This window comes from Olleya sp. 1-3, from assembly GCF_002836085.1.
Lineage (GTDB): Bacteria > Bacteroidota > Bacteroidia > Flavobacteriales > Flavobacteriaceae > Olleya > Olleya namhaensis.
This window is the reverse complement of the sequence record NZ_PJBW01000004.1, coordinates 173,015-230,685: the sequence shown is the minus strand read 5'-3', so window position 1 is coordinate 230,685 and position 57,671 is coordinate 173,015. Positions and strand designations below refer to the sequence as shown.

Below are 57,671 nucleotides of genomic sequence, written 5' to 3'. Positions count from 1 at the left end.
CACCTTTTAAACGGCTTATAACCACTACCTTTAACATTAGGATCTCTTGTTTCCCAATAGGTATTAAAAGCACTTACAATTTCTTGAAATTTAACAGGATTTGCATCAGTACGTGATGTCCTATTTAGGTCGCTCATCCATGGCGCATCCTGATTAAACTGTCCATAAGAAATGGACACAGATAGTAAAAACAATAGGGATAATATTTTTTTCATTTTTCGATTTTTTCAAATCAAAAATAACTGTTTTATATATAAACCCACGTTTATTTAACAAAAACATCGATAAAACACCACTATAGAGTTCTATTTATTGCTACTCTCTTAATTTTATTTTAGTAACACTATCTATTTCTTTTTTCATAACAATAACATCACTTACCTTGTTATTAGGTATAGTGATGGATAAAACATAATGCTTTACCTTCCATATACCATTTACCTTTTCCACTACTCCAGAACCTCTACAAATTTCCATTTGTGTATCTAGCAACTCATCAAACCAAGCTAAATTTTGAGTTTCATCTAAATATACATGCCTTTCTAGAGTTGTAAATCGCCATGCTTTTCCTTTATCAAAATGTGGTTTTGAATAAGACTTAAAGTCTTTTAACTGCCAATTTTCAGAAGCATCTGTACCAATAAACACACCATCTTCCGTCATTAAACTAAAATACGCCTCAAAATCAGCATCAGCTGCTGCTTTATGCCACGCCTCTATATTAGTTGTGATGTCTTTTTTAACCAAATCAGGATTAATTTTTTCTTCTTTTTTATTACAAGAAAAAATAGTAAAAGCAGCTAATAAAGTAAGCGTAAAGTATTTCATATTAAAATGGTTTAACAATGGTTTGATTATCCTTCTCAATTTTTTTATTGATTTGCAAATTCAAATTTGATTGCGCAAAAAACACTTGACGTATTGCTAATAACTTTTCCTTCTTAGTACTAGATTTTAAAGCTTCGATCTCTTGAAATTTTAAAAGCATGGTTTTTAACACCAAAACCCTTGCTTTTATTGCTTGCGTATTAATAGCTTCCGGAATAGTTTCTTCTAAATCCTTTATAGTAGAATTAAATAAATCTACATCTGCATTAAAAAACGAAAAATCTGGAGTAGACAAATTTTGTATACCATTTGCTACATCTAAATACGCTTGCCAATTAGACATTACAGCATTAGCCTTCGCATCTATAGCAATGTCTTGATAAGTAATTTTTTTTATGTCTTTTTCAGTAAGCAATAACGTGTCAATTGCAGTAAAACCGTCATCAATAACCGCAACTTCACTTTCTTTTTTACAAGATGAAAACAACAAAGTGATAACTAATAAAAAATTGAAAAATTTCATAATAAAAATTAAATATTTGACGTACAAATATATTAGTTTAATGAATTACATTTTACCAAATGATAAAAATGTTTTTACAAACACTTTTATACTATTTTTATTAATAAATCCTCAAAATGTTATTACTTTTGAGGGCATATTTTATAAATAATCCAAAGAAATGAGTGGAAAAATACTAATCATTGGTGCAGGTGGCCAAATAGGCTCTGAACTGACTTATAAATTAAGAGCAATACATGGCGACGAAAATGTTATTGCAAGTGACCTAAATTACAACAACGTAGCACTAGTAAATTCTGGTACTTTCGAAATTATTGATGCCATGGATTATGCTTCAATAAAAATATGTTGTGAAAAACACAATGTGGACACTATTTATCTAATGGCAGCTATACTTAGCGCTACAGGAGAAAAATATCCAATGAAAGCTTGGGATTTAAACATGCAATCGCTTTTTCATGTTTTAAACCTTGCTAAAGCTAAGGCCATTAAAAAAGTATTTTGGCCATCAAGTATTGCTGTTTTTGGACCAACAACTCCAAGAGAAGACACGCCACAGCACACTGTTATGGAACCGACAACGGTATACGGTATTACCAAACAAGTTGGTGAGCGCTGGTGTCAATACTACCATGAAAAATACAATGTAGATGTTAGAAGCATCCGTTACCCAGGTATTATTAGCTGGAAAACACTTCCCGGTGGTGGAACAACAGATTATGCGGTAGAAATCTATCACGAAGCTTTAAAAGCGAAAAAATATGATTGTTTTTTAAGCGAAAACACAGCTTTACCTATGATGTACATGGATGATGCTATTGACGCTACGGTATCTCTTATGTCTACTAAAGAAGAGAACGTACAAATACGATCGTCTTACAACCTGTCTGGGATAAGTTTTACACCAAAACAGATTGCTGAGTCTATTAAAAAACAAATTCCAGAATTTGAAATAAGCTACACTCCTGATTTTAGACAGCAAATTGCCGATTCTTGGCCTAGTAGCATTGACGATACAGAAGCTAGGGCGCAATGGAACTGGAAACACCAATACGATTTAGACGGTATTACAAAAGACATGCTTAAAAACCTAAGCAAGTAATTACCAAATTACATAAGATATCTAAAAAGCCTCTAGTAGTACTAGAGGCTTTTTTATGCTTTAAAACCACACTTTATTCCACAAAAAAACCACTTACATTTCTGTAAGTGGTTTATAACTTGCTCCTCCTCTTAGGCTCGAACTAAGGACCCTCTGATTAACAGTCAGATGCTCTAACCAACTGAGCTAAGGAGGAGTGTTTTTCGCTATTGCGAGTGCAAATATAGAATCTTTTTTGACTTCTGCAAAACAAAAATTAATTTTTTTTAATTAAATATTGCTTTAAAGATATCATTACCGTTCGCAAACAAGACTAACGCTATTAAAATGAAGAATCCAACGACTTGCGCTTTCTCTAAAAATTTCTCGCTTGGCTTACGCCCTGATACGATTTCGAACAATAAAAACACAACATGTCCTCCATCTAAAGCAGGAATAGGCAATAAATTTAAAACACCAAGCATAATAGATAAAAAGGCAGTTAATCCCCAAAAATTTTGCCAAATCCAAGTACTTGGAAAAACATCGTATATGGCTTTAAATCCTCCTACACCTTTATAAGCCCCTGTGCTTGGACTAAAAATCTTTCCTAACTGATCAAAATAACCTCCAACTTGATCTACAAACTTATCCTTACCGCCAACAAAACTTTCTAAAAAGGTATATTCTTTTAATGTCTTATCATAATAACCAAGCGCATCAAAACGCTTTGCGTCTTCACCTGGCATAATACCTAGCTTTCCATCGTTATTTACTTGTAACTGTCTTGTAATTGTTTCAGTACCTCTTAAAAAGGTAGACGTTATTGTTTGGTTTTTATAAGCCATCAATCTATCACCTACTTCATCATAATATCTAAGCGGTTTATTATCTACGGTTAATAAGATATCTCCTTCTTTTAAATCAACACCTTTATTAACCATAGTATCGGACACTTCTCCAACCATAAAAGGAAATCTTAATTTAAACAAACCACCTTTTACTTTTCTTGAAGACAATTGTCCTAGGAAATCTACAGGTAATTGTAAATCTACAGTTTCTCCATTTCTATCAATAGTATACTTTTCTGTCTTAATTATGTTTTTTACCACATCTAGATGGCTATCTACTTTTTGACCATCAACAGCTATAATTTTATCTCCAGTTTTAAAACCTAAATCTACCAATAATGGATTATCAATCCAATAACCGTCTTTCATACTTTTAGCAGTAACATCTGTATCACCATAAGTAAAAGACATGATTACATATATAACGTAGGCTAACACAAAGTTGACAAAAACACCACCTAACATAATAATTAAACGCTGCCAAGCCGGCTTAGATCTAAACTCCCATGGTTGTGGTGGCAAAGCCATTTGCTCCTTATCCATACTCTCATCTATCATCCCAGATATCTTAACATAACCTCCAAGTGGTAACCAACCTATACCATAAACGGTTTCTCCGATTTTCTTTTTGAATAACGAATATTTAACATCAAAAAATAAGTAGAATTTTTCAACTCTTGTTTTAAATAATTTAGCAGGAATAAAATGTCCTAACTCATGTAAAACAATTAATAATGACAGACTTAACAAAAACTGTCCAATTTTTATAATAAACTCCATGTAGTGTTTCTATTCTTTTTAATAAGCGCCAAAAGTAACTATTTACCATTAGTTTAAAAAACAATAGCTTTAATGCTTTTGAGAATTAACAAATTTTATGAGTAATGTCATAAGATAACCTAAGGTTTTCATTGTATTTTTGCAGTATAAACCTAAAACACTAAAAATGCTTTCGTTTTTTAAAGATTATAAATTATTTGCGATTGTATTCGGCATAATTTCAATCATTATAATGTCTATTTTTTATAACATCTTAAAAGTAGACAAACCCCTACCTATTTACCAACCTGCAATGGTAAACACAGAGTTGGTTGACAGTACCATACAGCACAAAATAAAATACCATAAAATTGCCGATTTTAGTATGACTAATCAAAACGGTAAAACAATAACTCAAGCGGACTATAAAGATAAAATTTATGTCGCCGATTTCTTTTTTACAACGTGCCAAACCATCTGTCCAATTATGACAGGTAATATGGAAACTATCCAACAAGAAGTATTGAATGATGACGATGTGATGCTATTATCCTACTCTGTCACTCCAGATATTGATACCGTAGAACAGTTAAAACGTTATGCCATTAAAAAAGGCGTAAATGACAAAAAATGGAATTTAGTTACTGGTGATAAAGGCGAAATTTACAGACTAGCCAGGAAAAGCTATTTAGCAGTTAAAGATGACGGAATGCCTGATGACTACGGAATGGTACACACAGAAAATTTTATGCTAATAGACAAAAAAAGTCAAATTCGAGGCTATTATGATGGCACCAAAACGGAAGATATCACCACACTTTTAAATGATATCAAAAAGTTAAAAAAAGAATACGAAGAGTAGTTTTTTGCTCTCAATTTTTTTAAGCTGAAATTTTCTCATACTTTTGCTTCTTTAAAATCAATCTAAATAAGCTTGGATAACACACTAGACACACTAAAAAGAGGAGAACGCGCTATAATTATAGACGTTTCCTCGCATTTAATTCCATTAAAACTCCTAGAAATGGGGTGTTTACCAGGCAATAGTGTCGAGTTGGTACAAGTAGCACCTTTTTCCGATCCATTATATTTAAATATAAACGGGAGCCATTTAGCAATCAGAAAAGAAACTGCTATTCATATTATCATTGAAAAACAAGTGTAATGAGCAAGCAAATAAACATCGCCTTAATTGGTAATCCAAATACAGGAAAAACATCTGTTTTTAATGCCTTAACGGGGTTAAATCAGAAAGTGGGAAATTACCCTGGGATTACAGTAGAAAAAAAAGAAGGTATTTGCAAATTGCCAAGAGGTGTAAAAGCACATATCATTGATTTACCAGGCACTTACAGCTTAAACGCGTCGTCTTTAGACGAAAACGTAGTCATCGAATTACTTCTAAACAAAAACGACAAAGATTTTCCGGATGTTGCAGTAGTAGTTAGTGATGTTGAAAACTTAAAACGAAACTTACTACTTTTTACACAAATTAAAGATTTAGAAATCCCTACCATCTTAGTCATTAATATGGCTGACAGAATGAAATACAAAGGGATTTCATTAGATATTGAACATTTAGAACAGGAATTAAAAACAAAAATAGCAGTTATTAGTACTCGTAAAAACGAAGGTATTGACAACTTAAAGTTATTAATTTCTAATTACAGAGACCTGTCAACAACACCATGTTTAAATGCCTCAGAAATTGACACAGACTACTTTGACAAACTAAGACAGGCTTTTCCTAGTCAATTGCTTTACAAATTATGGTTGGTTATTACCCAAGATGTAAATTTTGGTAAAATGGACAGAAACGAAGTCGAGGCACTTGCTAGTTTTAAAACTAAATCTAAAAGTGACCTAAAACGTCTTCAGCAAAAAGAGACCATTAAGCGTTACCAATTTATAAATAACACGCTTAAAAAAGGACAAACCATAGACGCTAGTCAAGCTAAAGATTTACGTACAAAATTTGATCGTATTTTAACCCATAAAGTCTGGGGTTACTTAATATTCTTTTTAATATTACTACTTATTTTTCAAGCTATTTATGACTGGTCTACGATACCAATGGACTTTATTGATGGTGTATTTGCAAGTCTGAGTGATTGGGTTAAAAACACACTTCCAGAAGGTGCTTTTACAAATTTATTAGCCGAAGGAATTATATCAGGACTGGGAGGAATAGTCATTTTTATACCTCAAATAGCGTTTTTATTCCTGTTTATAGCCATTTTAGAAGAAACTGGATATATGAGTCGTGTCGTTTTTTTAATGGACAGAGTCATGCGCCGTTTTGGTTTAAGTGGTAAAAGTATTGTACCTTTAATCTCAGGAACTGCTTGTGCTATTCCTGCAATTATGGCCACAAGAAATATTGAAAGCTGGAAAGAACGCTTAATTACAATTTTAGTAACACCTTTTACAACGTGTTCTGCAAGATTACCGGTATATTTAATAATCATTGCACTTGTTATTCCTGAAGGACGTTTTCTTGGATTAAGTTACCAAGCTTTAACCTTAATGCTATTGTATTTATTAGGGTTTGGAGCTGCAGTTATTTCGGCTTACATATTAAACAAAGTCTTAAAAATAAAAAGTAAAACGTTTTTTGTGGTAGAAATGCCAAATTACAAATTGCCGCTATTTAAAAATGTTGCCATTACCGTTTTAGAAAAAACGAAATCGTTTGTATTTGGAGCAGGAAAAATAATATTAGCCATCTCAATCATCCTTTGGTTCTTGGCATCTTACGGTCCAGGAGACGCCTTTAATGATGCAGAAAATATTGTTAAAACCGAATACGCTTCGCAAAATTTAAACGAAGAAGAATTAAATCAAAAAATAGCCTCTCAAAAACTAGAACACTCGTTTATAGGTATTGCAGGACATGCTATTGAGCCTGTAATTAGACCACTAGGTTACGATTGGAAAATAGGAATTGCTATTGTTAGTAGTTTTGCTGCAAGAGAAGTTTTTGTTGGTACTTTAGCGACTATTTATAGTGTTGGTAACGATGATGAAGACACCATTAAAAACAGAATGGCAGGAGAAGTAAACCCTATTTTAGGTGGTCCGTTATTTAATTTTGCATCCGGTATATCGCTACTACTATTTTATGCATTTGCAATGCAATGCATGAGTACTTTAGCTGTTGTAAAAAAAGAAACTAACACTTGGAAATGGCCAACATTACAATTAGTAATCATGACAGCTATAGCCTACATTTCGGCATTAATAGCATATCAATTTTTAAAATAATATTATGAACACAGTTATTCAAAACATACTAGTTTTTATCACCTTAGGGTTTGCTTTGTTTTTTCTTTATAAAAAATATTTCGTTAAAACGAAATCAAAAAAAACTTGCGGAACGGACGACTGTGGTTGTCATTAATTGTTTCGCAACATAGACTCGATATAATTACTAGTATTAAGATATTCTACTCTTAAATCTCTAAGATATTTTTCGATTATTTTAGAATTAGCGTGTTTAGGATTTAAACAATCGTTACTATCATAATCCGTAGCAGCCAGTACCAAATACCATTTACCTTTTCTGGAGCTATATTTATCAAAAAATAAAGGATCATTCCCGTTAGCATCTCTTTTAGCATCTACTAAAATCGGCACTAAATTAATAGTCTTAGTATCTTTACTTGTTTCATAAAACGAAAAATAAAACGGTTGATCTTCAATCTTAAAAGCAACGTTACTTTCAACATTTACATGATTTAATTGATACTTTGTATTGATAAAATTATAGAACTCGTTAGCTTCTTTAGGATCTTCAAAGATTAACGAATATTGTTTAGGCAACTTCCGTTTAAACTTTTTAGCAACCATAACCCTATCACCTGCTATGGTAGGCGCAATTTTTACAGGAATACAAGAGGTTACGAAAACAAAAAGCAGGACAATTACAGAAGGTTTCATTAAATTGGTTTTCAGATAATTATCAAAAATCATACCCTAACACTATTCAAAAAGCAAATCCAAAACATAAGACCGATCACTAACAGTTCCTGCCTCCTTTGAATAAGGCAACAAATTAACAGCGGACACGATAACCTCAGCGTTAGAATACAAAGTTAACAGCCGTGTATTTGGTCTAACAATAATTGTTTTCTCTTCCAATAATAATCCATTTTTATAAATCCCGATAAGCACTTCTGCTTCTCCCGCACGGATACACATAACGCTTTTTGGACATCTCGAATCTTGAATAACTTTAATGAATTTAACGGTTACATACTCATGCATATAACTACCCCTTTCAACCAATCCTATTGATAGTTTAGGGGTTTCTAATGCAACTAAAGTCGAATCTTGAGCAGAAACTACAATAGTAAAACAAAGCAAGAATAATACGGATAGGTATTTCATTTTAAATAATTTAACACCAATATAACAACTTAAACCATGCCACTTTATTGAATTAACGAAATTTTAGTTACATTTGAAAAATATTTAAGCAACCTTAAAAATTTATTAAAGCAATAATAAATGTCAGTAGCAATAGAAAATTTTGTAAAAGCAATCTACAAAAGTAAAATCAACGATATTACAGATACAAAACCAGGCAACATAGCCAAATTACTAGGCATTTCTAATGCTGCAGCCACTGATATGGCAAAAAGTTTAGCTGCTAAAAACCTAGTAGATTATCAAAAATACAAAGCCTTACAGTTAACTGACGAAGGTGAAAAATTAGCATTAAAAGTTATTAGAAAACATAGACTTTGGGAAGCTTTTTTACACAAAACGTTTGATATGTCCTTGCATGAAATACATCGTGAAGCGGAACTACTAGAACACGAAACTTCAGATTTTTTAGCAAATACAATTAGTGCCTTTTTGGGTAATCCAAAATTTGATCCACATGGGGATCCTATTCCCAACGAAAATGGCGAAATAACTACAAAAGACACGTCTGTATCATTGTCTAAAACCAAGGAAAACAAAACATATATCATCGCCAGATTAATGAGTGATGATAAAGAGTTTTTTGATTTTTGCGCTATAAATGGTTTAAAATACGGAAATAAACTAACCGTAATTAAGCAGTTTAGCAAAAACAAAATGACTCAAATTTCAATAAATAATAACACGATTCTTTTAAACCAAGATTTTACAAAAATAATTTACGTTAATGAAACTGACTAAAACGCCAATAGCCTCCATAATTACAGGGTTAGCGCTTTCGATTTCTGCAATAGCGCAAGACAACACTGCATTAGAGCCATTAATTACAGATAGACCTGATGCGACGGAGTCTCCTAACGCTATACCTAAAGGGTCTATACAAGTCGAAACAGGTGCTTTTTATGATACTTTTGAAGAGCATAAAATCAAAACAGAAAACTACACGTACAACACAACATTAGTGCGTTACGGTTTATTAGATAATTTAGAAATACGATTAGGATGGGACTTTACAGAAAGTTCAACATCAATTAATGGCAATAAAATAGACAATATTATAAGTGGTTTTTCTCCTTTATTGCTAGGAATCAAAACTAGCATCGCTAAAGAAAACGGATTGTTTCCAGAAATTGGCCTTTTAGGACATTTATATCTACCATTTACCGCTAGCACAGATTTTAAACCAGAAACAACGGGTGTTGATTTTAGGTTTGCTTTTGCACATACATTAAGTGATAATTCTAGTTTATCTTATAATTTAGGAGCAGCTTGGGGAAGTGATTCGCCAGAAGCATCATATGTCTACACTATTGCATTCGGACAAGGTATTACAGATAAACTAGGTGCTTACGCAGAACTTTATGGTGACTTACCAGAAAACAACAAAGCAAATCATCTTTGGGATGCTGGATTAACTTATTTAATAACTAACAATTTACAATTAGACGCAACAGTTGGATCAAGTATTACCAAAGGACAAGATCTATTACTAAGTGCAGGATTAAGCTTTAGAATACCATCAAACAACATAAAATAACATGAAAAAGCATTTACTTATACTATTAGTTTTAGTCACACTATTAAGCTGTAATACTAACAAAAAAGAGAACGGCAAACTAAACATAGTCACTACCACATCTATGATTACGGATTTGGTAAGAAATATTGGAGGAGATTCTATTAACATAAATGGTTTAATGGGAAGCGGTGTAGATCCACACTTATACAAAGCAAGCGAAGGTGACGTAACCAAATTAGTAAATGCAGACGTTATATTTTATAACGGATTACACCTAGAAGGAAAGCTTGTAGAAGTGTTTGAAAAGATGGGTAGTAACACAAAAACCCCAATAGCTTTAGGAGAAGAAATAGATAAAGCAACCTTGATTGGGTCTGATTATTTTGCCTCTAATTACGATCCTCACGTTTGGTTTAACATCGCTTATTTTAAACAATTCGCAAAAAAAGTAACCGCCGTTTTATCTGAAAAAGATGCAAAAAACGCATCCTTTTACAAAGCAAACGAAACCACTTTTTTAGAAAAACTAGAGACTCTTCAAAAAAAGGTGATAGCGACCATACAAACCCTGCCTGAAGACAAAAGGATTCTAGTAACAGCACACGATGCATTTAATTACTTTGGTAAAAACTATGGTTTTGAAGTTGTTGGTTTACAAGGCCTATCTACAGCAACAGAAGCTGGTGTAAAAGATGTCCAAAATTTAGCTAAATTTATAATAGACAAAAAAGTAAAAGCTGTTTTTATAGAAAGTTCAGTACCAAAACGCACTATTGAAGCCTTACAAGAAGCAGTAAACTCAAAAGGTCATGATGTAAAAATTGGAGGAACACTATATTCTGATGCCTTAGGAAGCGCAGGAACTATAGAAGGGACTTATATTGGTATGTTTGAGTACAATGTAAACACCATTGTAAATGCACTTAAATAAGTTAGCAGATAAAAAAAACTTTGATTTACACAAAGTAAAACAAACAATGAGACCCTGAAACAAGTTCAGGATGATGCAACACTAACTAAAAAATAGGTTTGCTAAAAGTATATTTTTTTAATTCGTTTTTTGAATAAGTAAAAAATGAATATATTTTGAATTAAATAAAGCTCCCAATGACTTGGGAAATGGTTATGAAACAAAAAATAGCAGTAAAAGTAGACGACCTTACAGTAGCATACAACTACAAACCGGTACTTTGGGATATTGATTTAGAAATCCCAGAAGGTGTCCTTATGGCCATTGTTGGACCAAACGGAGCTGGTAAATCAACACTAATAAAATCTATTTTAGGCATATTAAAACCTATAGCTGGTAGTGTAACTATTTACGACAAACCGTATGACAAGCAACGCAAATTAGTTGCCTACGTACCACAAAAAGGAAGCGTAGATTGGGATTTCCCAACCACAGCTTTAGATGTTGTTACCATGGGGACTTACGGTAGTTTGGGTTGGATAAAACGTCCAGGACAAAAAGAAAAGAAAGCAGCACTAGAAGCTTTAGAAAAAGTAGGCATGCTACCCTTTAAAAGCAGGCAAATTAGTCAATTATCAGGTGGACAACAGCAACGTATATTTTTAGCACGAGCACTAGTGCAAAACGCGTCAATCTATTTTATGGACGAGCCTTTTCAAGGTGTTGATGCCACCACAGAAATTGCAATAATTAATATTTTAAAAGAATTACGTAAAGCGGGAAAAACAGTAATCGTAGTACATCATGATTTACAAACTGTTCCAGAATATTTTGATTGGGTTACTTTTTTAAATGTGAAGAAAATTGCAACAGGCCCAGTAAAAGACATCTTTAATGATGATAATCTAACCAAGACTTACGGTATTAACTACAAAGTAAGTATTCAAGAATAATGGATTTACAAGAATATTTTTCTTTAGTCTTTAGCGACTATACATTAAGAACCATCACACTAGGAACTGCTATTTTAGGAGCAGTAACTGGTATGCTTGGAAGCTTTGCTGTACTAAGAAAACAAAGTCTACTAGGAGACGCCATATCACACGCAGCGTTACCAGGCATTGCAATTGCCTTTTTAATAACAGGCGCAAAAGACAGTAACACTTTACTTTTAGGCGCTTTAGTAAGCGGTTTAATTGGAACCTTTTGGATTAGAAGCATTGTCAAAAAAACGCACTTAAAAAGTGACACAGCCTTAGGGCTAATTTTATCTTTGTTTTTTGGGTTTGGAATGCTATTGCTAACCTTTATACAAAAACAACCCAACGCAAATCAAGCTGGTTTAGACAAATATTTATTTGGTCAAGCTGCAACATTAGTAGAAAGCGATGTATGGCTAATGGCAATTGTTACGGGATTGTGCTTAATTGTTTTGCTTTTATTTTGGAAAGAATTTAAAATCTTACTATTTGATGCAGACTATACCAAAACCTTAGGATTTAACACAAAATTTATCGATATATTAATTACTAGCTTTATAGTATTAGCTATAGTTTTAGGCTTACAAACCGTTGGTGTTGTATTAATGAGCGCGATGCTTTTGGCTCCTGCTGCTGCTGCACGACAATGGACCAACAGTTTGTCTAAAATGGTGTTTTTAGCAGCAATTTTTGGTGCGTTTTCAGGTGTTTTTGGTACAGCAATAAGCGCAAGTCAAACTAATCTATCAACTGGACCAGTTATTGTTTTGGTAGCTTCAGTATTTGTGGTGTTCTCGTTTGTGTTTTCGCCAAGTCGTGGGTTATTATTTAAACAAATTAGATTTATTAGAAATCGTCGTGATTTAGAACTTCATAAAACCTTAGCGTTTATGCATAATATAGCTGAAACACACGATAATATTTCGCATCCCCACGCGGTTAAACTATTAAATAATTTTCAAGGGTTTACGCGTAAAACACTTCAAAAGTTAGTCGAAAAAAATTACGTAACACTAGATGGAAATATGTGGAGTTTAACCGAAATTGGTTTTACAACAGCCGCAAATTTATACACTAAACAAACTACAGAAGATGAATAGTGCTCAAATAGAAATACAGTTAATTGCAAGTTTAGTTGCTATTGCATGTGCTATTCCTGGAACCTTTTTAGTACTTCGTAAAATGGCAATGATCAGTGACGCCATAAGCCATTCTATCTTACCCGGTATTGTAATTGGATTTTTTATCACACAAGATTTAAATTCGCCTCTGCTTATTGTTTTAGCTGCCTTTACAGGAGTAATAACCGTGGTTTTAGTAGAATATATTCAAAAAACAGGCTTAGTAAAAGAGGACACTGCCATAGGATTAGTTTTTCCGGCTTTGTTTAGTATTGGTGTTATTTTAATTGCTAAAAACGCTAATGACGTCCACTTGGATGTTGATGCTGTTTTGGTTGGAGAACTAGCTTTAGCGCCTTTTGATAGACTAATAATTTCAGGAGTAGATATTGGCCCAAAGTCGTTATGGATTATCGGAACTATTTTATTAATTACAATTACATTGTTAATTGCCTTTTTCAAGGAACTTAAAGTTAGTACATTTGACAAAGGATTAGCCGCCTCTCTTGGCTTCTCTCCTGCAATTATACATTACGGGTTAATGACAGTGTCTTCTGTTACCACAGTAGGTGCTTTTGACGCTGTAGGCGCCATATTAGTAGTCGCTTTAATGATTGCACCTGCTGCAACCGCATACTTATTAACTACCAATTTAAAAAAGATGTTAGGTTTAGCTATGTTTTTTGGCGTATTTAGTGCCATTTCTGGCTATTGGCTAGCACACAAATTAGACGCTTCTATAGCAGGATCAATTACCACAATGCTTGGTTTGTTATTTTTAGCAGTGTATTTATTTGCACCAAATAAAGGTGTAATAGCAGTTATGTATCGCGAAAAACAACAACGTACAGAAGTAAGTCTTTTAACTTTTTTATTGCACTTAAAAAATCATAACGAACTTGAAGAACGTCACGTAAATCATTTACGCGAGCATATAAATTGGCATAAAGTAAGAGCGAAAAATGTTTTAGAATTAGCTCAAAAAAACAACATGATTATTATAGATAATAACATTGTTTCTTTAACCAAAAAAGGAGATGCATTTACCTCTAAGGCTATTGACTATATTATTACCAATGAAGATGCTCAGATAGAAGATATGAAAGACGATTTCTTTTTGTTTAGAGGGTAGAATTATTACCTTTAATATATGAGACTATTTTTTGCGCTATGCTTTTTCACACTCTTCTTTTCATGTAATAATGAAAAAAAACATTATGGTGACTGGATTTATGATTGGAGCACCTCAATAACAGAAGATGGAGATGTTCCATCTCGTGTTAAAATCAGCAAAGATTCTATAAAGTTTAGGTATCTCTATTTTGATTATTGGAGTTCTTTTCCTGTAAAATTCTCAAACAATAAGTTAGAATTTGACGGTTTAAAATTTAAAACTAAATTTGATAAAGACACTCTTATTTTTAATAAACACTTTAGAGTATTCAAAACAAATGACACTATAGTAAATAGTGAATTTTTACGTGAAGATAATTTTGTAAGTATTAATTTACCTAAAATAGATTCAGACTTTACAAAATATAAAATCTCTAATATTACTTATATAATTAAATATGGTCAGAGAAGAGATAACAAACAATACTCACTATCTTAACGATAAATACTCAAATTTTAAAGATTTAAAAAGGTTTTTATATGATCATCATGGAAAGCATGATTATAAAAGCTCTATCCTTCTATTTTGTGATAAAAATGCAAAAATGCTTGAAATTGAAAAGATGCTTTGCTGGTTTCAGTATATGAATAAACTTAAAATAGCATTGGTTAATAACATCAATATAAATTTTGATAAACACGAACCATTTTACAGTTATGAGACATTGAATCCTAAGTTACCTCCTGAGATTGAAAACGATAAATATTTTTCTAAAATAACTAGTAATTTAGCTCCACCTCCTCCTCCATTTTTTTTAATTAAAGAATCAAATGTTTTAATATTAAAGCTTAATAAAAACAAGATTTTTAATAACAAAAAAGAGCTTGATATTTCAGAATTAAAAGCTTTAATAGAAAAAAGTATTAGAGGAGATAAGTTAATTATTTCTCTTTATGATTTAGATTCAGACTATAATTCATTTATGAAAATGAACGCAACTATTAATCTGTGTTATAAAAATATTAGAAATGAAAATGTCTTATTAAAACACAAAAAAGCATTTGATGAATTAAGTATTGAAGAACAAAATTCCATTAAAAAAGAAATACCAAATAAGTCAATTTGGAATTACTCAATTCCTCATTTTAATAGCTTGATTGAAGAAAACGGAAACTTTTTAGGTTTAAATATTAATACTATAAATTAAAATCCTTATTTAATTTTCGTAATTCTGTTTTTAACTGGTCTAAACTAACTTCTTTAAAGTCAATGTCTAACTCTGAAATCGCTTCAACTTTAGCCTCTTTAAGTCCTAAATACAATCTATCATCAACCTTTTTAATAGCAACTAAAACAACAACTTCATTTGCTGTAACTGTGCCAAAATCGTAACTATCATTAACGTTTTTACTTGGTAAAATCGAGTTTAAAGATTTAAAGACCATCTTGACATTTGCACCATTAGCGTTTTTAATTTTAAGTTTAAATTTGATGGCGTTTTTACTGCTTCCTATAAAACGATCGCAATTAATCCAACCTAATTTTGAGCCATAAAAAACATATCTAGACACATCGCTAGATGTAACTGTCCCAACTAATCCTGTAGTAGTGGAGTCTCTGCTTTTTATTCGTTCTTCAAATTTTCTCTCAAAAGACGTTTTGTCTTTTACAGTTATAAGACTTGGGTTGTTTTTTGTGCTACCATCTACAGTAAATTGAATAGGTAATCCATAAGGTACAATAACCGGTTTACCACGTTGTGTCCCTGGTTTTAACTTTGGAATTAATTTTAAAACTCTAATGGCTTCATTAGCCAAAGCAGTATTGGCAGCTGAAGCTTGAATATCTATTACGTCACCATTTTTATCAATGTTAAAATACGTTCTAATTTTATGCTTTCCTGATAGGTTTAACTCTTCTGCCAACCCAGTATCAAAATTTTTAGACACTAGGTTTGATAATGCTTCTTTGAAGCATTTGATTTTTTCTGTATTAGTACTATTTTCGCAACCAGGAAATGTTGGCACTACTTCTACAACATCTATTGGCACTTCTACATCTTCGACTTCTTCCAAAAAAACCACTTCCTCAGAAGTTAAAACAGTAGTGGTTGTATTTGGTTTATTTTCTAAATTCCAGTTCACCCCTGCATTAGTTTTTTCTCCTAAAAAAAGTTGCATACCTCTTTTCTTGTTGTTTGCAGGGAATTTATATTCAATTAAACTTCCTGATTTTAATTGTAACTGGCTATTATCTTTAAAAGCTTTTACATACAACATTCCACCAGTTTCTAATTGTTTGTCATCAGATTTGGTGGTTAAATTAGCCAGTAACATATCAGACAATTTGTAATATTCTGTAACTTGTAATGCAACAATACCCCTAGCTAACTTACCTGTTTTAGCATCTACAAAACATTTAGCAGGAATACTTAAAACCGTACCTTCTTTACAGGTAATAATCGTTTCTTTTTCAGTATTAATTTCTATAATCTGTGGTGTTTTTTTTACTGAATTATAAAACGAAACAAAGCTTTTCCTTGTGTTTTTAGATGTTTTTAAAACTTCAACGTCTTCTTTAATCGAAACTACATTTTCCTGTTGCACTTTAGCTAATTTTACTTCTGAAACTGCTTTTTGACGCACAACCGTTTCTTTAATTATTAAAGTATCATTAACTGGTTTTAGTGTTGTTAGTTTAGGAAATTTAATATCAAATTCTGTTTTAGTAAAAGAACCTAAGTTTTCTGACAACACAGTATCTGTATAAATATGAGACCCAAATTGTCTTGTCAATACATCATTAAAAATAGTTTTTTCCGTTTTTCTAATAACTACAAATTTGTGTTTTGAAGAGTCCGTTAGTATTACTGAAGTTTCAGTTCCAATACGTTTTTCATTTTGAAAAGACTCTAATTGATTCTCATTATTTAATTGATTAAAAAACAAACTATAACACAAAAAAAACAGTCCTAAAACCACTATTACCAAACCTATAATTTTAAGCCACTTTGTCTTAATATAACTGCGCTTAGCAGATGCTATTTCTAATTTTAATTGTGTACGTTTTAAGCCTTCAATAAAAATTAATTGCTCTTGGTAAAGGGCAATAAACTCTGGATTAGATTCTAATTGATTTTCAAAATTTAAACTTTCAGTTGCAGACAATTGCTTGTCTATGTATTGATTGATTAATTCTATTTGCGAGATATGATTTTCCATGATTGTGCCGAATTAAGATTGGGTATTATTTTGATAGATGTCCTTCGCTTTTTTCAAGCACTTGTACTTTTGGTTTTTAGCCACTTTTTCTGACTTAAATTGCATCATCGTTGCAATATCAGAAAAGCTTATTTTTTGTACATAAAACAGTTGTAACAACTGTTGACATCGTTCTCCTAATTCGCGAAAAGCGTTCTCGGCAAAGCGATACTTTTTTTCTTCTAATACATGTTGAAATATTGAGACCTCGTTATCTTTTAAATCGTGAAGTTCTTGAGTAGTAAATTTGGTTTGCATGTCCTTCCAAACAAACCTGGATACGGAATACAAGTAAGTGTAAAATGAAGCGGTTAATTTAAAATCGGACTGTTCTAAATTACGGTTGAGGATAATTAATGCTTCCTGAAACACATCTTGTGCGTCAGACTTTTTTCCGCCTTTGGATAAGACTAGTTTTTCTATTCTAGGATATAAACTATATAGTTGATTAAACGCTTTGTCACGTTGACCCGTTTTAAAGAATTCTAATATTTTTTTATCATTCATAAAATATCTTTACTCTTTAATGGTCAAAACTTAAAAAGGTCTCCTCCATTTTTTTTCATTGCTTACAAAGTAAAGCAATCCATCTATTCGGCAAAAAAGATTGCCACGTCCTGCGTCCTCAGAATGACAGAGAAGTAAGCAAGTAGAAAATAAAACTATTTAGTACTCACTTTTTTTTTTAAAATTGTCTTTCATCCTGCAAAAACTCATAAGCCTTTTGGACCTGCTTAAATTTTTCTTCGGCTCCTTTTCTATGCTCTTCTCCTAAATGCTCTACACGATCTGGGTGGTATTTTTTAGCCATTTTACGGTAAGCTTTTTTGATTTGATCTGTAGTTGCTGTTTTGTCTATTTCTAAGATTTTATAAGCATTATCGCTACTGTTATAAAACATGGCTTTTATACTTGAATAATCACGACTACTAATGCCTAAATAATTAGATATTCTTTGCACTTGATCTTCCTCATCATCCGTAACCATGCCATCTGCTTTTGCTATTCCGAATAGAAAATGCAATAATTGCAAACGCGATGCGTGATCCATCATTTGTTGGATTTGAGCACAAACATCTCTTGTTGACACGTTTTGGTTACTTATACTTTTAAATAATTTGAAGGCTTTATTTGCACGATCTTTACCATAAAGCTCTACAAATTTACTACGTACAAAATCCAATTCGCGTTGATCTTGTACACCATCTGCTTTTATAATTACAGAGGCTAAAATTAGTAAACTAACTTCAAAATCTCCTGAAGTTGTTTGTGCGCGACGCTGTTGCTGTGTTCTGTAATTTGGTTTTGTCCTATAATTAGGCTGACGTCTTTGTTGTGTATTAGGATTTCCGTCTCCTAACAAGTTTCCTTTACCTGCCATAGCATCTCCTAAACTACCAAGCGCCAAGCCTATAATAGCTCCAATTGGCCCACCTAATGTCCATCCTAAAGTTGCGCCTATCCATTTTAATCCAGCCATAAATATTGTTCTAATTTTAAAAAAGTAAATATACTACTTTGTTAGTATACTTTAAATCTGATTTGTTACTGATGCAACTAGCATGGTGCGTTAAGGATGGAGCGGTCTGTCTGAGCTCCTCGCAGAGAGCGAGTAGCGATAGCCTGACCTTATGACACCATAAGTGTTATAAGGTAACGCCATAATAATTTTTGCACGGTTTTTGATTATCTTTGCACGAGATAGATTTATAAATAAAAAATTACAAGAATATGTATCCAGCAGAATTAGTAAAACCAATGCGTGAGGACTTAACCAAAGTAGGTTTTGAAGAATTACATACAGCTGAAGCAGTTAATACTGCCATTGCAAAAGAAGGAACAACTTTAGTAGTTGTAAATTCAGTTTGTGGTTGTGCAGCAGCAAATGCAAGACCAGGAGCATCAATGAGTTTAGCAAATGACAAAAAACCAGCACATATTGTAACGGTTTTTGCAGGTGTTGATAAAGAAGCAGTTGATCAAGCAAGAGCGCACATGGTACCTTTTCCTCCAAGCTCGCCATGTATGGCATTGTTTAAAGACGGAGAATTAGTACATATGTTAGAGCGTCACCATATTGAAGGAAGACCTGCAGAATTAATTGCAGAAAACCTTATGGATGCTTACAATGTACATTGTTAAGATACTTCTAGAGCAAAACATTAGCTTTTTTTAAGCTAAGTATTACAGAAAAACCACGTTTTTTAAACGTGGTTTTTCTATTTTTGGGAGATAGATTTTTTAACAAAAAATGAGAAAACTTTTAGCATACCCATTATCATGTATTTATTACCTATTTTTTGGGTTGTCTTTACTTGTTTTTCATCCTATACAATGGTTTTGTTTTAATGTGCTAGGTTATAAAGCACATAAAACAAGTGTAGACCTTTTACAATTTTGCTTAATGCGTTGCGTAAACCTTTTAGGAACTACCCATAAGTTTACCAATCCATACAATTTAGATAATTCGCAACCTGTAATTATCGTATCTAATCACCAAAGTATGGCAGACATACCGCCAATGATGTGGTATTTTAGAAAACACCACGTTAAATTTGTAAGTAAAAAAGAGTTAGGTAAAGGATTACCTAGCGTCTCTTACAACTTACGCCATGGTGGTTCTGTTTTAATTGACAGAAAAAATCCAAGACAAGCTATTGTTGCCATTAGAAAATTTGGAGATTATATAGAATCTACAAATCGCGCTGCGGTAATATTCCCAGAAGGCACAAGAAGTCGTGATGGCAAACCAAAACCATTCCACACAAAAGGCTTAGAAACGTTAATAAAATATATCCCGAGCGCTGTTATCATACCGGTTACCATAAATAATTCTTGGAAAAACTTACGTTATGGCAAGTTTCCTTTAGGAATTGGTAATAACATAACATTTACCGCGCATAAACCGGTAAAACCAAGTGAATTTAGTGATACACAAAGCTTACTAGACCACATAGAATCTACTATTAAAAACAGTATTAAAATATAATATTATGTCATTAAAAAATGTAAGATTAGAGGTGATGTCTTATCTAGAAAAAGATATAGATTCTTTAATAGAAAAATATTTAATACCTGTCGAAAAAATTTGGCAACCTTCTGATTTTTTACCAAACTCTGAAGGGCCTAACTTTTTTGAAGAAGTAAAAGAAATCAGAGAATTATCTAAAGAGTTACCTTATGATTTTTGGGTAGTTTTAGTTGGAGATATGATTACTGAAGAAGCATTACCAACTTACGAGTCTTGGTTAATGGATATTGAAGGTGTTGAACAAGACGGAAAAAACGGTTGGGCAAAATGGATTAGACATTGGACTGGCGAGGAAAACCGTCATGGTGATGTGCTTAACAAATACTTATACCTTTCTGGACGTGTTAACATGCGCGAAATAGAACAAACTACGCAGCATCTTATTGCTGATGGCTTTGATATTGGTACAGCAAGAGACCCTTATAAAAACTTTGTTTACACTAGTTTTCAAGAGCTAGCAACCTACGTGTCACACAATCGTGTTGCAAAATTGGCTAAAGAAAAAGGGAATAAGCAATTGTCCAGAATGTGTAAAATTATTTCGGGAGACGAGATGAGACACCACCATGCTTACAGCGAATTTGTTGAGCGTATTTTTAAAGTGGATCCTAGTCAAATGATGTTAGCATTTCAATACATGATGAAACAAAAAATAACAATGCCTGCTCATTTTTTAAGAGAATCTGGAGGTAAAGTTAGCACTGTTTTTGACGAGTTTTCTAACACTGCACAACGTATTGGGGTTTATACCTCTATGGATTATATAGAGATTTTACAAAAACTAATCAAGCGTTGGGAAATTGATAAAATTACGGACCTAAATGACGAGGCTGAAAAGGCACGTGATTATTTAATGAAACTTCCAAGCAGAATGTTGCGTTTGGCAGACCGCATTAAAATACCTGAAAACTCTTACCAATTTAAATGGGTAGAACCTGCAAAATTATAACAGATGTCAAACCAAGCATTAATTGAAGCGACAAAAACCTTTGTAAAGGAAACTTTAAAGGATGCTGAAGGTGGACACGATTGGTTTCATATAGAGCGCGTTTACAAAAACGCGCTTTTAATTGCAAAAGGCGAAACAGTAGACCTGTTAGTTGTTACCCTTGGTGCATTACTTCATGATATTGCAGATAGTAAATTCCATAATGGAGATAGTACTATTGGTCCAAAAGTAGCTGGTGCTTTTTTATTAAAACACAATGTAGACTCCGCTACCATTAATCATGTTATAAAGATTATTGAAAACATATCCTACAGCTCTAATATAGGCACAGAAAACGCATTTAAATCTATCGAGTTGGACGTTGTGCAAGATGCAGACCGATTGGATGCTATTGGCGCTATTGGTATTGCACGCACCTTTAATTATGGTGGCTTTAAAAACAGAGCACTTTACAATCCAGAAATTAAACCAAATTTAAATCTGACTAAAGCGGAATACAAAGCTTCTAACGCACCGACAATTAATCATTTTTACGAAAAACTGTTACTTTTAAAGGATATGATGAACACCAAAACCGGTGGGAAAATAGCAAAACAAAGACACCAATACATGGTTGACTTTTTACAGCAATTTGATGCTGAATGGGAAGGAAAAAGGTAACTATCTAGTTTTCTTTAGCAACTTCTAATGCTGTAATTTTATATTCTAAAATAGACATCTCCTCTCCAAAACTAATAATTTGATCTGCTGTTAAATTACTATTCAAATTTACTGCATCAAGAATTTGTTTCTGTTTTTGACCGTAATAACTTAATGCTATTTCTATTTTATCATCCATCTCTTTTAGGTGTTATTTAATGTACCATTGACTTAATTTCGTTTCTGTATTTTGAGGCACTTTTACCAACCACCTCATTAAAGACTTTATTAAAGTGAGAGAAGTTATTAAAACCACATTCAAAACATATATCGGTAATACTACTTTGACTTTCGGTTAATAATTTAGTGGCATAAAATACGCGATACTCGTTAACAAACTGTGTAAAGGTTTTACTTGTTACTTTTTTAAAATAGCGACAAAATGCAGGTACAGTCATACTAACCTCATCAGAAATCTGATCCAATGTAATATGATTCTGAAAATTTTTGTTCACATATTTATAGATCTTATCTATCTTATCTGTGTCTTGTGGTTGTGTTTCAAATACGTAACCATTTTCATTTAAAACCGTATAATCATCTGTCAACGCAAGCAATTCTAATATTTCAAGCAACTTAGTCACACGCTTTATACCTTCATATTTAGGCAATCTTTCTATTTTAGGACCAACTACTTTTTTAATTTCTTGTTTATATAAAATTCCGTTTTTAGCGCGCTCTAATAATTGCACGATGTTTTTCATTTCTGGCAAAGCATTTAAAGATTCGCCTAAAAATTGAGGATGAAACTGGACTAACGTTTCTTTTCCTTTAGAAGTTAAACGATCTGTAAAACCATTGTGAGGTAAATTAGATCCAATAAGAATCAATTGACTATTATTAAAGTAAGATAAGTGATTACCAATATGTCTACGCCCTTTTCCTTTATTAACATAAACCATCTCTACCTCAGGATGAAAATGCCAAAACGCCTCGCTACGCTTACGTTTTTTGGTTTTTTGGACCGCAATTATTGAACTACCAAATGTTGGTGTTATTTTTTTTAATGTAGGCTTTGTATTCAATAGTAAAATGTTTCTGCAAAATTACAACATATCGCTTTATAGTTATATGCTAATTTAGCACTATTGTGTGTTATTTTAACCTATAACGTTTTCGTAAAACCTCATCTTGTTAATATAGCATACAAACTTACCAATTCTCTTGTTATTAGAACTCCTCTTCTATTCTAACTTTGCACCCATAATCATTAAAACGATTTATTATGAAAAAATTTACAAAACACATTTTAGCTTTAGCAATCGTATTTGCTACGCTAAGCAGTAACGCAACAGAGATCGCTTTTTTATCTAATGAAGAAGATGGTAAAACAATATTAATGTTTGACAATGTTAGTCAAGGTGACCAGTTAATGGTTAAAGATGCTTTTGGACTAATTCTATACAAAGAAGCTATTCTAGAAAATGGTAAGTATAACAAGTCTTTTGACTTAACTACTTTACCTGACGGAAACTATATTTTTGAATTAGATAAGCAAAATCAAATTAGAGTTTATCCTTTTACAGTGGATGCTACTGTAGTAACTTTTAATAAAGCACAATTAACTGTAGTTAATAAGCCTAAAGTAACTAGCAAGGATAATACGATTTATATTACTGCACAAAATTTAGAAGCTGCAGATTATACAATCGAAATATTTTATGATAGCGCAAAAAATGCAAACGAAAAGATTTATTCTGAAACATTTGAAAACACAACAACTGTTGGGAAAAAATTTAAGCTTTTAGAAGATAAAGACGAAACGTATGAGGTTGTTGTTACAGCTAACGGAAGATCATTTATATCGACATTCAACTTTTAATAATATCATTGCCCCAAAACAATAAAAAAGACGCCCTAGAGCGTCTTTTTTTTATACTATAACTTTCTTAGAAATTATTTTCCAGGAAAGGCTGCTTTACGTTTTTCTAAAAAGGCTGTTGTACCTTCTTTAAAATCTTCGGTTCCAAAACAAGCACCAAACTGCTCTATTTCGATATTAAAACCATTAACACCATCAGTATAATTAGCATTTACAGCTTGAATTGCTTTGCCAATTGCTACTGACGAGTTTCTCATTATTTTACTCGCAATCTTTTCCGCTAACGGTATTAACTCCTCTTGAGTTACTACGTGATTAACCAAACCGTAACTTAATGCTGTTGCAGCATCTATCATACCAGCTGTCATAACCATTTCCATTGCACGTCCTTTACCTACTAATTGCGGTAAACGTTGCGTACCACCATAACCAGGTATAACCCCTAAGCTTACTTCTGGTAATCCCATTTTAGCATTATCACTTGCCACTCTAAAATGAGCTGCCATAGCTAATTCTAAACCTCCTCCAAGTGCAAAACCATTAACTGCTGCAATTACTGGTGTGCTTAAATTTTGAACAAAATCGAATAAAACCTCTTGTCCTTTTGCTGCTAACTTCCCTCCGTTTTCAACAGTGAAATTTGCAAACTCGCTAATATCTGCACCAGCTACAAACGCTTTTTCACCGCTACCTGTAACTATAATTACTTTAGTGTCGGCATCTTTATTAGCTGCATCAAAAGCTTCATGTAATTCAAAAATAGTGGCTTTGTTTAAAGCATTTAATTTTGACGGTCTGTTGATAGTAATGGTTGTTATTCCGTTTTGTGTACTACTAAGTATGTTTTCGAAATTCATAATATTTGTTATTTATTATTTCCGCTACAGCGAAAAAAATTATTTTAATTCTTTAGGAAAGGCTACTGTAAATGTTGTTCCAATATCCGTTTGTGTTACAAAGGTAATTGTTCCTTGATAAGTTTCTACTATATTTTTAACCATTGCCAACCCAAGCCCCATACCACTGGACTTAGTTGTGAATTTAGGCTCAAAAACTTTAGATCTATTTTCTTCAGCAATCCCATTTCCGTTATCCGAAATAGTTATCACTACTTCATTTTCATTTTCAAAAACATTAACTAAAATCTGAGGTGTTTTATGATCCGGAATAGCTTGAATACCATTTTTAACCAAGTTTGTAATTACTCTAATTAACTGCGTACGATCTAGTTTTGCAATAATTTCATCTTTCTCAGGATGAAACTCGATGTAATCTTCATTAAAAATATCCAATGCTAAATCCACAACTTTTACTACGTTTAGCATTTCTTTTTGCTGCGCTGGCATTTTTGCAAAGTTAGAAAATGCACCTGCTATAGCACTCATAGTATCTATTTGCTGAATTAAAGTTTTACTATACTCGTCTAACTTTCCAATAATCTCTGGATCTTCAGGGTTAAACTTACGTTGAAAGCTTTGCACTGTTAATCGCATTGGCGTCAATGGATTTTTAATCTCGTGCGCGACTTGCTTAGCCATCTCTCTCCAAGCTTGTTCACGCTCACTTTTAGCCAATTTAACAGCACTTTCTTCTATTTGATCAATCATACTATTGTATGACTTTACAAGTGTTGCTATCTCTTCCGTGGTGCTTTCTATTTCAATTTTTTCGTTACGCTTTTCAAATCGGGTTTGATTCATTTTGTCACTAATAGTCTTCAGTGTTCTGGTAATGTATTTTGACAAAAAGTAAGCCAATGCAATTGCAATAATTAACATTAAAATGTACGTGTAACCTAGACGCTCAAAAAACTCGTAAAGTTCTCTTGATAAAAAATCATCATTTTCTAAATAAGGTAAATTTAAAATGGCTAGAGGTTTAAATTTCTGATCGGTTATATACGTATAAGATGATCTAAAGTTTTCCCCTTTTTCTTCTCTAAGCACAACATGTTTATGCCCAGCACTTTGAGATAACTTATTTAAAATATTAGCATCAATACACCCCTCTATAGTATCTTGAGGCAAACTAGCTTTTGAAGAAATTAGCAACGTCCCTTCTAAATCGTATAAATTAAGTTTAAGCCCATGGATATCCGCAATTTTATAGATTTCGTCTTTAAAAATTAAAGGTAATTTTTCTGGAATAACCTCAAAAGTGGTTTCCCTAATAACAAAATCTAAGTGTCTTTTTATATTTTTTTCTTTACGTTCTAATCGTTGTTCGTGGTAATCTTGTGTTTCTTCAGAATATTGATATGCTGCTACCAATGCAATTAAAATGGACGCTAAAAGCACCAAGAAAATCATTGCAAAAAATATACGAAGACGTAAGGAGAGTTTAGATATTTTCATTGTTTAAATATAGCAATAATCAAACCAAAAACAGACAGATGGTATTATGTGATAACTATGCGTTTGGATTTTTATCCCTAATACGCTTATAAACCTTAAACCCTATCATTAATAATAGACCTAAAACAAAAATAGCGATAACACCAAAAATCCAATTTATAGCACTTTTTAATATCACTAAAAAGACAACTGCAAATAAAATAAAGGTTGCCCCCTCATTATACATACGCATAAAATTAGAGGTTTTTTTAACGACATCGTTTTGTAATTGCTTAAAATAAACATGCGTTTGAAATTGATATAAAAACAATAAAGCAACAAACGTAAGCTTAACATGCATCCATGGTTGCTGCAACCAAAAAGGTTGTAATATTAATAACCAAACTGCAAAAAGAGTAGCTAATATAGCACTTGGCCAAGTGATAATAAACCACAATCTTTTAGCCATTAATTTAAGCTGAACTCCTAAAATTTCTTTATCCGGAGACGGTTTATGAAATGCCTCTATTTGATACACAAATAATCTAGGGATATAAAATAAACCGGCAAACCAAGTGACTACAAATATTAAGTGTAGCGCTTTTATGTAATTGTAATACTCCATTAGTCTTGAACAAATAAATAATTAAGTTGTTTTGCGTTAAACGCGGAATTAAAGCCTGTAACCTCATCCGTAATTAAAGTATTAAAAGACTTTAACTGTGTATTAATTTTAGACGTTAATTGGTTTTTTACTGCTATATCTTGTTCGGTTGGCGCAAAATCTCCCATTCTAACTAAGGCGTTTAGATGCCCTAATTTATTGGTCAATCTAATAGGGAAATTTAAAGGATCCTGCCCACTCTTGTTTTTTGTTTGGTATAATGCTTCTTCAATTTCAGTAAATTTAGCCTTTAGACTTTTAGCTTTTTCTAACAAGTCTTTTAAACTATCATCATCTTTATATTGTGTTTCAAAAGCAGTTAATTGCGCACTGACCTTTCGCATTTTTTTAATGGCTTTGTGCGCATTATCTATGGTGTTATTTATATCCTTGATAAACACAAACTGTTGCTCCATATCCTCTTGCGTACTTTCTGAATTTGGATTAGCAACTATAGTAAAAGGTTGCAAAACATTAGAACCGTTGACATTTAAATCAACCTTATACGTTCCCGGTGCAGCTTTTGGACCTTCTAAACTTGCCCACCATAAAATCATTCCGTCTAACTTTTCAGCCCCGTCATAAGTCATATCCCAAACAAATTGGTTAAGTCCTTTTTTTACGTCTAATTTATCTTTCTTTTTATTTTTAGTAGACACCGTTTTAATAGTATTTCCTTTTGCATCAAAATAAGTTAAACTTACTGTATCTCCGTCTTTATAATTTTTTAAATTGAAATACGTCATTACTCCATTTGGATGATTTGTACCACTTGTATTATTATTTTTAGAAGAACCACCACGCATTCTATACGTTGGTTTAGGCTGATACAATTGTACGTCACTATAACTAGATTTTGACATTTGATGAATCACTGATAAATCATCCAAAATCCACAAGCTACGACCTTGGGTAGCAACTATTAAATTATTGTCTTTTATTGTCAAATCTGTAATAGGAACAATTGGTAAATTAAGCTGAAATGATTGCCAGTTTTTACCATCATTAAATGACACATACAATCCAGTCTCTGTTCCAGCATACAACAATCCTTTTTGTTTTGGGTCTTCACGAAGCACTCTTGTAAAATGCTCGTCCGGAATACCATTTGTTATTTTTTTCCATGTGTTACCGTAATCCGTAGTTTTATACAAATACGGTGTAAAATCGCCAGTTTTATATTTAGTCCCTGCCACATAACAAGTCCCTGCGTCAAAATTACTTGGCTCTATACTATTTATCATCATCCAATCTGGCATGCCTTTAGGCGTAACGTTAGACCAGTTTTTTCCGCCATCCTTGGTAACGTGTATTAATCCATCATCACTACCAACCCAAAGCAAACCTTCTGTTATAGGAGACTCCTGTGCTGCAAAAATGGTACAATAATACTCTACAGATGTATTATCTTGAGTAATTGGTCCTCCAGAAGATTTTAATTTTTCTGGATCATTTCTGCTTAAGTCCGAGCTTATAATTTGCCAAGATTGCCCTTCATTTTCTGTAACATGTACATGTTGCGAAAAGGTATATAATCTGTCGGGATTATGTTTAGAAAAAATAATTGGAAAATTCCACTGAAAACGATATTTCATACCCTCTGCGCCATGACCCATTGGGTTATCTGGCCAGACGTTAATTGCCCTAACAGTACCGGTACGATGATTTTTTCGGGTTAAAAACCCATCATAACTACCACCATAAATAATATCATTATCCTCTGGATCTACTGCAATATGCGCAGACTCTCCTCCTGCTGTATCCTCCCAATCGTCTTCTGTAATGGACCAACCTTCCGTACGATGCGGAATTCTGACAGTAGAATTGTCTTGTTGCGCAGCGTAAATACGATACGGAAAATGGTTATCTGTAGTCACACGATAAAACTGCGATGTTGGTTGGTTGTGGTATGTGCTCCAAGTTTCTCCTCCATCATAAGTTACTTGCGCTCCTCCATCATCACCAATAATCATTCTATTTGGGTCCTCCGGAGCAATCCATAAATCATGATGATCACCGTGCGGTGCGTTATAAGTATCAAAAGTCTTTCCGCCATCCGTACTTTTATGGTAACGCACGTTTAAAACATAAACAGCATCTACGTCTTTGGTGTCCGCATACAACCGCGTATAATACCAAGCGCGTTGGCGCAGTTTACGCTCGCTGTTAACTTGCTTCCAAGTTTCACCTCCGTCATCACTTCTATATAAACCCCCTTTATCTTTGTTTTCAATAATTGCCCAAACACGTTGGCTATTTAATGGCGATACTGTTACGCCTATAATTCCTAAAGTCCCTTCTGGAAATCCATTGTTTTTAGAAATCTCAACCCATGTTTCTCCTTTATCAGTACTTTTCCATAATCCAGAACCTGACCCACCAGAACTTAAACTGTAAGGCGTACGTTGCACACGCCATGTTGATGCATACACTATTCTTGGATTGGTTGGATCTATTATTAAATCTACAACTCCTGCTTGATCGTTTACAAATAATGTTTTTTTCCAAGTAGCACCACCATCTGTACTTTTATACACACCACGATCTTGAGTAGGTTTATAAATATTACCTAAAACACCCGCGTAAACCACATCATGATTTGTAGGATCTATGACAAGCCTAGGAATATGTCTTGAGTTTTTTAAGCCAGAGGCTGACCAAGTTTTTCCAGCATCTACACTTTTAAAAACACCATATCCCGAAGATACATTACCACGAACTGTTTTTTCTCCTCCTCCAACATAAATGACATTTGGATCACTTTTTGAAACCGATATTGACCCAATACTTCCTCCAAAAAAACCATCTGAAATATTATTCCAATGACGTCCACCGTCCAAAGTTTTCCATATTCCACCTCCAGTTGAACCAAAATAATACAAATTAGGTTGGTTTGGTACACCTGTTACAGCTGCACTTCTTCCGCCACGAAAAGGCCCCAATAATCTATATTCTAAACCAGAATAATCAGATGGGTTTACAGTTTGTGCGTTGGATACGGATGAAAGTCCTATTAAAAAAAGAAATAATAGTGATTTTAAAGTATTCATTTTAAGGTTGAATTAGGTTGCGAATAGTAAAAATAAGAATTATTACGCTTGTTATACGTCCTTATTTAAATTTAACTTAACCTCTCTTCTTAAAAAATAGGCGGTAACAATGGTTGCTAAAACATCTGCAATAGGAAATGATATCCAAATACCTAGCTCTCCAAAATATAGAGGCATAATATACATTAACGGTATAAAAAATATAGCTTGTCTTGTTAAGGTTAGTAATAACGCTGGCAATGCTTTTCCGACTGCTTGAAAATAAGCCGAACCAATTAACTGAAGGGCCAATATTGGGACCGCAGCAAACGCCAAACGCATATTATTTGGTGTGTTATTAATTACGTCTTGGTCTGTAGTAAACCATCTTGTAATAATTTCTGGAAAAAACATTAACGCAATAAAAACTAGAGTCCCTAGTATTGTTGCATACTTAATAGCTGTGTAAATGACTTCCTTAACACGATCATATTGTTGTGACCCAAAATTATATCCCGCAATAGGAATAAATCCTTGAGTAATACCAAATACAGGAAACAAAGCAAACATGCTCATCCTACCAACAATAGCGTAAGCAGTGATAGACGTTTCTCCGCCATAATCAAACAACGCATTATTTACCAATAAAAAAGTAACACTAACTACTGCCTGTCTTGCCAAGGTAACAAACCCTAAGGCTCCGATTTCTGACACGATATTTTTTTGTAAATAAAAATGCTTTAAATTGATTTTTAACTCTGAATTAGAAGATAAAAAATACCAAAAAATAAATAAGAAAGAAACGATATAAGATCCCGTTGTTGCCCACGCAGCACCAGCCATACCAAAGTCTAAAATGCCTATAAAAATGTAATCCAAAACTAAATTACCAATAGACGGAATTAGCATCGCATACATGGCAAACTTAGGCTTGCCTTCTGCACGGATAACAGTGTTACCCATCATTACAAACGCTAAAACAGGAACACCATATAAAATAATTTCGTAATACACTTTAGCGGGTTCGTAAATATTACCCTTACCACCAAATGCCGGTATTAGCTGCTCTACAAAATAAAGTCCAAATGCCGCAAAAGTAACCGTAAACAAAAGCGTTAACGAGATTTGATTACCAAACGTTTTGAGTGCTTTTTCTTTATTATTAGCACCTAAAGCACGAGAAATAATGGAAGATCCTCCCACACCAATACTCATCCCCAAAGCAGCAATAAAAAATGACACAGGCAAGACTACGTTAATAGCCGCAATTGCTGTAGACCCAATCCACTGACCAACAAAAATAGTGTCTACCAAAATATTTAGCGACATTACCAAAATACCAATAGAAGCTGGCACTGCTTGTTTAATCAGTAGTTTGCTAATGGTTTCGGTTCCTAAATTTGAAGATTTACTAGTCTGCATTATACTTTAACAGGCGTTTCTGCCCACTTATTTATCCATTCTGCTAATAATTTAACCCAATTAGAATCCGTATTTAAACAAGGAATAGTTGTAAACTCCTTACCGCCTACTTCATGGAAAATTTCTTCTCCTTCCATAGCAATCTCTTCTAATGTTTCTAAACAATCACTTACAAAAGCAGGAGTAACAATAGCCATCTTTTTTATGCCCTTTTTACCTAAACGCTCAATAGTACGATCGGTATAAGGTTGTAACCATGGATCAAAACCTAACCTAGATTGGAATGAAGTTGAGAACGTGTTTTCTTCCAAGCCTAAATATTCTCCTACCAAACGCGTTACCTCTTTACATTGATGTCTGTAACAAAACTCATGCGCTTTACTTGCTGTTTCACAACAACTACCATCTATCTTACAATGTCCGTTAGTAATGTCGCTTTTTCTAATATGACGTTCTGGAACACCGTGGTAAGAAAACAATAAATGTTCGTAATCCTTGTCTTGTAAATGCCCTTTTACAGACTCTGCTAACACTTTTATGTAATCTGGTTTATTATAAAACGCAGGTAAACTATCTATTTTTAAATTAGGAAAATCTGCTTGTCTAACCTCTTCTGCTAACACCAAAATAGTTTCGGTAGTTGCCATTGCAAATTGTGGATATAACGGAATTAAAAACACCTCATCCACACCTTTATCAACTAATTCTTGCAAGCCTTTTTTAATAGTCATACTACCGTAACGCATAGCCAAAGCTATTGGTAATTCTGTATGATTTTGAACTTGATCCTGTAACTGCTCTGACAACACAATTAATGGAGAACCTTCTTCCCACCAAATTTTCTTGTAAGCTTTTGCACTTTGCTTAGGCCTTGTATTAAGGATTATCCCTTTAACTAATAATGTTCTGGCCCAAAGCGGAACGTCAATAACACGCTCGTCCATTAAAAATTCACCTAAATATTTTTTCACATCTTTAGGTTCTGGACTTTCTGGAGAACCAAGATTTACAAGCAATACGCCTTTTTTCATGTCTATTTCTTTTTCAAAAACAAAAATACAACACTAAATTTTATTATGATTAAAAATTAATCTGTTCATCATATTTAAATCCTATTAATATATAGGCAAAGCCTTTTAAATAAAAATTAGTTTAATATATTTACAGATAGACACCCTAAAACTATATGAAACAAATTATCCTTGCACTATTCTGTGTATTTTCAATCACTACGTTTTCTCAAAACCAAAACCAAAGTCTTCTTTGGGAAATTTCTGGAAAAAACCTCGACAAACCCTCTTATATCTATGGCACCATGCACGTCAGTGCAAAAGTTGCCTTTAGATTAGACGATGTGTTTTTTGACGCCTTAGAAAAAAGCGAAAGTGTTGCATTAGAATCTGACCCCTCTACTTGGTTAGCTTTTAATTACGAAACAACAACACTAACACCACAAAACTACAGTCAGAGTTATGATAAAAACTTCTACTCTAGCCTTTTTGGATTAGAACATCCTGAAGAAACCGCTATTAGAGGAAGTATTAGATCTGATAACAGAATGATTAATGGGTATTTATACAGAAAAGATGGCTATGCTGATAACTTTGAAGAAGAAACTTACTTAGACATGTTTATTTACCAAGCCGGTAAAAAGAAGAAAAAAAACATATATAGCTTAGAAGATATTGAGGAATCTCGCTACCTAGTATCCAAAGCACAACGTAATGCTAGAAAAAGCAAAATAGACCCATGGTTAACTAAGTTATACGAAAAAGAAAACCCTTATTTAGTTCAAGAAAACACATATAGAGATCGTAATTTATCGCTTTTAGACTCTATTGGAGCTGCCTCTAACACAGAGTATTTTAGAGAAAATATGTTATATAAACGTAATGCCAATATGGTACACGTTTTAGACTCTTTAATGCAATCTCAAACAGTATTTGCTGGTGTTGGCGCGGCGCATTTGCCCGGTAAAAAAGGAATGCTAAAAATGCTAGAAGACGAAGGTTACACAGTAAAACCATTGGTTTCTAAACAATCTAGCGTTGCTCAGACTAAAAAAGAACAAATTGAAGATTACATTGCTCCGACTGCTATAAAAACAGCCAGTACCCCAGATGGGTTTTTGACTATAAAAGCGTTTACAGATTTATATGAATTTTATTATAGTGGGCAAAAATATTATATCTCTCCAGACATGACTAATGGTGCCTATTTAACTATTAGCCGATTTAATACTTATGATTATTTACCAAACGAAAAAGAAATATCGCTAGACAGATTAGATAATTTTTTGTTTGAAGATATCCCTGGTGATATTATAAAAAAGGACGTTTTAACAAGCCCTTATCCTGGTATTAGTATATTAAACAAAACCAAAAAAGGAGACTACCAAAAATACCATATTTACAAAACCCCTTTAGAGGTAATTGTTATCAAATTTGCCGGTCAAAAGGATTATGTTTTAAAAAATGAAGCGCCTATATTTCATTCTATTACATTTAAAACACCCCAATCTGGGTTTGACACGTTTACATCTACTTACAACAAGTACCAAGTTAACTTTCCTAAATACTACACTACAGATAACATCCAAAATGCGGGTCAAAAACTAATCCAAGGAACCATTGGTAGTGACTATTACTTTTTAAAAGAAGTTGCCTATAACGACGTGTATTATATTGAAGAAGACAAATTTGAAGCCAAGTTTATTGTCACTAATTTTTATAAAGATTTTGAAATCGAAGACTCCAATGGTCAATATAAAAACAACAAATACTACAGTTATGAAGGTGTTGCTAAAAAAGACTCGACGTCAACTGAAAATATTCATTTAAAAAGCATCGTAAAAGACGGTAGCTACTTTTTAATGGGTTATGTTGGACAAACAGAAAGCAAAGCAACAGACTTTTTTAATTCTTTTAAATTTAAAGACGTACAACAAGAAGGCTTTGAAAAAATTATAGACACGTCTTTACATTTTTCTGTAATCACAAACACAAAAGCATCGCCTCCTTATGACTATTATAGTTATAGCAAACCTAAAGATTACGAAGAAAAAACAAAACGCACCACATACTATTCTAAATCAAACGAACAGGTTTTTATTACCAGATTAAAATTTCATGACCTACAGATGTATAAAAATGTAGATAGTTTATGGAATGAGATTGACAGCGAAATAAAAAAACTAGAAGATATTGATGGATTTAAAAAGTACATCGTCACTGACAAAAAGAAATACAAAAAAGACGATCAGTTTTTTTATGAATACACTTTAAAAGACTCGCTTAGTGCAAAAGCAATTTTAGTAAAAAACATACTTAAAAAAGGCGCACTTTTCGAAATAAAAAGCCTGACGGACACACTTTCTAAACCATCAAAATTTGTCACTAGTTTTTACGATACTTTTCAGCCAATAGACACACTATTGGGAGAATCCGTGTTTAGCGATAAAACAGAACGCTTCTTTACTGCGTTGCGCGAAAATGACAGCATTGTATTTAAGGCGAAAACAAAAATTAAGTTTAACAAATCAAACGCAAGCACGATGATTGACTTAATTAAAAATTTCGAATTCCCAGAAAACAAAGAAGACTTTAAAACCTTTTTAATTTCGGAATTAACAGAACTAGAAGACCCAAGAACAGATGCCTTTTTAAATCAACTTTATGTCGAGTCTTATTCAAAGCCAGACATTCAGAACACCATTTTAAGGTCATTATTAAATAAGCCTACCAAAAAGTCTTATCAAACATTTTTAACACTACTAAACAAAGACTTACCGTTAAGCGGATCTATAAGCTCTATGTTTTACAACTACAAAGACTCGTTAGCGCTTAAAAAAACACTCTTCCCTGATTTGATGGAATACACTTCTATTGAAGAATACAAAGAGCCAATCTACGAGCTTTTGGCAAGACTAAAAGACAGTAGCGTTATCAAAACAAAGTCTTATAAAAAGTTTAAAAAACAACTTATTAAAGATGGTAAAATAGAAGTAAAACGTAGTTTAGGCTCTAAGTCAAAATACAATTACAGAACCTATAGCAGTGCTTTATATGCGTTTGTAAAACTTATATTTCCGTTTAGAAAAGAAGCCGAAGCTAAAAACTTTTTTGATAAGCTATTAGATAGTGACAATGTATCTGCGCTAAGTACCTATTACATCTTACTAGAAGAAGCCGGAGAGCCTATTCCTGAAAAACTTAAAGAAAAAACTATTGATGACTATAAAAATCAGGCAGCATTGATAGATAAAATGTATCGTAAAAAGCTATACAAGCCATATATAGCTCAGAAAGTTAGTCAAGAAATGTACGCTAAATCTACATTATTTGCCAACACAACAATAGAAAAGGAGCGTGATTCTATACACTTTTTAGGCAAAAAAGTTTTTAAAACAGATGATGATAAAGAAGGCGACATGTACTTCTACATGCTTGTAAAAAAAGAAGATAAAGACGAAACCAAACGTTTTTATTACGCTGGTTTTTTAAGGCAAGAAGAAACGGACCGATTACAAACAGAAGTCTATTATGACTCTGGGTATAGCGGAAATTATATTGACGAAAACGAGGAGGAAGACAAACTAATAAAAGATGTTTTAGATCTGGTTATTCATAAAAACCGAAAACGTCTAGACGACGGAGGATACTAACAAAAAAGGCGCTTAATAATTTAAGCGCCTTTTTTTATATTGACTGAACATACTTTTTAGGCGTGATGCCATATTTCTTTTTAAACGCTGCTATAAAATGACTAGAAGTACTGTAGCCCACTTTTAAACCCACCTCATTAACATTATCATTACCCGTTTCTAAAAGCTTTCTAGCAACCTCCATTTTATAATCTAATAAAAAACTAAACACAGAATCGCCATAAATTTGCTTAAAACCTTCTTTTAGTTTTTTAAGAGGTAAACTGATCTCTTCAGATAATTCCTGAAGCGTTGGTGGCTCCACCATTCTTGCTATAATAATATCTTTTGCTTTTTTAATTTTAGCAACATTAGTTTCGTCAACTAAAAAAGGACATTGCTCGATATCTGCATCCTCCCCCCTATTAAAATACAAGCTTAACAACTCGTATGCCTTGCCTTTAAAGTATAATGTTTTTATAGACGAGTTAAGATTAAAATTAACAATCTGATTTAATGCAATAGCCATGGATGGCGAAATTTTACCGTCCTTATAATACTTTTTATCCTTATTATCACTACTCAAAAAAGTAATATAATCTGCTTCCTGAGAAAACAAACCGTGAAATTTTTTAATAGAAATTAAAACCGAAACTAACCAACAGTCAGGCTTTACCTCTAGATGTATAGGCAAATCACGCTGTGGATTATATAGCAACAATGAGGTTTCTTCAGCTATATTTAAAACATAACTTCCATTGTTAAAAATAAAGTCACTGTCACCTTTTAAGCAAAAATGAAACTGAATAAAACTACTATCAATAAACCGCTCAACTGTTTGATTTTTAGCTGTTTCATTTTGATAAGTAAGGACAAAAACACCTTGATCCACTTGCGTTTCTGCAAACGAACCTTTAGCGACATTTTTTAAAGAAGAAGAAAGCGTCATAATTAAATCTTATTTAGATTGGTTCTAAACAACTAACTCTAAAACCATTGTATTCACTGCTAAAATATGATATTTATCATTGTTAGCTCATTTTTTAGCATAAAAAACCACAAACGTTATTAAAAGTTCTTTTAGCGTTACTTTTTATAAAATATACAACATAAATTTGCCTACAACAAAGTCCCAGTCAGGTAAATGGAGCACTATCACATGTCAACAGGTACATATTTTTATGCCTTAGGTTTAAGTTATAAAAAAGCAGATGCCGATATTAGAGGTCATTTTAGTTTAGATGAACCCTCTAAAAACGCGCTTTTAAATCAAGCTAAATCTAATGGTATTCAAAGCCTTATAGTAACATCAACTTGTAACCGTACAGAAATATACGGATTTGCAGAACACCCTTACCAACTAATCCAATTATTGTGTGACAACACAAAAGGAACAGTAGAAGAATTTCAAAAATACGCCTACATATATAAAGGTCAAGAAGCAATATCTCATTTATTTAGAGTTGGATCTGGTTTAGATAGTCAAATATTAGGTGACTTCGAAATTATAGGACAACTTAAAAAAAGCACAGTAGCTTCTAAAGCACACGGATTATTAAATCCATTTATTGAGCGTCTTGTTAACTCTGTAATACAAGCAAGTAAGCGTATTAAAACGGAAACTGAAATTTCTTCAGGTGCAACAAGCGTTTCTTTTGCTTCCGTGCAATACATTTTAAACACCATTGATAACGTTACAGATAAAAACATTTTATTATTTGGAACAGGTAAAATTGGACGTAATACTTGCGAGAATTTAGTGAAACACACTAAAAACGAGCAAATCACTCTAATAAACCGTACTAAAGGTAAGGCAGAAGCTGTTGCAGGAAAGTTTAATTTAGTAGTTAAAGATTACGCCAACCTTCAAGAAGAAATTAATGAAGCTGATATTTTAATTGTAGCTACGGGAGCTCAAAACCCTACGGTTGACAAACAATTAATCCAATCTAAAAAAGACTTATTAATTTTAGATTTATCAATTCCTAAAAACGTAGACGAAAACGTAACCGACTTACCTAACGTAAAACGCATACATTTAGATGATTTATCGCAAATTACCGATGAAACTTTAGAGCGTAGAAAAAAACAAGTCCCATTAGCAGAAAGCATTATTGAAGACATTAAAGCTGAATTTATTAGCTGGCTGGAAACTAGGAAATTTGCGCCTACAATTAAAGCTTTAAAACAAAAACTTCAAGGTTTTAAAAATGCAGAGCTAGATACACAACGTAAAAAAATGGCTAACTTTAATGAAGAACAAGCCGAAATTATCAGTAATAAAATTATTCAAAAAATAACCAATCATTTCGCGCATCACTTAAAAGATGATGCATTCTCAACTGACGAAAGTTTGGATCTAATAAAAAAAGTGTTTCAACTAGAAAACACCACAACTAAGCATGTCTAAAATAATTAGAATCGGAACTCGCGATAGCGCGTTAGCTTTATATCAAGCAAAAACAGTACAAAATCAATTAAAAGAATTAGGACATCAAACAGTTTTAGTTCCCTTAAAATCTACAGGAGACATTGTACTTGACAAACCGTTACACGAATTAGGTATTACAGGGATATTTACACGCACTTTAGATATTGCCATGTTAAATGGAGATATCGATATTGCGGTACACTCTTTTAAAGATGTACCAACACAACTACCAACAGGAATTGTACAAGCTGCTGTTGTCAAACGTGGTAATGTTAGAGACACCTTAGTTTTTAAAAACAACGAAGAATTTTTAGGATCAAGAGATGCCATTATTGCAACCGGAAGTTTACGTAGACGTGCACAATGGTTAAATCGTTTTCCAACACACACTATAGTTGATTTAAGAGGAAACGTAAATACTAGATTACAAAAATTAGAAGATAGCGACTGGAACGGTGCTATTTTTGCTGCTGCAGGTATTGGTCGTTTAGACATCAGACCAGAAGATGCTGTTAATTTAGATTGGATGATTCCTGCGCCTGCACAAGGGACAATTATGGTTGTAGCTTTAGAAGAAGATACCGAAACTATCGAAATCTTAGCTGAAATAAACCATAAAGAAACTGAAATTTGCACAAAAATAGAACGTGACTTTTTAAGAAAACTAGAAGGTGGTTGTACAGCCCCAATTGGAGCTTTAGCTTTTATAAAAGATGAAGAATTAACCTTTGAAGGAATCTTACTAAGTAAAGACGGTACTAAAAAAATAGAAGTTAAACGCGTAAAAGCTGTTGGAGAACACCATGATATTGCAGATTGGTGTGCTAATTACATTTTAGACCGTGGTGGTAACCGTTTAATGGATGAGCTTAAAGAGTCTCATGTAAAAACAAATATATACTCGACAAAATCATTAACAGAAGATCAACGTTTTCTTTTTAGCGATAAAGTAAAAGCTGAAAGTTCTGATTTTGTTAAGATTAGTTTAAACAGAATTCATCCAAGATTTCTTAAAAATGAAATTGAAAATGTAGTCATTACAAGTCAAAATGCTGTTGAAGCACTACTGACTAACTATTCTGCTGTAGAACTTCAATTTAAAAACATCTATTGTGTTGGTCGTCGTACTAAGAAAATGATTGAAAAACGCATTGGAGAAGTATTACACACAGAAAAAAATGCTAAGAAATTAGCAGAGTATTTAGTAGATTTTATTGAAGGTACAGAGGTTACTTATTTTTGCAGTGATGTAAGATTGGATGATTTACCAGAAATATTAACTAAAAGCGGTATTAAAGTAAATGAAGTTGAAGCCTATCAAACAAAATTAGATAGTATTGAGCTTCCTGAAACTGTGGAAGGCGTTATGTTTTACAGCCCATCAACGGTACAGAGTTATAAAAAAGAAAATGAAGGTACTGGCATTGCCTTTTGCATAGGTGAAACTACAGCAAAAGAAGCAAGCAAACATTTTGACGATGTACGCATTGCCAAAGTACCAACAGTAGAGAGTGTTATAGAATTAGTAAACGAACATTATACATAGCTATTAGCCTTTTGCTGTTAGCTTTTTGCCCCACTATTATGTATAATTAATCTAATAGTCATTAAAGCAAAACATATAATGAGAGATTTTAGAAAACTTGAAATTTGGAAAAATGGAATAAGCATTGTCAAACAAGTTTACCAATTATCTCATCAATTACCCGCTCAAGAAAAATTTGGTTTAATAAGCCAAATAAATAGAGCAGCTGTATCAATCCCTTCTAATATAGCAGAAGGCTGCAGCCGAAATAGTGAAGTTGAATTTAAGCGTTTTTTAGAAATAGCTATAGGTTCACTTTTTGAAATAGAAACACAACTGATTATCATAGTCGAATTAAAGTTAATAGATTTAAAGGAAACAGAAAACCTAATGACTTTAATTCACAAAGAAGGCAGAATGATTAATGGTTTAATTAATAAAATAAAAAAGAGCTAGAGCTAATAGAAAAAGGTGAGCAACCAAAAGCTAAAAGCTAAAAGCCAACAGCTAGCAATGATAAAAAACGATTTATTTTTAAGAGCATTAAAAGGAGAAACAGTAGACCGTCCACCAGTTTGGATGATGCGTCAAGCAGGTCGTTACCTTCCAGAATTTATGGAAATAAAGGCTAAATACGACTTTTTTACACGTTGTCAGACTCCTGAATTAGCAAGTGAAATTACAGTACAACCAATCCGTCGTTACGGTATGGATGCTGCCATTTTGTTTTGTGACATCCTAGTGATTCCGCAGGCAATGAATATAGAGGTACAAATGAAGCCTAATTTTGGGCCTTATTTACCAAATCCTATACGCACACAAAAAGACGTAGATAACGTTATTGTGCCTGACGTAAAGGAAAGCTTAAGCTACGTTTACGAAGCTATTAAAATGACTAAGGAAAAATTAAATGACGACATTCCGTTAATTGGATTTGCTGGTTCTCCTTGGACAATTTTATGTTATTGTGTACAAGGTCAAGGGTCTAAAAACTTTGACAAAGCAAAGGAGTTTTGTTTTACAAACCCAATAGCTGCGCATAACTTATTACAAAAAATTACAGATACTACTATTGCTTACTTAAAAGAAAAAGTTAAAGCAGGTGTTAATGCTGTTCAAGTCTTTGATTCTTGGGGAGGTATGTTATCTCCAGTAGATTATCAAGAATTTTCTTGGCAATACATCCAACAAATTATTGATGCTTTAAAAGACGAAACACCAGTAATTGCATTTGGTAAAGGCTGTTGGTTTGCACTTGGCGATATGGCAAAATCTGGCGCTTCTGCTTTAGGTATAGACTGGACCTGTTCTGCAAGAAATGCACGTTATTTAACCGGTGGAAATGTAACATTACAAGGTAATTTTGATCCTACCAGATTATTCTCTCCTCCTGCAGAAATAAAGAAAATGGTACACCAAATGATTAACGACTTTGGTAAAGACAAATATATTGTTAATTTAGGTCACGGTATTTTACCTAACATTCCATTAGAGAATGCAAAAGCATTTATTGATGCTGTAAAAGAATACAAAGCTTAAGACAAAACGAACTCGTTTTGTTTAACACAATATGATACAAAACATAATAAAAGGCATACATGGTTATTCTGGTGCTTTAGCTTTAATCTCAAAGCTAAAGCTCTGGAAATACTTTTTTATCCCTATCATTATTAGTATTGTAACAGGTTCCGTAATAGGATTTAGCGCTTACCGATTATCAGATAATATTGGGCGTTTTATTGCCAAAATATGGTTCTGGGAATGGGGAAAAGGCGCTTTTACATCCTTTTCAACAGTTATTGGTGTCATTATAATTCTAGCCTTAGGTTTAATACTGTACAAACACATCGTAATGGCGCTATCTGCTCCATTTATGAGTCCCGTTTCAGAAAAAATAGAAACACACCTAACAGGAATAACTAGGCATAATCACAGAAAAACATCTTTTCAGGAGCAACTATGGAGAGGTCTTAGAATAAACTTAAGAAACTTAGGACGTGAGCTATTAATCACGATACCATTATTATTATTAAAATTTATTCCTGTTGTTAACATATTTTCCACCATTTTACTGTTTTTAGTACAAGGTTACTATGCGGGATTTGGTAATATGGATTACACTTTAGAGCGCCATTACAACTATAAAGACAGTATTAACTTTGTAAGAAGAAACAGAGGTATTGCCATAGGTAACGGACTTGTATTTATTCTATTTTTATTAGTCCCTTTTATTGGTGTTATTTTGGTACTACCTTTAAGTGTGACTGCTGCTTCATTAAGCACCGTTAAGTTAATAAAAACCAATAGTCAAATTACAATCTAATGATTGCAAAATTTGACGGTATAGAAATCAATCCAATTCATAGTAATGACGTATGGAAACTCTGCGATTTTATGGTCTCTAACGAAGACCGATTTAAACGCTATTTTCCGGGCACTTTAAAAGCTAATTCAAACCCAACGTTGTCAAAACTATTTGTTGAACAGAAAACAAAGCTATTTGACAAAAAAGAGGAATTTGTATTCACTTTAAAACAAACAGAGACCCGTAAACTTATTGGTCTTATTTACATAAAAGCACTCGACTGGTCTTTGGATCAAGGCGAATTTGCCTATTGTATAGATTACAATTTTAAAGGCAACGGAATTGTGTCTAAAACAATACAATTATTATCCAACTACGCGTTTAACACATTGCAATTAAAAACACTTCAAATTATAACACATAAAGATAATTTACCAAGTGTAAACGTTGCATTGACTAATAATTTTAAATGGGTTAAAACCTTAAAAAACGAATTCACTCCAACCAATGAGAAACCGTTAGATATGGAGCTATACGAATTATACTATGAAAGATAAATTTTTCAAATACATACAGCAACTACAAGATCAAATTACAGCTGGTCTAGAAAAAATTGACGGAAAAGCCACTTTTCAAGAAGATATCTGGGAACGCCCAGAAGGTGGTGGTGGAAGAACACGAGTTATAGAAAATGGAAACGTTTTTGAAAAAGGTGGTGTTAACATTTCTGGTGTCCATGGTAAATTACCAGACAGTATGCAGAAATATTTTGGTGTTGAAGATGCCGATTTTTTCGCTTGTGGATTAAGTTTAGTTTTACACCCAACAAACCCAATGGTGCCAACAGTACATGCTAATTGGCGTTATTTTGAAATGTACGATAAAGAAGGAAATATTGTAGACCAATGGTTTGGTGGCGGACAAGATCTTACGCCTTACTACTTATTTGATGACGATGCGAAACACTTTCATCAAACTTGCAAAACGGCTTGCGATACCCACAATCCAGAATTTTATCAAAAATATAAAGCACGTTGCGACGAATATTTCTATAATGCACACCGTAATGAAGGTCGTGGTATTGGCGGTTTATTCTTCGATTACTGCAAAGCAACTGAAGACATGAGCATGCAAAATTGGTATGACTTTGTTACAGAAGTTGGCGATAGCTTTTTAGAAGCATATGTCCCTATTGTAGAAAAGAGGAAAGATTTAAATTACACCAAAACACAACGCGATTGGCAAGAAATACGTCGTGGTCGTTATGTCGAGTTTAACTTAGTACACGATAAAGGAACCCTTTTTGGACTAAAAACTAATGGTCGTATTGAAAGTATATTAATGAGTCTTCCGCCACATGTACAATGGGTTTATGATCATCAACCAGAAGCTGGTAGCGAAGAAGAGCGCTTAATAAACATTTTACAAAATCCTAAAGATTGGGTATAATTATGAAGTTATTCAAACGCGTATTTTTAATTATAAACTGGAAGACTTTTGTAATAACAGGATTAGCTGTTGCCTCGACTGCCTTCTGTATTCATTTTGAAATTAAAGCAGACTTCCCCTTAACACTTATTGGAACTGCAATTGTATTTCCTATTGTGTTTTCTATTGGAGGTGCTTATAAGCGTAGAGAGGTTGCTTTGGACGAATATGGCTCTATAAAAGCACATGGTCGTGCCTTATATTTTGCAGTATCGCATTGGCTAGAAAACCCACCAAAGGAGCTAAAAGCAGAAATCAAAACCAATCTAGAAAATCTATTAAACGCTCTAACGGATGTCTTTACAAATCCAATTAGCGACTTAGAACTTACCGAGAAAAAAGTATACGAAAACTTTAATACCATTTCACTTTTTATAAAAAGCCTAAGAAGTCACGGATTACCATCTGGAGAAGCCTCAAGATCCAATCAGTTTTTAAGTAAAATGATGATTTCTTTTGAGCGTATAAAACACATTTATCAATAGCGTACACCAAGAACATTACGCACCTATAGTGATATTTTTATTATTGCTTTACCAATAATTTATGGACCACATTTTGCGCATAGCGTGACAAGTTATAGTTACGGTTTACAATATGCTGTACCAATTATGTTTAGTGTTATACTTGTTGCTTTAGATAATATCCAATCGCATTTAGAAAACCCATTTGATCAACAAGGTGAAGATGATGTCCATATTAACGTCGAAAAATTTATTAGAAATTTAGACTAATTAGTTATAAATCAACTTTTAGATGACTTGCTACTGCGGAACTGATAAAACTTACAAGACATGCTGTGAAGTGTTTCATTTAAACGGTGGACAAACTGAAACAGCACAACAGTTGATGCGCTCTAGATACAGTGCTTTTGTCTTAGCAAATGGTGAATATTTAATGTCAACCCATCATAAATCTACTAGACCAACTTCAGAAAAAAAAGCAATTGTAACTTGGGCAAAATCTGTAGAATGGATTAAATTAGATGTGCAAGACACTACCAAAGGTTTAAAAAAAGACACGGAAGGGACGGTTACTTTTAGCGCCTATTTTTATGATAATGGCAGCATGGATGTCATCCATGAAAAGTCTGCTTTTGTAAAAGAAAACAACCATTGGTTTTACGTAGGCTACGCTAAAGACTAACAGCTTATTTCCAAATAGTCACTTCTTTAGTTGTTTTTCTAAACGCATTATATACGTGAAACAACCTTGCTTTTAAAAGTAATTGGCGCCCTTCAAAATACCTAGTATAAAACAACTTGTTTCTACCAATATGTTTTTTCCAATTATTCTGAAACACCAAAGCATGCTTCTTTTTGTCACCAAATAATTCTGGTACCGGGTAAAAATTTTCAATATTTAAACGTCGTCTAAACAAATTGGTTTTAATTATTAAATATCTTGGCGAATCAATAGGATCTAATAATTGGCTTAAAGCCGAAGAAAATAAAGTATTCTCATACGTGCTCGCTCCTATTAAATTACAAATAACATCCCTACTACCCGAACGCGCTGCTACAACAGTAAGCTGATCTTTACTAGTGGTTAAGTGACCTAAGTCCGACAACGAATCCAATATTACCGCTCCCATTTTTTGAATGGTTTTATACAAAGAACCATAACGCATGTACAACGTAATTGCCTTGTACAATTTACGTCCAAAAGAAATTAAGAAATACGCTAAAAACGAATATATAAAATACGCAAATCCCCGTTGAAGAATCAGATTAAAGGCTTTGATAATGTATTCAAAATAAAACAGTAAAATAGAAAAGAACAATTCTATAGTAAAAAAACGTACGATGTCAAAATAGTACACTTGCTTTTGTTTTTTGAAAGGCAATTCATTTAAATCAAAAACCTGTACTTGTTTACTTAATGCTGTTCCGTTACCAATAGAATCCTTCCATTTTTTAGTAATTGAAGCTCTATTAGTGGCGTTATTTAAAGTCTTTGTATTTAACTGGTCAATATCTACATCAGTAAAATGTTCCGGAATATCTAAACGGTCAATCCCATTAGAAATAAAAGGAATTGTATTAGTCGTAACGCCAACAAACGCCTCAAAACGTCGTCTTAAAGTTTCAATATCTTTCCCTCCATTTTGAGCTGTAATATCAACACAGGCTAAATGCCAAATATTCCCGGTTTTCTCAGGTCTTTTAGGATTTTTTCTGATAGCTCTACCGCGCATTTGATTAGAAGACACAAACGACCCAATAAATGACGCCAAAATCAAACTATTAATAGAAGGCGCGTCCCAACCTTCGCCTAATAAAGACTTTGTACCCACCAATACTTTTATCGTTCCGTTTTCAAAAAGCTGAGTAACACTACCTACAATGCTATGTTTAGCACTTGTGTTTCCTGATAGAACTACAAAGTTGGCATCAACATCTAAAGGTGAATAAGAAAAAACGTCCGCTGCTAGACTTTTAAAAGCATCAATAATTGAAGTGTGAATAATAACCAAACTACCAGTCAAAACAGCTAAATCCTTCTTGTTTTCAAATCGACATCTCAAATATTGAAAAATAGGAATAACTCCAATTTTATTTATATCCTGAAGTTGCTGCTCTGGAGTGGTTAAAAACTCTTTCCTTATATAATCGGTTAGAATAACACAACGTAAATTAGCTTGCAAACTCTTGCTTTCTGCAGCAACAATTTTGATAATACTTTTAAGTTTACTCGGGCTATTGGTCAATGATTTATATAACAAATCTTCACCTAAAAAATTGACTCTTTTTTTATCAAAGACATGGAGTTGCCTCAGTTTTTTCTCTAAACTAGACAAGTATGACTCCTTTTCTATTAACTGTTCCCTATCTTTCACTAATAGGTTTTGAAACAAAACCTGTAACCAATCTAAGTACAACTCCGGAAAATTAATAGTTTCATTTTTATTAAAGCCTAACGTTCTTAATTTAGAACTTTCAATAGGTGTTCCGCATGCGTTTAAAAAAATTAGTAGCGCCGAAAAATATTCAGTATTACTATAAATTTCATCTAAATATTTTTCGGTATTTCTATAAAAACGATGTTGTTTAACAAAAGTGACAAAGGTATTATCCGCAAGTAAGTCGTCTTTAAAATTGGCTATTTTCTGTCTATATTCATAAATTAAATTAACCTCTAAATCTTCGGGTTTTGAAAAATACACAAAATCTTGATGTGGACATAAATCAGTTTCTTTAACCAAATCGGGCACTGCAATTTCATCATCAATTTCACCACATAGATTAAAATACTTAGCCACTTCCGTCCGATCACTATCGTACGGAGGCGTTGCGGTTAAAGCAACTACAAAAAAAGGCCTGCTATTTTTTAGTTCGACTAAACACGTCCACCACGCATTTTTTAAATGGTGTGCTTCATCCAAAACAAGTGTTTCAATATTATGCTTTTTAAAAAAGTCTAGATAATGGGCTTTATCCTCAAAAGACTTATAAAATGCATGCAACGATTGGTAAGTAATAAAAGTAACATCGCTTGGCGCTTTTACATCAAACGAGTACGATTTAAAATCTTTGTTTTTAGTAAAAAAAGATTGCAAACGATCTTCCCATTGGTTTCTAATAGTAAGTGTAGGCGCTAAAACCAATGTTTTTTTACCTAGCCTACGCATAATCTCTATCCCTAAAATAGTTTTTCCAGAACCTGGAGGTGCTATAACATGAAAATGCTGGTCTGAAATGTGCGTATCAAAGTGTTTTAAGAGTTGTGCTTGATAACTTCTCCAAGGAAAAACAAATTGTAAACTAGACCACGTTTTGCTCAATATAAATAGGGATTATTATTAACTTTGTTTTTGATAAAAGTAAACAATATCAGGAATTTTATACAAAAATTATGTATCCAATTAAGAGAAATAGAAGATTAAGAACAAACGAGGCGATCAGAAGCTTAGTTAGAGAAACGATTATCTCTCCAAACGATTTTTTAGTACCACTTTTTGTGGTTGAAGGAAAAGGTATAAAAGAAGAAATAGCATCTATGCCAAATTATTACAGGTATAGTTTAGACTTATTACAAGCTGAAGTTAAAGAGCTTTGGAAATTAGGCTTAAAATCCGTGTTACTATTTGTAAAAGTACCTGATAATTTAAAAGATAATAAAGGGACTGAAGCTATAAATCCAGACGGATTAATGCAACGCGCCATTAAAACCGTTAAAAATGCTTGCCCAGAAATGTTAGTAATGACAGATGTGGCACTAGACCCTTACTCGGTTTACGGACACGATGGAATTATAGAAAACGGAAAAGTAGTTAACGATGATAGTGTAGATGTATTAACAGAAATGGGATTGTCTCACGCAGAAGCTGGTGCAGATTTTCTAGCACCAAGCGATATGATGGATGGTCGTATTTTATCTATACGTGAGGCTTTGGAAGACGATGGTTTTACAGATGTAGGGATTATGAGTTATTCTGCTAAATATGCCTCTGCTTTTTATGGTCCTTTTAGAGATGCTTTAGACTCTGCTCCCGTAGATGTTCAAGATATCCCAAAAGACAAAAAAACATACCAAATGGATTACGCTAACCGTTTTGAAGCACTACGCGAGACAGAAATGGATATTGACGAAGGTGCAGATATCGTTATGGTAAAACCAGGATTATGCTATTTAGATATTGTACGCGAAATTAAAAACGAAGTTGATGTACCAGTAGCCGTGTATCAAGTTTCTGGAGAATACGCTATGCTTAAGGCTGCTGCCGAAAAAGGTTGGCTAGACCACGACGCGGTTATGATGGAACAAATCACAGCTATTAAGCGCGCAGGAGCAGACATAATTGCAAGTTATTTTGCAAAGGATGTTGTTAAATTTATAAACGATCAATCCTAAATATCAACCTATAGAAACACGCTATTAAATGCTATTAAAATTTAGATACTTATTATTACTTTGTGCCTTTTGTTTAACCAACTCTATTTATGCACAATTAGAAGCTCATTTAATTTCTGGTGAAGGCTGGGCCAAAGGAGATTTTGTTGAAATTGGAATAAACACATCAGGTGTTTTTGGCGCAAACACATCGAACAAACCTTCTACATTTCACGAAAACAGAGAAGCAGATGGAAACAATCTGTTTGGATTTATAGCAAACCCACTTGCAGATGGATGGGTAGATTATGATGGTGATTTTTTTACACCTGGAGAACCAGAAGAAGGGTTTTGTTTGTCTGTAAACGGTGTAAACTATAATAATAACAACAACTATCTTTCTGAAATCCCGGGAGAAATTAAAGGGGTTAATATTATTTCGTCAGACTGTTTCGATGATAGTGCTCAAATCTTCTGGGAAGGAAATGTTGATGGTTTAAATATTAAAAGATATTATAGTGTAACTAAAGATGGTCTATTTATTCAGATGGCTACTACCATTAAAAATATTTCAAATGTAGTTAAACCTGATGTTTACTTTATGCATAATGTAGACCCAGATAACAACGTTACTTTAAGTGGTTTTTATGAAACTAACATGGAACTTATTTCTCAAGCCAGTTCTGCAACTGATAATATAAGTCTAGTAACAGCTTCTCAAGATCCGCTTATGACCACCGAAGATATGGATGGATCTAGCGTTAGTTTTTTTTGCAGAGATGAGTTAGCCAGAGTTAGCTTTGGCGGTTTTAATAACAGAAATGCATCAGACGTCTGGAACGGAACTGACTTATCAAATGTAGAAGGTGATATGACTATTTTTGAAGATATTGCAATTTCTATAGCATTTAACTTTGGTAACATTGCTCCTAATGAGACCAAAAAATTTACTTACTATTATATTCTTAAAGAAATTGATGAATCCTTCATTCCTTTAATTGTTAATATTTTCAAAGAAAACCCGTCAGTATGCAATGGTAATGATGGTAAGCTAATTTTTTCAGGGCTGACCCCAGGTGATTCTTATATTCTAAGTTACCAAGATGATGGAGTCCTAATTCCAAACCAAACATATGTGGCTAGCGAATTAGGAGATATTGAAATAATCAATTTGGACTCAGGTACTTATTCAGATGCAACATTAAGCTATTCTGGATGCAACACTACCATTAATACTGTTTTTGAGTTGACGGATCCAGAGCCACCTAATTACTATCTAACAAAAACAGATTTAACTAATTGTCAGTCCATAAATGGCCAAATTAACATCCATGATTTAACCCCTTATACCGGCTATTTGGTTTCCTACACTTTGGATAGCACTATTTTATTTGGACCTCAAGAACTGACTGCAGATTTTAACGGGATTATCAGATTATCAAATTTAGAAAGAGGGATTTACACTAATTTTGTTTTAGAACAATATGAATGTCCTACACCTAGTAATGAAGTAATAGAAATACTTGGGCCCGAGCAACCAATAGCGTACAATATTCCTAGCCAATTTTATTGCGATGAGGATTATGATTATATAACTACTATAAATTTAACTTTACTAAATCCCTTTATAATAGGCACAGATAATTATTCAGAATATCAGATAACGTATCACGCAACAGAAGAAGATGCCATTAGTGGTAATGATTTAAATATAACATCATTTACAACACCAGGATTAAACAATTTTACTTTGTTTGCTAAAAAAACGAATTTAAATAATTTTTGCTACTCTTATACTTCTTTTCAAATAACAATAAATCTTCCTCCAGACTTTGACGTTGAGGATACTTTTATCTGTTTAAATAGCGATAACAGCATAAACACAGATTATAATTTACCAACATTAACAACAAACTTATCTAGTCTAGATTATGGTTTTGAATGGTACCTAGAAGATGTCTTAATTCCCGGAGAAAATTTAAATCAATTAACAGTAGATAATTATGGTCTATACTCCGTTAAAGCTACAAATTTAACTACACAATGTGACTATACAGAACAAGCAACTGTATCTCCTTCAGGGCCTCCTCAAACACTTGAAATAGAAACTTTATCTAATCCTTTTTCAGAAAATCATAGCGTTGAAATCATAGCTTCAGGTAATGGTAGTTATGTATACAATATAGATAATGGTCCCAACCAATCATCTCCAATATTTTCGGGAATAACAGCAGGATATCACATCTTTAATATAATCGACATTAATGGTTGCGGAAAAGTAACTATTGAAAAATCATTGATTGATTACATGCCTTATTTTACACCTAATAATGATAGTCATAATGATAATTGGCAAATCATAAGTGTAGACGAGTTGATACAACCTGAAATTTATATCTTTAATAGGTATGGTAAACTTTTAAAAAAACTTAATCCAAATGGATTAGGATGGGACGGGACATTTAATGGTAAAATATTACCATCTTCTGATTATTGGTTTAAAGTAATCTATTTGGATGATGACAATATAAAAAGAGAATTTAAATCACATTTCACCTTAAAACGTTAAATTTTACGCTACAAATAAGATATTTTAAGGATTTTAGAGCAGACATAATTGCAAGTTATTTTGCAAAGGATGTTGTTAAATTATTATCGTAAATTCGCAACACATTAATTAAAAACCAATCCATGGGATTATTACTATTTTACGGAGTTATATCTATCTTTTTCTCCTTTTTATGCTCTATTTTAGAAGCCGTATTACTAAGTGTTACACCTACATTTATAAATCTTAAAAAGCAGGAAGGCAAAGCATTTGCAGCTAATTTGGAAGAATTAAAAAAAGATGTTGACAGACCTTTAATTGCTATTTTAACACTAAACACAATTGCCCACACTGTTGGTGCAATTTTAGTTGGTAAGGAAGCTGAAGGACTTTATGGAAGTAGTGATGGTTATGGTGTTTTTATAGTTTCGGCTGTAATGACCATTTTAATATTAGTAGCTTCTGAGATTATACCAAAAACAATTGGTGCAACCTACTGGAAAAGCTTAGCCGGTTTTACAACAACCGCACTTAATATCTTAATTTTTCCTTTAAAATGGACAGGTTTATTGTGGTTAATGCAATTAACAACCAAACTAATTGGTGGTAAAGGTCATGGTAGTGTTTTAAGTCGCGAAGGCTTTTTAGTTATGGCAGACATGGCGCACGAAGAAGGTGTTTTTGAAGGTAATGAAAGCCGAATAATTAAAAACTTACTAACCTTTAAAGAAGTTTTTGCTAAAAATGTAATGACGCCTCGTACGGTAATGTTATCTGAAAACGAAAGCACGACAGTCGAAGATTTTTTTAATAGAAACATGAACCTTCGTTTTTCAAGAATCCCTGTGTATTCTGAAACAGAAGATAATATCAAAGGATTAGTTTTAAAAGACGAAGTGTTTAAGGAAATGGCCTTAGGTAATGGCTCTAAAAAGTTAGTCGAATTAAAAAGAGACATTATAATTGTAGACCGAAATCTAGCAATCCCAACCTTATTTGAACAACTTGTCGAAACTAGAAACCATATGGCTTTAGTAGTAGATGAATACGGTTCTGTAAGCGGAATTGTAACCATGGAAGATGTTATTGAAACACTTTTAGGTATGGAAATTATGGACGAAAGTGATAACGTAAGTGACCTACAAAATTTAGCTAGAAAAAGCTGGGAAGCACGTGCTAAAAAGCTAGGTATTATTGACGAAAACAGTCCAGAATAACAATGGAAACATGCATCATCAAATCACCTTTAGGTTTTACAAAAATTACAGGTGATTTAGATGGTATTACATCAGTTATTGTTTTAAATTCTGAAGAACAAATATCCAAAAACATACCAAAAACACTCGCTGACTGTGTGCTTCAACTTAACCAATATTTTGAAGGCACACGAGAGCAATTCAGCTTAAAGCTAAACCCAAAAGGCACTGTGTTTCAAAATCGTGTTTGGGACGCTTTACAAACCATTCCGCATGGTAAAACAACATCCTACCTTAAACTATCTAAGCAATTAGGAGACGTCAAAGCAATACGCGCTGTAGCCAATGCTAATGGCAAAAATCCACTTTGGATAATTATACCTTGTCACCGTGTGATTGGCACTGATGGAAGCTTGACAGGCTATGCTGGAGGACTACACCGTAAACAATGGTTATTAGATCATGAAAGTCCATATAAACAACAATCCCTTTTTTAATGTATAAGGTTGCAACCACATTTTTAACTCGTTTTATAAAACCCGCAAACATCTATAAATATGGGTTTAACTGGTCGCCAATGTATAGACGTACTACTGCTAAACTGGTTGAAGTTAGTGATGATTTACATTACGTAAAAATCAGATTAAAACTAAATTGGAAAAACCGTAATTACGCTGGTTCAATGTTTGGCGGAAGCATGCTATCTGCAACGGACCCTATTTACATGATACAACTAATTCAAATATTAGGTAACGATTATGTGGTTTGGGACAAAGCAGTTACTGCAAAATATAAACGTCCCGGAAAAGGAACTATTTATGGCGAATTTGTTTTTACTCCTGAAGAAATAGAAGACATAAAACAACAAGTTAAAACCAAGCAACAATTTGATTTAGAGAAAACTATGCAATTAGTTAACGCTAAAGCGGAAATTATTGCCGAGTTCTCCAAAACAATATACGTGGCAGAAAAAGCTTACTACAAACAAAAACAAGCCTCAAGACAAGCCAAGTAATTAGCTGTAATTTATATTTTGATTATATTTAGTTTCTAAACTAAACAACTAAATGAAATTTATAAAAAAGCTTTTAAAAGTACTTGCCGTACTTTTTGGGATAGTAATCGCAACACTTTACATAACAGATACAGACTACCTAATTAAAGCTGTACGCACCATTTATATGCGTGGACATACCACTGCTTTTTTGGACGATTACAAAAAATTTGATAACCAAGTTATTCAAAACGGAACACCTCAACCTTGGCCAAATCATGAAAACTATAATACAACAACAGAAACTTCAATATTGCAAAAAGCCAATAAAGATTACGGAACAGTAGCTTACGTAATTATTAAAAATGATAGTATCTGGTTTGAAAACTATTATGATGGCTATAATAAAGATTCTAAATCCAACTCTTTTTCTATGGCTAAGAGTTATGTTTCCGGCCTAACGGGTAAGGCTATAATGGACGGTTACATAAAAAGTTTAGACCAACCGGTGTGCGATTTTCTACCTGCTTTTTGCGATGGTGATGCTGCAAAAATGACAGTTGGTGATTTATCAAGTATGGCATCCGGAACTAATTGGGACGAGGCCTACTACTCACCTTTATCTATTACAACACGTGCTTACTTTGACGATGATTTACAAAAGGTAATGAATGGCTTAAAAGTGGTTACAGCGCCTGGTCAAGCTTTTAAATACGCTAGTGGAGACACACAAATGTTAGCTATGGTTATAGAAAAAGCAACGGGTAAAAAAATGTATAATTATTTAACTGAAAGCTTCTGGAAGCCTTTAGGTAGTGAAAACCCAACATTATGGCAATTAGATAGTGCAGAAGACGATTTAGTCAAAGCCTATTGTTGTATAGCTAGTAATGCTAAAGATTTTGCGCGATTTGGAAAACTATATAAAGATCATGGAAAATGGAATGGACAACAAATATTAGACTCGGCTTTTGTAGCAAAATCTTTAAAACCACGTTTTCCATCTAGTCCTGAATATGGTTACGGGTGGTGGTTAAAAAACCAAAACAACAAAGATTTTTATATGATGCGTGGACACCTTGGGCAATACGTTATTGTGCAACCTGACGACAATGTTATTATTGTACGTTTGGGGCATCAAAAATCAGCCGACGCAGGTATTGGCGTGTTTACAAATGATATTTCATTGTATATAGATGAAGCTTATAAAATGTTGGATATGTCTACAAAAAAATAAATAAGATGATTACCAAACTCAACCTAGAAAATATATTATTTCTGGATATAGAAACAGTTCCAGAAACACAACATTTCTCTGATTTAGACAAAACCAAACAAGACCTTTGGGATGCTAAATCACGTTATCAACGTAAGGAAGAGTTTACAGCAGAAGAATTTTATAACCGTGCTGGTATTTGGGCCGAATTTGGAAAAATTGTCTGCATATCTGTCGGATACTTTACTTTTCAAGGGGATACAAGATTATTTAGAACAACGTCTTTTTATGGAGAAGAACGCAAGCTATTAATAGATTTTAAAAATTTATTAATTTCTCACTTTAGCCAAGCCAAACATTTACTTTGTGCGCACAATGGTAAGGAATTTGATTTTCCATACATAGCTAGACGTATGATTATCCATACTATAGAATTACCTTATAAATTAAACCTTTTTGGTAAAAAACCATGGGAAATACCACATTTAGACACCATGGAACTATGGAAGTTTGGTGATTATAAAACCTACACGTCTTTAAAATTAATGACCAACGTTTTAGGTATCCCTTCTCCTAAAGATGATATTGATGGTAGTGAAGTTTATAAAACGTATTACGAAGACAACGATATTGATCGCATTATTATTTATTGCGAAAAAGACACCATTGCTGTAGCGCAAATATTTTTACGCTTACGAGGTGATTCAATTTTAAATGATAATGAAATTATACATGTGTAAAACATTTATAATCTTAAAAAAATAAAGCGTAACTTATCTTACAAATAGCTGAACCCTATTAACAGGTGTTGAGTTAGAAGGAAGACCACCTCCCCATGGGTTTACACTACCAATAGAATAAAACCAACTACCACTATTTACACTACCATCTAAATAAGTGCTTCCTCCAGAAAGTTCCAATCCTCCCCAACTATTATTAGTCATTTCTATATCTATTCCAACATATCCCGTTACTGGATTGGTTGCTAAAGCGCCACTTCTAGGATCAAAAGTCTGACTCCAATGATTAGTTAAACCCAACGTAGGATAATGCAATCTAAACTCGTAAGCAGCAGCATTTTTTATTTCATCTAATTTACTTAAAATAGAATATTTGCTTGTTGTCAAACTAGGTATAGCCACGTTAAACTCGCTAGCTTCCGTATCACTTGCCCAATAACCACCTGCTGTATTATGGTTAAACACTAAAGTCCAACCCCCACCGTCATTGGTCATATCACAATAACAATCGTAAGCCGGATTTGTACCAGCCCCATCAGGATCTATAGTATACACACCATCGGTAGTAAATCCAGCATTTAAGTACGCAAGACAACTGGTTAAAACCGTTGACACTGTTACATCTGCGCTGCAAGTGTCACCAGTATTTGCAAAAGTAATTGTAAAATTATCCATCTGTTCTGCAATAGGAGTACCTGTACCTGAAAGTGTTATAGTATTTAACCCAACAGAAGTAAACACTCCTGATCCTGAAAAACTATACCCATTAACAGTATTAGTACTAATTGTATAGGACTCAATAACATTAACAAGCACATCTATAGTTAGTGTATTACTTGCATTTAAAGGACTACCTGTTAAGAAAGCACCATTAAATGTAACCGAACTACAATCTAACGAATTGGCAGGAGATTCTCCTAAACACCCCGACCATGACGTTCCTTTATAAAACTGAAAACAATTGCTATCCAAATTATAAATAAACAAGCCTTCTGTAGGAGACACAATAGCATCTCTTTGTAAGCTTGTCATTCTAGGCGGTAAAAATCCTTGAGAGGAAGACTCGACATGTAAAATTGCCGATGGATCTGGACTAGTGGTATTTATTCCAACTTGAGGGAAACAATAATAAGTACAAATCAACGTCATTATTACTGAGTAAGTAAACTTTTGCATTTTAAGGGATAATATTTTATCCTATCAAATATAAGACTAAATAAATACTTTTATATAATTAAGAGAAAAGCCCTACAAAAAATAATGGGTGAATTATCGTTTTATTCTTTCAAAAAAAAAACATAAGTCACTAAAAATCAAACACTAAAAATAATATTAAATTATTTTTTTATCCACAAAAAAAAGACCTCAACTTTCGTTGAGGTCTTTTAACAATACAATTGGTTGATTAAAGGGATTAATTATTATTACTGCTTTAAAAATTTTCTAGTTTCGATAGTATCATTCACTTCAAACTGAATTAAATATAATCCCGCTTCTAGCTTTCCGACACTAATTCCGCTTGACGATGTAATACCTTTTACTACTTGTTGTCCTAGCATATTTACTACCGTAAAAGGTAAGTTATCTATGTTGGCCTTAACAAATAATGTTTCACCTTTTACAGGATTTGGATACACAGATAGAGAAACACCTAAGTGTTGTACAAAACCGCCATCTATAGCTCTTGCTGTACCACAAGCCCCTAAATTAGTCCATCCACTTGCTGTTCTTTCATACAACGTATCAAAATACGTTACCTGATCTCCTGTACTATAAGACTGTCCACTTACATATTCTGAAACTCCTGCACATTTATCTGCAGATGTTGTTCCGTTTGATAATGAGACAGCATCTATTGCCATATCTCCTTGCCAAGTTGTCCCCGTTGTACCATCAAATCTTAATTTAATAGTACTACCTGAATAAGATGACAAGTCTACTGTAGCATCTGACCAAGCATTTCCTTGGTTACCAGATAATGACCAAATAGCTGTCCAAGAGGCACCATTATTTGTACTTACCGCTAAACTCAAACTCCCCATTGCGGTTGCTCCGTACATGTGGTATTTAAAATTAAAGCTACCATTAGTCACCCCTGATAAATTATAACAAGGTGACTCTAAAATAGCACGCTTTGTAGAAAAGTTTGGCGCAGAAGACTCCATATATACATATTGTGATCCCTCACTAGCACTTGATGGTCCTGTATTACTTGAAGGTGTAGATCCACTTCTTCTTGTCCAATCAAAATCATCACTGCTACCTTGCGTCCAAGATCCAAAACCAGATTCAAATCCTTCAGAATAAGGAAAAGAAGTAATTGCACCAGAACATCCTGTTGTAGTCGCTGGACTTACAACAATACTTCTTGATACTTGATTAGCTTGGTTCCCTGCTGCATCACTTACATTATAGTTTCTTGTGTAAGTT

The 57,671-nt window shown here is 33.2% G+C and carries 56 protein-coding genes and 1 tRNA gene (2 of these 57 running past the window's edge); 35 read left to right on the top strand and 22 right to left on the bottom strand.

Translation table 11 applies throughout. The annotated features are described in order from the left end of the window. The 3 genes from CXF54_RS06315 to CXF54_RS06305 all read right to left on the bottom strand — a co-directional run. Positions 1-215: the 5' portion of a T9SS type A sorting domain-containing protein gene (locus CXF54_RS06315; RefSeq protein ID WP_101202891.1), read on the bottom strand. The gene continues 3,244 nt to the left of window position 1, outside the view; the window shows 215 of its 3,459 coding nt (coding positions 1-215); the start codon lies at positions 213-215; the stop codon falls past the left edge of the window. 100 nt (positions 216-315) lie between these two features. Continuing rightward, positions 316-828 (bottom strand): nuclear transport factor 2 family protein, encoded by a 513-nt coding sequence (locus tag CXF54_RS06310; RefSeq protein ID WP_101202890.1) that lies wholly within the window; start codon positions 826-828, stop codon positions 316-318. Between the two features lies 1 nt (position 829). Next, positions 830-1,351: a hypothetical protein gene (locus tag CXF54_RS06305; protein WP_101202889.1), complete on the bottom strand. Its 522-nt coding sequence runs from the start codon at positions 1,349-1,351 to the stop codon at positions 830-832. Positions 1,352-1,511: 160 nt separating this feature from the next. Here CXF54_RS06305 and CXF54_RS06300 point away from each other — a divergent pair, with 160 nt between their 5' ends. Next, the gene (locus CXF54_RS06300; protein ID WP_101202888.1) at positions 1,512-2,453 is read left to right on the top strand and encodes an NAD-dependent epimerase/dehydratase family protein; all 942 of its coding nucleotides are present in this window, start codon (positions 1,512-1,514) and stop codon (positions 2,451-2,453) included. A 122-nt stretch (positions 2,454-2,575) separates the two neighbouring features. Here CXF54_RS06300 and CXF54_RS06295 read toward each other — a convergent pair. Together CXF54_RS06295 and rseP are read right to left on the bottom strand one after the other, a co-directional pair. Continuing rightward, positions 2,576-2,649: transfer RNA gene (locus CXF54_RS06295), tRNA-Asn, on the bottom strand. 70 nt (positions 2,650-2,719) lie between these two features. Beyond that, positions 2,720-4,063, bottom strand: a complete 1,344-nt coding sequence (gene rseP / locus CXF54_RS06290; protein ID WP_090837346.1) for an RIP metalloprotease RseP — start codon at positions 4,061-4,063, stop codon at positions 2,720-2,722. Positions 4,064-4,229: 166 nt separating this feature from the next. On the opposite strand from rseP, the gene CXF54_RS06285 reads away from it, so the two are divergent. The 3 genes from CXF54_RS06285 to feoB all read left to right on the top strand — a co-directional run bounded on the left by CXF54_RS06285 (position 4,230) and on the right by feoB (position 7,306). Beyond that, positions 4,230-4,904 (top strand): SCO family protein, encoded by a 675-nt coding sequence (locus CXF54_RS06285; protein ID WP_101202887.1) that lies wholly within the window; start codon positions 4,230-4,232, stop codon positions 4,902-4,904. Between the two features lie 72 nt (positions 4,905-4,976). Next, positions 4,977-5,207: a ferrous iron transport protein A gene (locus CXF54_RS06280; protein WP_090837343.1), complete on the top strand. Its 231-nt coding sequence runs from the start codon at positions 4,977-4,979 to the stop codon at positions 5,205-5,207. Further along, on the top strand, positions 5,207-7,306 hold the full coding sequence (feoB, locus tag CXF54_RS06275) for a ferrous iron transport protein B (RefSeq protein WP_090837341.1): 2,100 nt from the start codon (positions 5,207-5,209) through the stop codon (positions 7,304-7,306). Before CXF54_RS06280 ends, feoB begins: the two co-directional genes overlap by 1 nt. Positions 7,307-7,438: 132 nt before the next feature. Here feoB and CXF54_RS06265 read toward each other — a convergent pair whose 3' ends face one another. Further along, positions 7,439-7,981: a hypothetical protein gene (locus tag CXF54_RS06265; protein ID WP_101202885.1), complete on the bottom strand. Its 543-nt coding sequence runs from the start codon at positions 7,979-7,981 to the stop codon at positions 7,439-7,441. A 42-nt stretch (positions 7,982-8,023) separates the two neighbouring features. Continuing rightward, the gene (locus CXF54_RS06260; RefSeq protein ID WP_101202884.1) at positions 8,024-8,431 is read right to left on the bottom strand and encodes a hypothetical protein; all 408 of its coding nucleotides are present in this window, start codon (positions 8,429-8,431) and stop codon (positions 8,024-8,026) included. Positions 8,432-8,551: 120 nt separating this feature from the next. Between CXF54_RS06260 and CXF54_RS06255 the strand changes: the two genes are divergently transcribed. The 8 genes from CXF54_RS06255 to CXF54_RS06220 all read left to right on the top strand — a co-directional run bounded on the left by CXF54_RS06255 (position 8,552) and on the right by CXF54_RS06220 (position 15,321). Continuing rightward, positions 8,552-9,211 carry a metal-dependent transcriptional regulator gene (locus CXF54_RS06255; RefSeq protein WP_090837335.1) on the top strand — a complete coding sequence of 220 codons (660 nt, stop codon included), beginning with the start codon at positions 8,552-8,554 and terminating at the stop codon, positions 9,209-9,211. Continuing rightward, positions 9,198-10,007 carry a transporter gene (locus CXF54_RS06250; RefSeq protein ID WP_101202883.1) on the top strand — a complete coding sequence of 270 codons (810 nt, stop codon included), beginning with the start codon at positions 9,198-9,200 and terminating at the stop codon, positions 10,005-10,007. The genes CXF54_RS06255 and CXF54_RS06250 overlap by 14 nt, the downstream gene beginning before the upstream one ends. A 1-nt stretch (position 10,008) precedes the next feature. Continuing rightward, positions 10,009-10,920, top strand: a complete 912-nt coding sequence (locus CXF54_RS06245) for a metal ABC transporter solute-binding protein, Zn/Mn family (protein ID WP_101202882.1) — start codon at positions 10,009-10,011, stop codon at positions 10,918-10,920. A gap of 194 nt (positions 10,921-11,114) precedes the next feature. Further along, on the top strand, positions 11,115-11,852 hold the full coding sequence (locus CXF54_RS06240; RefSeq protein WP_090837394.1) for a metal ABC transporter ATP-binding protein: 738 nt from the start codon (positions 11,115-11,117) through the stop codon (positions 11,850-11,852). Next, positions 11,852-12,979 carry a metal ABC transporter permease gene (locus CXF54_RS06235; RefSeq protein ID WP_101202881.1) on the top strand — a complete coding sequence of 376 codons (1,128 nt, stop codon included), beginning with the start codon at positions 11,852-11,854 and terminating at the stop codon, positions 12,977-12,979. The genes CXF54_RS06240 and CXF54_RS06235 overlap by 1 nt, the downstream gene beginning before the upstream one ends. Then, positions 12,972-14,132, top strand: coding sequence for a metal ABC transporter permease (locus CXF54_RS06230; protein ID WP_101202880.1), 1,161 nt, complete (start codon positions 12,972-12,974; stop codon positions 14,130-14,132). Before CXF54_RS06235 ends, CXF54_RS06230 begins: the two co-directional genes overlap by 8 nt. Positions 14,133-14,150: 18 nt before the next feature. After that, entirely contained in the window at positions 14,151-14,612 is a 462-nt protein-coding gene (locus CXF54_RS06225; protein ID WP_101202879.1) for a hypothetical protein, read from the top strand. Beyond that, positions 14,572-15,321: a hypothetical protein gene (locus CXF54_RS06220; protein WP_157823405.1), complete on the top strand. Its 750-nt coding sequence runs from the start codon at positions 14,572-14,574 to the stop codon at positions 15,319-15,321. The genes CXF54_RS06225 and CXF54_RS06220 overlap by 41 nt, the downstream gene beginning before the upstream one ends. Here CXF54_RS06220 and CXF54_RS06215 read toward each other — a convergent pair. The 3 genes from CXF54_RS06215 to CXF54_RS06205 form a co-directional block, all read right to left on the bottom strand. Then, positions 15,311-17,335, bottom strand: a complete 2,025-nt coding sequence (locus CXF54_RS06215) for an energy transducer TonB (protein ID WP_101202877.1) — start codon at positions 17,333-17,335, stop codon at positions 15,311-15,313. The two genes, CXF54_RS06220 and CXF54_RS06215, sit on opposite strands and share 11 nt — an antisense overlap. Before the next feature lie 12 nt (positions 17,336-17,347). Continuing rightward, positions 17,348-17,881, bottom strand: coding sequence for an RNA polymerase sigma factor (locus tag CXF54_RS06210; protein WP_101202876.1), 534 nt, complete (start codon positions 17,879-17,881; stop codon positions 17,348-17,350). Positions 17,882-18,059: 178 nt separating this feature from the next. Then, complete coding sequence (locus tag CXF54_RS06205; RefSeq protein WP_101202875.1) at positions 18,060-18,854, bottom strand: J domain-containing protein; 795 nt, start codon at positions 18,852-18,854, stop codon at positions 18,060-18,062. 251 nt (positions 18,855-19,105) lie between these two features. Between CXF54_RS06205 and CXF54_RS06200 the strand changes: the two genes are divergently transcribed. The 4 genes from CXF54_RS06200 to CXF54_RS06185 all read left to right on the top strand — a co-directional run bounded on the left by CXF54_RS06200 (position 19,106) and on the right by CXF54_RS06185 (position 22,014). Next, entirely contained in the window at positions 19,106-19,516 is a 411-nt protein-coding gene (locus CXF54_RS06200; protein ID WP_090837321.1) for a BrxA/BrxB family bacilliredoxin, read from the top strand. Between the two features lie 109 nt (positions 19,517-19,625). Beyond that, positions 19,626-20,363, top strand: a complete 738-nt coding sequence (locus CXF54_RS06195; protein ID WP_101202874.1) for a lysophospholipid acyltransferase family protein — start codon at positions 19,626-19,628, stop codon at positions 20,361-20,363. A 4-nt stretch (positions 20,364-20,367) separates the two neighbouring features. Continuing rightward, on the top strand, positions 20,368-21,354 hold the full coding sequence (locus CXF54_RS06190; protein ID WP_101202873.1) for an acyl-ACP desaturase: 987 nt from the start codon (positions 20,368-20,370) through the stop codon (positions 21,352-21,354). 3 nt (positions 21,355-21,357) lie between these two features. Next, positions 21,358-22,014: an HD domain-containing protein gene (locus tag CXF54_RS06185; protein WP_101202872.1), complete on the top strand. Its 657-nt coding sequence runs from the start codon at positions 21,358-21,360 to the stop codon at positions 22,012-22,014. 4 nt (positions 22,015-22,018) lie between these two features. Here the strand turns inward: CXF54_RS06185 and CXF54_RS15785 are convergent, their stop codons facing one another. Continuing rightward, complete coding sequence (locus CXF54_RS15785; protein WP_198551044.1) at positions 22,019-22,192, bottom strand: hypothetical protein; 174 nt, start codon at positions 22,190-22,192, stop codon at positions 22,019-22,021. A gap of 16 nt (positions 22,193-22,208) precedes the next feature. Beyond that, positions 22,209-23,078 (bottom strand): AraC family transcriptional regulator, encoded by an 870-nt coding sequence (locus CXF54_RS06180; RefSeq protein WP_090837315.1) that lies wholly within the window; start codon positions 23,076-23,078, stop codon positions 22,209-22,211. A gap of 200 nt (positions 23,079-23,278) precedes the next feature. Here CXF54_RS06180 and CXF54_RS06175 point away from each other — a divergent pair, with 200 nt between their 5' ends. Next, positions 23,279-23,875: a hypothetical protein gene (locus CXF54_RS06175; RefSeq protein WP_090837314.1), complete on the top strand. Its 597-nt coding sequence runs from the start codon at positions 23,279-23,281 to the stop codon at positions 23,873-23,875. Between the two features lie 74 nt (positions 23,876-23,949). Here the strand turns inward: CXF54_RS06175 and CXF54_RS06170 are convergent, their stop codons facing one another. Genes CXF54_RS06170 through hemH form a run of 6 tightly spaced genes read right to left on the bottom strand, consistent with a single transcriptional unit; the run spans position 23,950 to position 32,354 of the window. Beyond that, positions 23,950-24,732: an enoyl-CoA hydratase/isomerase family protein gene (locus CXF54_RS06170; protein WP_090837312.1), complete on the bottom strand. Its 783-nt coding sequence runs from the start codon at positions 24,730-24,732 to the stop codon at positions 23,950-23,952. A gap of 39 nt (positions 24,733-24,771) precedes the next feature. Continuing rightward, entirely contained in the window at positions 24,772-26,229 is a 1,458-nt protein-coding gene (locus CXF54_RS06165; protein ID WP_090837311.1) for a sensor histidine kinase, read from the bottom strand. Positions 26,230-26,284: 55 nt separating this feature from the next. Next, complete coding sequence (locus tag CXF54_RS06160; protein ID WP_101202871.1) at positions 26,285-26,833, bottom strand: CopD family protein; 549 nt, start codon at positions 26,831-26,833, stop codon at positions 26,285-26,287. Next, entirely contained in the window at positions 26,833-29,922 is a 3,090-nt protein-coding gene (locus CXF54_RS06155; protein WP_101202870.1) for a VPS10 domain-containing protein, read from the bottom strand. The genes CXF54_RS06160 and CXF54_RS06155 overlap by 1 nt, the downstream gene beginning before the upstream one ends. Before the next feature lie 51 nt (positions 29,923-29,973). Next, positions 29,974-31,323: an MATE family efflux transporter gene (locus CXF54_RS06150; RefSeq protein WP_101202869.1), complete on the bottom strand. Its 1,350-nt coding sequence runs from the start codon at positions 31,321-31,323 to the stop codon at positions 29,974-29,976. Beyond that, positions 31,323-32,354 carry a ferrochelatase gene (gene hemH / locus CXF54_RS06145; protein WP_101202868.1) on the bottom strand — a complete coding sequence of 344 codons (1,032 nt, stop codon included), beginning with the start codon at positions 32,352-32,354 and terminating at the stop codon, positions 31,323-31,325. The genes CXF54_RS06150 and hemH overlap by 1 nt, the downstream gene beginning before the upstream one ends. Positions 32,355-32,509: 155 nt before the next feature. Here hemH and CXF54_RS06140 point away from each other — a divergent pair, with 155 nt between their 5' ends. Further along, complete coding sequence (locus CXF54_RS06140; protein ID WP_101202867.1) at positions 32,510-35,986, top strand: TraB/GumN family protein; 3,477 nt, start codon at positions 32,510-32,512, stop codon at positions 35,984-35,986. Between the two features lie 34 nt (positions 35,987-36,020). Here the strand turns inward: CXF54_RS06140 and CXF54_RS06135 are convergent, their stop codons facing one another. Further along, entirely contained in the window at positions 36,021-36,914 is an 894-nt protein-coding gene (locus CXF54_RS06135) for a helix-turn-helix transcriptional regulator (RefSeq protein ID WP_090837301.1), read from the bottom strand. Positions 36,915-37,109: 195 nt separating this feature from the next. Between CXF54_RS06135 and hemA the strand changes: the two genes are divergently transcribed. The 10 genes from hemA to CXF54_RS06090 all read left to right on the top strand — a co-directional run bounded on the left by hemA (position 37,110) and on the right by CXF54_RS06090 (position 44,860). Beyond that, positions 37,110-38,375, top strand: a complete 1,266-nt coding sequence (hemA, locus tag CXF54_RS06130; protein ID WP_090837299.1) for a glutamyl-tRNA reductase — start codon at positions 37,110-37,112, stop codon at positions 38,373-38,375. Continuing rightward, complete coding sequence (hemC, locus tag CXF54_RS06125) at positions 38,368-39,942, top strand: hydroxymethylbilane synthase (protein WP_090837297.1); 1,575 nt, start codon at positions 38,368-38,370, stop codon at positions 39,940-39,942. The genes hemA and hemC overlap by 8 nt, the downstream gene beginning before the upstream one ends. A gap of 78 nt (positions 39,943-40,020) precedes the next feature. Then, entirely contained in the window at positions 40,021-40,377 is a 357-nt protein-coding gene (locus CXF54_RS06120; protein ID WP_090837296.1) for a four helix bundle protein, read from the top strand. A gap of 57 nt (positions 40,378-40,434) precedes the next feature. Beyond that, the gene (gene hemE / locus CXF54_RS06115; RefSeq protein ID WP_090837391.1) at positions 40,435-41,460 is read left to right on the top strand and encodes a uroporphyrinogen decarboxylase; all 1,026 of its coding nucleotides are present in this window, start codon (positions 40,435-40,437) and stop codon (positions 41,458-41,460) included. 31 nt (positions 41,461-41,491) lie between these two features. Then, a complete protein-coding gene (locus CXF54_RS06110; RefSeq protein ID WP_101202866.1) occupies positions 41,492-42,244 on the top strand; it encodes an EI24 domain-containing protein in 753 nt (250 codons plus the stop codon). Further along, positions 42,244-42,783 carry a GNAT family N-acetyltransferase gene (locus tag CXF54_RS06105; protein ID WP_101202865.1) on the top strand — a complete coding sequence of 180 codons (540 nt, stop codon included), beginning with the start codon at positions 42,244-42,246 and terminating at the stop codon, positions 42,781-42,783. The genes CXF54_RS06110 and CXF54_RS06105 overlap by 1 nt, the downstream gene beginning before the upstream one ends. Beyond that, on the top strand, positions 42,773-43,675 hold the full coding sequence (gene hemF / locus CXF54_RS06100) for an oxygen-dependent coproporphyrinogen oxidase (RefSeq protein ID WP_101202864.1): 903 nt from the start codon (positions 42,773-42,775) through the stop codon (positions 43,673-43,675). Before CXF54_RS06105 ends, hemF begins: the two co-directional genes overlap by 11 nt. Positions 43,676-43,677: 2 nt before the next feature. Continuing rightward, complete coding sequence (locus CXF54_RS06095; protein WP_232782577.1) at positions 43,678-44,199, top strand: hypothetical protein; 522 nt, start codon at positions 43,678-43,680, stop codon at positions 44,197-44,199. A gap of 84 nt (positions 44,200-44,283) precedes the next feature. Next, complete coding sequence (locus CXF54_RS15835) at positions 44,284-44,448, top strand: hypothetical protein (RefSeq protein ID WP_232782576.1); 165 nt, start codon at positions 44,284-44,286, stop codon at positions 44,446-44,448. Positions 44,449-44,470: 22 nt separating this feature from the next. Further along, positions 44,471-44,860, top strand: coding sequence for a YchJ family protein (locus tag CXF54_RS06090; RefSeq protein WP_101202863.1), 390 nt, complete (start codon positions 44,471-44,473; stop codon positions 44,858-44,860). Between the two features lie 4 nt (positions 44,861-44,864). On the opposite strand, the gene CXF54_RS06085 is transcribed toward CXF54_RS06090, so the two are convergent. Next, complete coding sequence (locus CXF54_RS06085; RefSeq protein ID WP_157823404.1) at positions 44,865-47,498, bottom strand: DEAD/DEAH box helicase family protein; 2,634 nt, start codon at positions 47,496-47,498, stop codon at positions 44,865-44,867. Positions 47,499-47,569: 71 nt separating this feature from the next. On the opposite strand from CXF54_RS06085, the gene hemB reads away from it, so the two are divergent. The 7 genes from hemB (at position 47,570) to CXF54_RS06050 (ending at position 55,241) form a co-directional block, all read left to right on the top strand. Beyond that, positions 47,570-48,568 carry a porphobilinogen synthase gene (gene hemB / locus CXF54_RS06080; protein WP_101202861.1) on the top strand — a complete coding sequence of 333 codons (999 nt, stop codon included), beginning with the start codon at positions 47,570-47,572 and terminating at the stop codon, positions 48,566-48,568. A 28-nt stretch (positions 48,569-48,596) separates the two neighbouring features. Beyond that, positions 48,597-51,116: a T9SS type B sorting domain-containing protein gene (locus tag CXF54_RS06075; RefSeq protein WP_101202860.1), complete on the top strand. Its 2,520-nt coding sequence runs from the start codon at positions 48,597-48,599 to the stop codon at positions 51,114-51,116. A 122-nt stretch (positions 51,117-51,238) separates the two neighbouring features. Then, positions 51,239-52,312, top strand: coding sequence for a CNNM domain-containing protein (locus CXF54_RS06070; RefSeq protein ID WP_101202859.1), 1,074 nt, complete (start codon positions 51,239-51,241; stop codon positions 52,310-52,312). A gap of 2 nt (positions 52,313-52,314) precedes the next feature. Beyond that, complete coding sequence (locus CXF54_RS06065) at positions 52,315-52,788, top strand: methylated-DNA--[protein]-cysteine S-methyltransferase (RefSeq protein WP_101202858.1); 474 nt, start codon at positions 52,315-52,317, stop codon at positions 52,786-52,788. Next, a complete protein-coding gene (locus tag CXF54_RS06060) occupies positions 52,788-53,306 on the top strand; it encodes a DUF4442 domain-containing protein (protein ID WP_090837287.1) in 519 nt (172 codons plus the stop codon). The genes CXF54_RS06065 and CXF54_RS06060 overlap by 1 nt, the downstream gene beginning before the upstream one ends. Positions 53,307-53,358: 52 nt before the next feature. Continuing rightward, on the top strand, positions 53,359-54,522 hold the full coding sequence (locus CXF54_RS06055; RefSeq protein WP_101202857.1) for a serine hydrolase domain-containing protein: 1,164 nt from the start codon (positions 53,359-53,361) through the stop codon (positions 54,520-54,522). A 5-nt stretch (positions 54,523-54,527) separates the two neighbouring features. Continuing rightward, entirely contained in the window at positions 54,528-55,241 is a 714-nt protein-coding gene (locus CXF54_RS06050; RefSeq protein WP_101202856.1) for a 3'-5' exonuclease, read from the top strand. Positions 55,242-55,274: 33 nt separating this feature from the next. Here the strand turns inward: CXF54_RS06050 and CXF54_RS06045 are convergent, their stop codons facing one another. After that, positions 55,275-56,417 carry a fibrinogen-like YCDxxxxGGGW domain-containing protein gene (locus tag CXF54_RS06045; protein ID WP_101202855.1) on the bottom strand — a complete coding sequence of 381 codons (1,143 nt, stop codon included), beginning with the start codon at positions 56,415-56,417 and terminating at the stop codon, positions 55,275-55,277. Positions 56,418-56,665: 248 nt separating this feature from the next. After that, positions 56,666-57,671, bottom strand: partial view of a GEVED domain-containing protein gene (locus CXF54_RS06040; RefSeq protein ID WP_101202854.1) — the end only. The gene runs 1,655 nt beyond the window's last position; the window shows 1,006 of its 2,661 coding nt (coding positions 1,656-2,661); the start codon falls outside the window, past its right edge; it ends in the stop codon at positions 56,666-56,668.

Coding starts and splice junctions, on each gene's coding strand:
- CXF54_RS06310 (WP_101202890.1), bottom strand. CDS start 828: ATGAAATACTTTACGCTTACTTTATTAGCTGCTTTTACTATTTTTTCT.
- CXF54_RS06305 (WP_101202889.1), bottom strand. CDS start 1,351: ATGAAATTTTTCAATTTTTTATTAGTTATCACTTTGTTGTTTTCATCT.
- CXF54_RS06300 (WP_101202888.1), top strand. CDS start 1,512: ATGAGTGGAAAAATACTAATCATTGGTGCAGGTGGCCAAATAGGCTCT.
- rseP (WP_090837346.1), bottom strand. CDS start 4,063: ATGGAGTTTATTATAAAAATTGGACAGTTTTTGTTAAGTCTGTCATTA.
- CXF54_RS06285 (WP_101202887.1), top strand. CDS start 4,230: ATGCTTTCGTTTTTTAAAGATTATAAATTATTTGCGATTGTATTCGGC.
- feoB (WP_090837341.1), top strand. CDS start 5,207: ATGAGCAAGCAAATAAACATCGCCTTAATTGGTAATCCAAATACAGGA.
- CXF54_RS06265 (WP_101202885.1), bottom strand. CDS start 7,981: ATGAAACCTTCTGTAATTGTCCTGCTTTTTGTTTTCGTAACCTCTTGT.
- CXF54_RS06260 (WP_101202884.1), bottom strand. CDS start 8,431: ATGAAATACCTATCCGTATTATTCTTGCTTTGTTTTACTATTGTAGTT.
- CXF54_RS06255 (WP_090837335.1), top strand. CDS start 8,552: ATGTCAGTAGCAATAGAAAATTTTGTAAAAGCAATCTACAAAAGTAAA.
- CXF54_RS06250 (WP_101202883.1), top strand. CDS start 9,198: ATGAAACTGACTAAAACGCCAATAGCCTCCATAATTACAGGGTTAGCG.
- CXF54_RS06245 (WP_101202882.1), top strand. CDS start 10,009: ATGAAAAAGCATTTACTTATACTATTAGTTTTAGTCACACTATTAAGC.
- CXF54_RS06240 (WP_090837394.1), top strand. CDS start 11,115: ATGAAACAAAAAATAGCAGTAAAAGTAGACGACCTTACAGTAGCATAC.
- CXF54_RS06235 (WP_101202881.1), top strand. CDS start 11,852: ATGGATTTACAAGAATATTTTTCTTTAGTCTTTAGCGACTATACATTA.
- CXF54_RS06230 (WP_101202880.1), top strand. CDS start 12,972: ATGAATAGTGCTCAAATAGAAATACAGTTAATTGCAAGTTTAGTTGCT.
- CXF54_RS06225 (WP_101202879.1), top strand. CDS start 14,151: ATGAGACTATTTTTTGCGCTATGCTTTTTCACACTCTTCTTTTCATGT.
- CXF54_RS06220 (WP_157823405.1), top strand. CDS start 14,572: ATGGTCAGAGAAGAGATAACAAACAATACTCACTATCTTAACGATAAA.
- CXF54_RS06215 (WP_101202877.1), bottom strand. CDS start 17,335: ATGGAAAATCATATCTCGCAAATAGAATTAATCAATCAATACATAGAC.
- CXF54_RS06210 (WP_101202876.1), bottom strand. CDS start 17,881: ATGAATGATAAAAAAATATTAGAATTCTTTAAAACGGGTCAACGTGAC.
- CXF54_RS06205 (WP_101202875.1), bottom strand. CDS start 18,854: ATGGCTGGATTAAAATGGATAGGCGCAACTTTAGGATGGACATTAGGT.
- CXF54_RS06200 (WP_090837321.1), top strand. CDS start 19,106: ATGTATCCAGCAGAATTAGTAAAACCAATGCGTGAGGACTTAACCAAA.
- CXF54_RS06195 (WP_101202874.1), top strand. CDS start 19,626: ATGAGAAAACTTTTAGCATACCCATTATCATGTATTTATTACCTATTT.
- CXF54_RS06190 (WP_101202873.1), top strand. CDS start 20,368: ATGTCATTAAAAAATGTAAGATTAGAGGTGATGTCTTATCTAGAAAAA.
- CXF54_RS06185 (WP_101202872.1), top strand. CDS start 21,358: ATGTCAAACCAAGCATTAATTGAAGCGACAAAAACCTTTGTAAAGGAA.
- CXF54_RS15785 (WP_198551044.1), bottom strand. CDS start 22,192: ATGGATGATAAAATAGAAATAGCATTAAGTTATTACGGTCAAAAACAG.
- CXF54_RS06175 (WP_090837314.1), top strand. CDS start 23,279: ATGAAAAAATTTACAAAACACATTTTAGCTTTAGCAATCGTATTTGCT.
- CXF54_RS06170 (WP_090837312.1), bottom strand. CDS start 24,732: ATGAATTTCGAAAACATACTTAGTAGTACACAAAACGGAATAACAACC.
- CXF54_RS06165 (WP_090837311.1), bottom strand. CDS start 26,229: ATGAAAATATCTAAACTCTCCTTACGTCTTCGTATATTTTTTGCAATG.
- CXF54_RS06160 (WP_101202871.1), bottom strand. CDS start 26,833: ATGGAGTATTACAATTACATAAAAGCGCTACACTTAATATTTGTAGTC.
- CXF54_RS06155 (WP_101202870.1), bottom strand. CDS start 29,922: ATGAATACTTTAAAATCACTATTATTTCTTTTTTTAATAGGACTTTCA.
- CXF54_RS06150 (WP_101202869.1), bottom strand. CDS start 31,323: ATGCAGACTAGTAAATCTTCAAATTTAGGAACCGAAACCATTAGCAAA.
- hemH (WP_101202868.1), bottom strand. CDS start 32,354: ATGAAAAAAGGCGTATTGCTTGTAAATCTTGGTTCTCCAGAAAGTCCA.
- CXF54_RS06140 (WP_101202867.1), top strand. CDS start 32,510: ATGAAACAAATTATCCTTGCACTATTCTGTGTATTTTCAATCACTACG.
- CXF54_RS06135 (WP_090837301.1), bottom strand. CDS start 36,914: ATGACGCTTTCTTCTTCTTTAAAAAATGTCGCTAAAGGTTCGTTTGCA.
- hemA (WP_090837299.1), top strand. CDS start 37,110: ATGGAGCACTATCACATGTCAACAGGTACATATTTTTATGCCTTAGGT.
- hemC (WP_090837297.1), top strand. CDS start 38,368: ATGTCTAAAATAATTAGAATCGGAACTCGCGATAGCGCGTTAGCTTTA.
- CXF54_RS06120 (WP_090837296.1), top strand. CDS start 40,021: ATGAGAGATTTTAGAAAACTTGAAATTTGGAAAAATGGAATAAGCATT.
- hemE (WP_090837391.1), top strand. CDS start 40,435: ATGATAAAAAACGATTTATTTTTAAGAGCATTAAAAGGAGAAACAGTA.
- CXF54_RS06110 (WP_101202866.1), top strand. CDS start 41,492: ATGATACAAAACATAATAAAAGGCATACATGGTTATTCTGGTGCTTTA.
- CXF54_RS06105 (WP_101202865.1), top strand. CDS start 42,244: ATGATTGCAAAATTTGACGGTATAGAAATCAATCCAATTCATAGTAAT.
- hemF (WP_101202864.1), top strand. CDS start 42,773: ATGAAAGATAAATTTTTCAAATACATACAGCAACTACAAGATCAAATT.
- CXF54_RS06095 (WP_232782577.1), top strand. CDS start 43,678: ATGAAGTTATTCAAACGCGTATTTTTAATTATAAACTGGAAGACTTTT.
- CXF54_RS06090 (WP_101202863.1), top strand. CDS start 44,471: ATGACTTGCTACTGCGGAACTGATAAAACTTACAAGACATGCTGTGAA.
- hemB (WP_101202861.1), top strand. CDS start 47,570: ATGTATCCAATTAAGAGAAATAGAAGATTAAGAACAAACGAGGCGATC.
- CXF54_RS06075 (WP_101202860.1), top strand. CDS start 48,597: ATGCTATTAAAATTTAGATACTTATTATTACTTTGTGCCTTTTGTTTA.
- CXF54_RS06070 (WP_101202859.1), top strand. CDS start 51,239: ATGGGATTATTACTATTTTACGGAGTTATATCTATCTTTTTCTCCTTT.
- CXF54_RS06065 (WP_101202858.1), top strand. CDS start 52,315: ATGGAAACATGCATCATCAAATCACCTTTAGGTTTTACAAAAATTACA.
- CXF54_RS06060 (WP_090837287.1), top strand. CDS start 52,788: ATGTATAAGGTTGCAACCACATTTTTAACTCGTTTTATAAAACCCGCA.
- CXF54_RS06055 (WP_101202857.1), top strand. CDS start 53,359: ATGAAATTTATAAAAAAGCTTTTAAAAGTACTTGCCGTACTTTTTGGG.
- CXF54_RS06050 (WP_101202856.1), top strand. CDS start 54,528: ATGATTACCAAACTCAACCTAGAAAATATATTATTTCTGGATATAGAA.
- CXF54_RS06045 (WP_101202855.1), bottom strand. CDS start 56,417: ATGCAAAAGTTTACTTACTCAGTAATAATGACGTTGATTTGTACTTAT.